Here is a 56,460-nt window from a genome sequence, read left to right as displayed (position 1 = left end):
GATAACGAGAATATCTCCAAAAGTCTTTCTTTCAATCCCTAATTGATTAAGAAGCGTTCCCATTATCTGAGAATGGTTAATTTTATAAAATTTGCTTGCATAAACTATCTCCAGCAAGCTAATCTCAAAATCTTCAGGATTGAATTCATAGTAAGGAGGGGCAATAAGAACCTTTGCCAACTCGCTTGGAAAAAAATCTGAGCTGACAAATACTTGCAAATCATATTGCTTTCCGATATTCCTCATAATTGCAACTTGATGAGGATTTAAGAAGGAAGTCGTTTCAAAGTGATAATAGTCTTGAACCCTCTGGAATATTTCTAAACTTCTATCAATAAAATCTTGATCTTCTTGAGCAAAATGCTGATGAATATTTCTTACCATAGTAGTGATAGATATCCAACCAGCCATAAAACTAGAACGTTCAAAAATTTTAGAACAAAGAAAGCTACCATAACCGTGAAATCTATTCTTCCAAATTGTAAAGGTAAACCTCGAAATAGACGGAGAAATGGCTCCACTACACTAATGACCAACTTCCCTAAAGCTGTTTCATATCCTCCAGGAAACCATGATAAAACTGCATAAATGAGCATCACCAAGGAATAAACGTTGATGGCATTAGAGATTATCCTAATAATAAAATAAGTCATCTATTATCTACTACGCTTCATATCAAAGTCAAATTCACTTAATTCAACATCGTTTGGAAGACGAATATCCTCAATATTGACTACAACATTGATTGGCGTCAGCAAGTACATGGTACTCGCAACCTTTTTCAAATTACCCGCTAAAACATAACGGGCACCATCAAGATAATCCAAACAACGACGTGCCTGAACCTCAGTCATATACTGAAAGTCAATCAGAATGCTTTCATTTGCCAAAAGCAAGTCTACAATCTCTGTCGCTTCCTCATACTTTTTAGGATAGCGCACATCAATCGTAATCTTCTCATCAGCCTTAGCGCGGTTTTGAGCCAATTCTTGCTGGCGAGCATGTAATCTCGTAATATTTTCTGTAGAAGACTGCGGCTGCGGTTGAGCAGGAGCTGTACGAGGAGACTTCGTCTCTTTTACAGGCTGAGACTGCAACAATTCAGGCTTTTGCGAACTGCTTGGAAGCTTAGCTGGCTGTTGCGGGACAGCTGTATCCTCTCCATCTTCTGTGAAATAATCTATAAATTTATCAAATCTATCTTTAAATGACATAGTTCTTTCCTATTCAAAAAATGCGGTACCGATTCGAACATATGTTGCCCCATTGGCAATAGCCTCTGGATAATCTCGACTCATCCCCATACTCAAATCGGTAAATGGCATATTTTTCAACTGCTTCTTTTGTAATTCTTTTTGAAGTTGGTGAGTTGCCTCAAAAATTTGATTCAACTCATCATGACTAGCCTCAAATGGAGCCATTGTCATTAATCCAACAAGACGAATATTTTCTAATTTTTCAAGTTCAGACAACACATCATCAAGTTCTTCCACCTGAAAACCATGTTTACTTGCTTCCTTAGAAATATTCACTTGTAAAAAACATTGTATCACATGTTCCGCTCGCTTATCAATCTCTTGAGCTAATTTTATAGAATCTAAAGCGTGAAAATAATCAACATAATTAATTATATCTTTTACTTTTCGTCTTTGCAAACTCCCAATTAAGTGCCAAGTAAGATTTTCATTTTTTAAAGCTTGATATTTGTCCAAAAATTTGTCCACACGGTTTTCACCAATATGCTGAATCCCTGTGTTTACAAGCTGGCGAGCAGTCTCACAATCAACATATTTCGTGACTGCAATGATTTTTACTGAATTTTTTAAACGATTTGATTTTTCAGCAATTCTTTCAACCGAACGAAAAATCGAATCTTTATTTTGTTGTAAATTCATTTTCTAGATTAACGATTTCTGAAAAATGGAGGTGTTTCAAGTTCATCATCCTCTTCATTTGTTTCAGCGTAACGCTCCACGCGAGTTGAAGAAGCTGGTTCAGCTGGACGAACTATCGCTTCTCGACGTAAATCCCAATCGCCAAAGGCAGAACCCTTTGGAACATCTGCTCTTGGACGGCTAGGAGTTGGCATGTCAACCTTTTCAGTCAAATCAAAATTACGATCAAAGTGTGCTGAACGAACTTCGCTATGTTTTGACTCAACTTGCGGACGAGTACTTCCTTGTGTTTGGCGAAGGCCGCTGACACGATCAACCTTATCTTGTCGAACACCTGTTGCCACAACTGTAACACGGATTTCATCTTTCATTGACTCATCAATTGATGTACCAAGCCAGATATTTACACCATGGCCAGCTGCTTGGTTGACAATTTCAGAAGCTTCTTCCGCTTCAATCAAGGTCATATCAAGACCACCTGTAACGTTGACAATCACATCTTCTGCACCATCAATCGTTGTTTCAAGAAGTGGTGAGTAGATAGCCTTGCGGGCTGCTTCAATAACACGCTCTTCACCGTTACCAAGACCAATTCCCATAAGGGCGTCACCCTTATTAGCCATGACAGTTTTCACATCAGCAAAGTCCAAGTTAATCAAGCCTGGGCTGGTAATTAAATCCGTAATTCCTTGCACACCTTGGCGAAGAACATTGTCTGCTTCACTCAAAGCTTCCAGCAGCGGTGTCTTCTTATCTACAATTTCAAGCAGGTTGTTGTTAGAAATGATGAGAAGAGTATCCACATGCTCACGGAGTTCATTAATACCCTCGATAGCAAAATTACCACGTTTGGTTCCTTCAAAACCGAATGGGCGAGTGATAACTGCAACTGTCAGAGCGCCTATTCCTTTGGCAATTCGTGCAATCACAGGGGCAGCTCCTGTACCTGTTCCTCCACCCATACCTGCAGTAATGAAGACCATGTCTGCTCCTGCAAGTGCTTCTGTGAGGACTTCTTCACTTTCTTCGGCAGCTTTACGGCCAACCTCAGGCTGTCCTCCGGCACCAAGACCACGGGTCAATTTAGGGCCTAATTGAATAACAGTTTCTGCTTTGGCACCGCTAAGCGCTTGAACATCTGTATTTGCGGCGATAAATTCAACCCCCGCAACTCCTTCATCAATCATGCGGTTAATGGCGTTTCCGCCACCTCCACCAACACCAATTACTTTGATAACTGCTCCCTGAGCAGCCATAGCGTCAAATGAAAATGTCATAGTTTATTTTCTCTCCTTAATCAAACATATTACCAATTAAATTACGTACACGATCTGTAATCGAAGTTTTTGGTTCTTGGTTTGGAACACTATTACTTAATGGCGGAATATCCGTTTCTGTTTTTTCTGCCGTTTCCTCTACTGACTTATTGTTAAAACGTGGCAAAGGCTGAGCAGAGCGTTCAAAGGCGATAGGTTGATGACGAAGCTGTTCATCACCACGGACAGCCATTTGAGCTAGCATATCCACATCAGTCAAATTACCCGCATATTCTGATAAGCTAATCACATGGGCAAAGGCTGGATTGCGAATACCGATTTGATTTGGAACATAGAGCTTCACATTGACACCAAACACTTCTTGGGCTAACTCTACTACTCCCGGAAGAATCGCTGTTCCACCAACAATCACTATGCCACCAGGTAGCTCAAGTAGATGTCTTCTATCCAAATCACGCTTAACCTGTTCAAAGATATGTCTGATTCGAGCGGAAATGATTTCAGCTAAGTAGCTTTCTGTTACTTCTACCGGTTCAACTTCTCCAATCACTTCTACTTGGAAAGTTTCTGACCCAGCTGCTGGTACATAAGCTTCCCCGTAATTAAATTTCAAACTTTCAGCTAATTTTTGTGAAGTTTTCAAGACCTTTGAAATATCTTTGGTGACGTAATCGCCGCCTTCTTGGTAGATATTGGTGAATTGCAGTTCTTGACCACGAACAGAAGCTACTGTTGTCTGACCTCCGCCCATATCAATAATCGTTGCACCGAATTCACGCTCTCCCTCGTTCAAAATAGACTTGGTCATAGCAAGAGGTGAGATAATCACATTTTCCAGCTGGACACCTGCACGCTCTACTGTTTTACGAAGATTATGCAAAATCGTACGAGGTCCTGTGTATAAAAGGCCACGCATTTCCAAACGGATTCCCATCATCCCTCGCGGATCGCGAATACCTTGGAAGCCGTCTACTACAAATTCCTCTGGAATGAAAGTAATTACTTCACGATCAGGAGTCATACTCTTAGTCAGAGCTGATCTGACAACGTTCTTAACATCCTCATCTGTAATTTCTTGTGATTCACTCGTCACAGGAATCATCCCTTGCGTTGGTTCAATTTGCAATAGATTCGCAGGCAGGCCAACATTAACCAAACCAATTGAAATCCCAGCTTTTTCCTCCGCTTGAGTGATAGCTGACTTAATTGCTGTCGCTGCAGCTTCAATATCTACAATAATTCCATCTTTTACGCCAGCACTTTTTGTATTACTGACTCCAATAACATTCATTTCACCGTTGATGTGCTCTGCCACCAACACTTTGATTGAGCTAGTTCCTATATCTAATCCAGTAAAAAAGCCGTCTCTAGCCATTACATCAGTCCTCTCTATCTTCCATGTTTCCGGTCTATACAATAACTCTTGAGAATAGAGTTATCCAAACTTTATTATATCATAAAGAAAATGAAAATGGGCAGTTTTTCTCAACATAATTAGTTATTTTCAGCATTCTCATTATTTTCTGTTTGATTTTGAATTTCAGAATTTTCGTCCTCTGGAGCCACTTCCTCTATTTTTTCATCTTTTTTTACTTCTGCTTTCTCTTCTGGCTCAGCAGAAGATTCTTCATTCTGAGCGCCTTGCAGATAACTAAAGATACCAGCTTCCATATCTACCACGCTTGGAAATTCTAGCTGAGGCTGAATCCCTTCGTAGTAGGGGAGTTTTCTTGCAATTTGTGAAATAGGAACCAGAACTTGATGTTCGTCTCCCATTGTCAAAGTAGCTAAGTCCTGCGTCACCTTACTTGGGGTTATTTGAACTGTTCGGATATTGTTTTTTACAGAATCTGGTACTTTTTCCAACTGACTGACGAGCGATTTAATCAGCTGTCGATCAGAAAATTCCACAGAGATGTAGGAAGCAGGCAAGGACTCAGGAGCAACTGCGTCCTTGATAACCTCTCCACTAGTCAAAATAGGATAGTAGTTTTCATTTTCGTGCAAATATCCTAGAACCCCATATTCTTTTACTTTCACATTGAAGGTAAAAGGAAACTGATAGGTCATATCTACCGTATCAATCCAAGGGTTGGAGAATTTCATATTGCGTGCATAGTTCTTTTGATTGATAAAAGTTGTCAGAGTGTAATCCCTGTCATCAATCTTACTATTTTTCAGCAATTCTTCCTGACTGACTATTTGATTACCAGAAAATTGAATCGTTTTTATATTTGCCAGAGGAGTCAAAAAGTAAAGAGAAAGCAAAATCAGTAGCCCGTTGATGATTAGAACTGGCAAGGCACGATAAAGATGGATTTTCTCTATCGGAATGCGATTAGCGTCTCTTTCAAGTTTGGCCAATCTTTTGAGCTCTTTTTTGCTAAGTTCTTCCCCTTCATCTAACTCAAATTCATCGTTTTCTTCACCTGCAGCATCTGCTTTCTCATCCAGATCAGAAGTTTCATCTGCAGCGTCATTTTCGATTTCTTGATCCTCAGAATCATCAGTAATATCCGATTCATTTTGTTGATCTTTTTCTTCAGCTAAAGCTTGTTCTTGCTCTAATTGCTTCTGTCTTTCTGCTTCTTCTTGAGCCTTCTTTTCAAGATATTCCTTATTTCTTCTTTGCCATTCAGAAAGACTTTTTCTAGCTTCTTGCTGATCATCTTGTTTCCGTTTTGTCATTTTTTCCCTTTGTTGATGTCATTTTTCAAAATTGCATAAAATTCATCTACAGACTTGATTTCATGAGAGTTTTCCATTCTTTGATAATAATGTTCTTTTTCTCTCAACAAGTCATTAACAGCTACTTGAAGATTTACCCTATTTAGGTTTTCTTCATTTATCTTCATTGCGTAGCCTTTCTTTACGAAATAGTCGGCATTTTCAATCTGATCGCCTCTGCTTGCCCCAAGTCCTAAAGGTACAATGACCTGTAGCTTCTTCATAGCAAGCAACTCAAAAATAGTATTTGAACCTCCTCGTGTCACCACTACGTCTGCCAAATCCATCAGTGGTTGATATAAATCCGTCACATAAGAAACACGATATAAACCAGTAGAAAGTTCATCTAAGCGACTATCTCCCGTTAGATTGATGAGATTGTACTTAGTAAGCAAATAATCTTTGTTTTTGTCTACAAAATTATTGAAAGCTTTAGCACCAGCCGATCCGCCAATAAAAAGGATCGTTGGTAGGTTCTCATTGAAATGCCGACGAATATCGATCAGTTCTCTCGGCTCCTCGGTTTTTGTTCCCCGAACTTTTGTCACAGCCCCTACATGTTCAATTTTTGTCAAAGAATGCTCTTGATCAAAAGTTGAGTACATTTTTTTTGCACATTTATAACCGATTTTATTAGCCAAGCCAAGCGACAAATCAGACTCATGAATGAAGACTGGAACGCCCGTCACCTTCGCCGCAATCACCGGCGGAACAGACACAAAGCCTCCTTTTGAAAACAGAGCTTTTGGACGTACTCTCAACATGATGCCCAGCGACTGGAGAATCCCACCTGCCACTTTGAAAACATCCCAAAGATTCTGCCAAGAAAAATAGCGACGGAGCTTGCCAGTTGCAATCGAATGGAAAACAACAGGTAAACCTGATTTCTGAATTTCCTTGTACTCAATCCCATGGCGGTCACCGATATAATGGACTTCCCAGCCCTCTTCGATAAATTTAGGCATCAGCAAAAGATTGAGGGTCACATGGCCAACTGTCCCTCCGCCTGTAAATACTATTTTTTTCATTTTATCCCTTTAATTCTTTAATCACTGCAAGGAATTCATCGCCCCGCACTTCAAAATTCTTATACATATCCCAGCTGGCATTGGCTGGACTGAGAAGGACAACATCCCCAGGCTCCGCCACAGAAAAGGCTTTGCGAGTAGCGTCTCTGACATCTGAAGCGTCCAGATAGCTTACTTCTGCCTGATCCGCAGCCCGCTTAACACGCGTAGCTGATTCTCCTAAAATCACCATCTTTTTCAAGCCCTTGATATCTGGCACCAATTCATCAAATTCATTGCCACGATCAAGACCACCAGCAATCAAAATAACCTTGCTATTGTCAAAACCTGATAAAGCTTTTTGGGTCGCTAAAATATTGGTCGATTTGCTGTCGTTGTAAAATTTGATTTGATTGATATCACCCACATACTGGAGACGATGCTTGACACCGCCAAAATGAGCCAAGGTTTCTTTAATAACTTGATTATCAATCCCACGGAGTTTGGCGACAGCAATGGTTGCTAGAGCATTTTCTACATTGTGGCTACCAGGCACGCCTAGTTCAGAAGCTTTCATAATGGCTTCCCCACGGAAAGTCAGCACATCGCCGTCCAAGTAGGCTCCATCGACCTTTTCTTGGGTTGAAAAAGGAATCACCTGGGCTGCCGTTTTCTTAGCCAATTCTTTAGCCAAATCTTGATTGAAATTCAACACGATGTAGTCAGAAGCGGTCATATTTTTTTGGATATTCCACTTGGCTGCCACATAATCTTCAAAAGAGCCGTGATAGTCAAGATGTGTCGGCATCAGATTTGTAATCACCGCTATTTCCGGATGGAAAGCTTCGATTCCCATTAATTGGAAGGAAGAAAGTTCCATCACCAGAGTATCTGTCTCACTCGCATCTTGGGCGACTTGACTAGCTGGAAATCCGATATTTCCTGATAAAAGACCATTTTGTCCGCCTGCTGTTAGCACTTCCGCAATCATGGTCGTGGTGGTGGTTTTTCCATTTGAGCCAGTAATCCCGATAATCGGCGCATCTGAAATCAGATAAGCCAGCTCCACTTCGGTAATAACGGGAATCTTCTTTTCCAAAGCTCTTATGACCATAGGATTATTGTAAGGAATGCCTGGATTTTTTACCATCCACTCAAAATCTTCATCCAGCAGTTCCAAAGGATGACCACCTGTCACGACCTTAATTCCTTCTTCGAGCAAAGATTGGGCTGCTGGATTTTCCTCAAAGGGTTTCCCATCATTGACCGTCACAATCGCCCCCAGTTTATCTAAAAGACGAGCAGCTGACTCCCCAGATTTGGCCAAACCCAACACCAAGACTTTCTTATTGGCAAATTTTGAAATATTTTTCATCATAGACCTCTTCATTCATACTTCATTCTATTTTACCTTTTTTTGCGAAAATAAAAAAGCCGAAACAGTTTTTTATTTTTAGCTGTTAAGAAGATTTAACTTTTGTAACAAAGCATTGCCGCTTTAGTCAATAATTGTGATATTGACAGCCAAATTTTTGATTTATCTCACAATAACTCATTATTCCAATAAGAACACTGTGACACATATCAGTACGCTTTAGACAGCTTGTCAAAGTGCTGGAAATGAAAACTGCCCAACTCATCAAAGCTGGGCAGTTATTCTATTCATAATGATTTTCGTCCACGAAATCTCGCCGTCTGACTTTAGACTTTAAGCGCTCAATATCTCTCAGCGCCCACACAGTCAGAATCATCAGGAAGAGTCCTACAAAAAATTCTGAAGGCAATTTAAAAATCTGAAAGAGTCCTAAGGCAAATAAGATAATCAAGGCAACCAGCAAAAGCACAATTGTCAAGATATTCAGCGTTCCTTTAATACTAGCCGGAACGGCAAATACATAGAAAAGCAGGATCAAAATTCCAATGATAAAGTAAACCATGCTACTCCTTTCTGCCGCCAGATAGCTTAGATTGCTTATTCTGCCGCTTGTTTTTTCTTATTTTTATTAGCTTTTTCGCGTTCTTGTTTGTTCAAAATTTGCTTGCGCAGACGAATAGATTCTGGTGTTACTTCCATGTATTCGTCGTCATTCAAGAATTCCAAAGATTCTTCCAAGGTCAAGATGCGCGGTGTCTTGATGACTGCTGTCTGGTCCTTCGTAGCAGAACGAACGTTGGTCATCTGCTTGGCTTTGGTGATATTAACAGTCAAGTCATTTTCACGAGAGTTTTCACCAATAATCATTCCTTCGTAAACCTCAGTACCTGGGTTGACAAAGATAGTTCCGCGCTCTTCGATAGACATGATAGAGTAGGTCGTTGCCTTACCAGCATCAATAGATACCAAGGCACCGCGGTGGCGGCCACCGATTTCACCAGGGATAACTGGCAGGTATTGGTCGAAGGTATGGTTCATAATCCCGTAACCGCGGGTCATGGATAAGAACTCAGTTGAGTAACCAATCAAACCACGGGCAGGAACCAAGAAGACCAAACGAGTCTGACCATTTCCTGTAGCCACCATATCCAGCATTTCACCCTTGCGTTCAGAAAGGCTTTGGATGACCGAGCCTTGATATTCTTCAGGTGTATCGATTTGGACGCGCTCAAATGGCTCACATTTGACACCGTCGATTTCTTTCACGATAACTTCTGGACGAGATACTTGCAGCTCATACCCTTCACGACGCATTGTTTCGATCAGGATTGACAAGTGCAATTCACCACGACCTGAAACAATCCATTTGTCTGGTGAATCCGTTGGTTCAACACGTAAGGACACGTCCGTTTGCAGTTCAGCCTGCAGGCGTTCTTCAACCTTACGAGAAGTCACCCATTTTCCTTCGCGACCAGCAAAAGGTGAGTTGTTAACCAAGAAGGTCATCTGCAGAGTTGGTTCATCAATATGCAGAATTGGCAGAGCTTCAACAGCATCTGTCGGTGTAATCGTCTCACCGACAAAGATATCTTCCATACCTGAAACGGCAATCAGGTCACCCGCTTTGGCTTCTTGGATTTCACGACGCTCCAAACCAAAGAAACCAAAGAGTTTCGTCACACGGAAGTTTTTAGTTGTACCATCAAGTTTAGAGAGGGTTACTTGGTCGCCAACTTTAACAGAACCGCGGAAGACACGTCCAATACCGATACGACCAACGAAGTCATTGTAGTCCAAGAGTGACACTTGGAACTGGAAAGGTTCGTCAGAATTGTCTACTGGAGCTGGGATATGCTTGATAATGGTATCAAAAATCGGTGCCATGGTGTGCTCTTGGTCCGCTGGATCATCTGACATAGATGAAGTTCCATTGATAGCTGAAGCATAAACCACTGGGAAGTCCAGCTGGTCATCATCCGCTCCAAGCTCAATAAAGAGTTCCAATACTTCATCCACTACTTCTGCTGGACGAGCAGACGGCTTGTCGATTTTATTCACCACTACGATTGGGACAAGGTCTTGCTCCAAGGCTTTTTTCAAAACAAAGCGGGTCTGAGGCATGGTTCCTTCGTAGGCGTCCACAACCAGAACAACCCCGTCCACCATCTTCATAATCCGCTCAACTTCTCCACCGAAGTCCGCGTGCCCTGGTGTATCCATGATATTGATACGAGTACCTTCGTAAGCCACGGCTGTATTTTTAGCCAAGATGGTAATACCGCGCTCCTTTTCGATATCGTTTGAATCCATTGCCCGCTCTTGCAGCTCTTTACGCTCATCCAGCGTATGAGATTGCTTCAGCAACTCATCGACCAAGGTTGTTTTCCCGTGGTCAACGTGAGCGATAATAGCGATATTGCGAATATCTTCTCTAAATTTTGTCATTTTTTCCTCTAAATCTTATTATTTATTTCCAACTAAAAATTATAACACAGTTTTTTCCAAAAAACACGAGCCAACCAAGTGTAAATGTTTTCATAAGAAAATCGTAAACTGCAGTCCTTTTTGCATTTTTGCTTCTGAAAGAGTATGATAAAAGAAGAAAATCGAGAATTAGATTTACGCTAAAACCTCGCTTTCTTGCTCTGTGACCTTTCACCATTCTCTAAATTGCGAAACGTCCAAACCTTTGAAAGGAAAACTCATGCGCCTTGATAAATTCTTAGCCCAGGCTAAGGTTAGCCGGAAAGAAATGAAACAAAAACTGCGACTAAGGCAGATTGTAATCGACGGTCAGCCTGCTCGTTTCCTCAGTCAAAATGTCGATAGCGGACTCCAGTCCATTAGTCTAGCGGGCCGTTCCTTAAGCCAGCCGGCTCACCGATATTTTCTGATGAACAAGCCTGCCGGTGCTGTCACAGCCAACTCTGATGCAGATAAGACAACCGTTCTGGATCTGATTGCACCAGAAGATTTTAACGACCAGCTTTACTCTGTCGGCCGTCTGGATCGCGACACACGCGGCCTGCTCCTGATTACGGATAACGGGCCACTAGGTTTTCAGCTCCTGCACCCTCAATACCATATCAAAAAGACCTACTATGTTGAAGTCAACGGTCCTCTTACCCAAGCAGCTACAGCCGCTTTCCAGCAAGGCATTGTCTTTCTGGACGGAACTCAATGCAAGCCAGCCCAGCTTGAGATTCACACGACTAGCCTCAATCACTCCACAGCCTCGGTTACCATCTCTGAGGGTAAGTTTCATCAAATCAAAAAGATGTTTCTGGCAGTTGGTGTCAAGGTCACCTATCTCAAACGCACACATTTTGGTGAATTCCAGCTAGATCCGAACCTAGCAGAAGGAGAATATCGGGCACTAAGGGCTTCCGAGTTAGAGATTATAAAACAATACTTAGAGCAAACTTGGTAAAAATAAAAAGGCTTATCACAAGCCTTTTTATTATCATTCATTACATTAATCCATTCACGGTCAAAATAATTCCTGCAATCCAGTTGATGATAGAAATCACAATGCCGATGATGTTCAGAATTTTTTCTGTTTTATAATCCAATTGAGTCTCTTTTTGGTGTGAATTGACCAAACCTAGACCAATAATACCTAAAATAAGACCGACTATTGGAATCAACAAGCCCAAAACAATGGACAAGATACCTAAAACAAGAGAGGATTTTTTCTTTTCTTGCATCTTATAAATACTCCTTAAAATTAATATTAGTTCATTTTGATATAAAACTTAGGTTTTGTATCAAACGATGATAACTTTTTATACTCTATCAGCTTGACTTTACCTTGCCATTCCAAGAATCAAGGCCGTAAGATAGGATATAAATTTCATTAAAACCTTGCTTTTTCAAGTAAATCGCTGCATTGGTCACCAGCTGTCCTCGGCTATTCTCATAAATAAGAACTGGTTTGTCTTTGCGAAGTGCATTGATACTGGACTTGAGCTGTTGAGACGGGATGTTACGTGCACCTAAGATATGCTTGCGGTGAAAATCCGATGGATCACGCAAGTCAATCAACTGTCCCTTACGAATCAAGCCTTCAAACTCACTATTATCTACTATCTTAGCTGCACGACGAATACGGAAATAATTGAAGCCCATCCAAGCCAACATCCCCAGCAAAATTGCCCACAAAACCCAAATTCCCATTCTAGTTTCTCCCTTTATTTTCTAGATACTTCAACTCTACTTGATGCTCTCTGCGCAGGACGGCCTCAGCCTCCAGATAGTCAAGCTTATCCATCAGATCAGCGTCGTAAATCCGCTCCAACTCAATTTTCATCATCTCAATATCATAAAGACGCTTGCCCATATAAATAATGATTCCGAAATTTTTAAGAAATTGCTGCACATCGTAGAGTGTTTTCATGAGCTATATTTTATCAAATTTTGCTAAAGTTTTCAAGATGGCAAAACAGAAAAGACAGCCTCGGAGGCTGCCTTTTCGGGAGATTATTATGAAAAAGAAAAGTTTAGGAGTTCTATCAAACAAAGTTAGGAGGTCTTCATCTGATGCTATTAGTATAAGGGAGTAAGCTTAAATAATCCTTAAGAAAAACAAAAAAGGCAAATTTTTTGCCTCTTTTTGAATTTCATTTTATAAACCTGGTGCTTGACCGATTTCAGCTGTCAACATCCAGATGGTCTTTTCAAGATCTGCCTTGGCACCAACGAAGATATCATTGGTCACATCATCGCCTTCTTCATCTGTCACATCCATCGCTTCTTGGTAAAGATCTGTCAGATAACGGAAGATTTCAATCACGCGCGCCAAGCTTTCTTCTACATTCTTGCTGAATTCGCCAGCTTTTTCTTCAATCTTGCTGTGTTGGATAAACTCTGTCAGAGTTGAATAAGGCTTGCCACCCAGAGTGATCAAGCGCTCGCTGACCTCATCCAAGGTCACATCTACCGTGTCCATATATTCGTCCATTTTTGGATGCCATACCATGAAGCCTGCGCCACGCATATACCAGTGAACTTGATGAAGAGCGATGCGAGCTGTATAAAGGTCTGCTACTACTTGATTGAGAACTGCTTTCGTTTTTGGTAAAGAATTTTGGTTAGTGAAAGTTGCTACATCTGCTGCAGCGCCATATTTTACTTGAGTCATAATGATACCTCTCTTTTTATTTGTAATTATTCTAATCTTTTTTGATTATGTTTTAATTATAATGCTTCTAAATAAGAAAGTCAAGTCTTTTGACTCAGAAAATATTCTTATTTAGAAAAGCAGCAAAATTTCAGAATTATTCTGCATGAATTCCGAATAAATAAGTATGATACATCTATACTTTTTTCTGGTCGGAACGATTTTAGCTTCATTCTTAGGCTTGGTCATTGACCGCTTCCCTGCACAGTCCATCATCTCTCCAAGCAGTCACTGTGACAACTGCAAGCAGATACTCAAAGCACGGGATTTGATTCCAATCCTTTCTCAGCTTCTTAATGGCTTTTGCTGTCGTTTTTGCAAGATCCACCTTCCCATCTGGTATGCTGGTTTTGAGCTCATTCTAGGCTTACTCTTTCTGAGCTGGAGTTTAAAGCTTCTTTCACTAGCCCAACTCCTACTGCTCACTATGGGATTGACCTTAGCCATCTACGATCAGCGCGAGCAAGAATATCCCCTTCTGGTCTGGCTAATCTTTCAGTTTTTGCTGATGACGACAGCGGGTACCAATCCGCTCATGCTCTTCTTTTTAGCCCTAGGACTTCTAGCCTTCTTTTTTAATCTTCGCATCGGAGCTGGCGACTTTCTCTTTCTAGCTTCCTGCGCAGCTATTTTCAGCCTGACAGAAATTCTCATCCTCATCCAAATTGCCTCTTTCTCTGGCCTCGCCTGCTTCTGCTTTAAAAAGAAAAAAGACAGGTTAGCTTTTGTGCCCTGTCTTTTAATCGGTGTGGGGATGATTATTTGCTATAAGTTATGGCTATTTTACTAAGTCAATGAAATTCTTGATAGACGATAGACCATCCGGCGTACCAATACTCTCAGGATGGTACTGACAACCATAGATGGGCAGACTCTTGTGCTGAATGGCCATAATAGAGTTATCATCAGCCGCCCGAGCCGTCACTTCAAAGTCCTCTGGCATCTCCTCAATCAATATTGAATGGTAACGCATGACCGGCCGACCATCTTCAATCCCCTGATAGAGAGGAGAACTTGCTTCAAAGTGCAAAATACTTTGCTTGCCGTGCATGACCTTTGGAGCCAATCCTAGCTTTCCACCAAATACTTCTGCAATGGCTTGATGTCCCAAGCAAATCCCCAAAATCGGCTTCTTACCGGTAAAATCACGGATAAGTTCTTCCATTCGTCCTGCATCTGCCGGCCAGCCTGGTCCAGGGGACAGAACCAAAGCATCAGCCTCTTCTGCCACTTGATAAAGGCTAGCATCATCATTTCGCAAAACCCTGACTTCCGCGAAATGGCTGATATACTGAGCTAAATTATAGGTAAAAGAATCATAATTATCAATTAGTAAAATCACTGCATATCTCCTATATCGACCATAGATTTGGTCTGCCCAGCAACCACAGACTCTCTGAAAGGAGGGATGTTACTACTCTTCTGCTGGGTATTTTATTTTCGTTTTTCTAGATAGTCGGCAATGGCTGCCACATCCTTATCACCACGACCAGATACATTGATAATGATGATTTGGTCAGATGACAATTGCGGAGCCCGCTTGATAGCTTCAGCAATGGCATGAGAGCTTTCGATTGCCGGCAAAATTCCTTCCTTTTGTGTCAAGAGAAGCAAGGCATCCACAGCTTCATCATCTGTCGCTGCCATGTATTCTACTCGTCCGGAATCTTTAAAGAAAGCATGTTCGGGACCAACTCCAGGATAGTCCAAGCCTGCCGAAATGGAGTAAACCGGTGCCACCTGACCATCTTCAGCAAAGACAGCGTAGGTCTTCATACCGTCCACTACTCCGACACTTCCCTTGCTCATGGTCGCTGCATGCTGATCTGTATCAAGTCCTCGTCCAGCCGCTTCAACTCCCACTAACTTAACTTCTTCATCCGCAACATACTGGGAGAATGCACCGATAGCATTGGAGCCACCGCCTACGCAAGCAATGACATAGTCTGGCAAGCGACCTTCCTTATCCAAAATCTGCCGACGAGATTCTTCACTGATCACCTTTTGGAATTCATGGACAATCGTCGGATAGGGGTGAGGTCCGACAGCCGAACCCAAAACATAGAAGGCTTCCAAATCACTCATCCAAGCTCCAAAAGCTGCATCCACTGCGTCCTTGAGGGTTTTGGTACCTGTTTCCACAGCGTGAACAGTCGCACCCATCATTTCCATGCGGAAAACATTGAGCCGTTGGCGTTCTACATCCTCTGCACCCATGTAAACATCGCACTTCATACCAAACTTGGCTGCGGCTGCCGCAGTTGCCACACCATGCTGACCAGCTCCAGTTTCAGCGATGACTCGGGTCTTACCCATGCGCTTAGCTAAAAGAATCTGCCCCAAAACATTATTGAGCTTATGGGAGCCCAGATGATTGAGATCTTCCCGCTTCAGATAAATCTTAGCTCCGCCCAGGTGCTGAGTCAGGCTTTCTGCAAAGTAGAGCGGAGTTTCCCGTCCTGAATAATCTGCCAAATAATGTCGGTATTCATTTAAAAATTCTGGGTCATCCTTATACTTCTCAAAAGTCACTTCCAATTCATCCAGCAATGCTTGGATAGGCTCTGGCACAAAGGAGCCGCCGAATTGTCCAAAATATCCTTTAGTTTCTGTCATCTTGCTTACCTCTTTTCTTTATTTCCGAACAAAACAAAAGCCCACACACAGAAAAACTCTGTGTGAGGGCGTAAAATCGCGGTGCCACCTCAATTATGGAGAAAAGTATAGACTACCTCCATATCTCTGCCTTGTCTAACAACAAGTCGCACTGTAAGGTGTGCTCACCGAATTTTTATTGTTTCAAATTCATTTTTTCCATCAGCCCACTTCATAATCTTCCGCTGCCTGTTTCCACCAACCACAGGCTCCCTGAAAGTAGAAAAAATTATTACTTTTCTGATGATTGTTTAAAATTATAAAGCTTCTAAAATCTTTTGTCAAGAGAAAAAACGGAAAAAGAATTATTTTTTATAAAAAATTCTATAAAACCCGAACATTTCCTTAGCTAATCCCTCTTGAAAGCGTCATCTTGACGATTTTTCCAGATTTTCTGACCAAGCTGAAAAGCCCGCCAAGTCAGATAACCGCCCAAAGTATTGGTCCAGAGATCATCAATCTCAAAGACTCGGTTGGCATTGATGAGAAGATCCAGCAAGATCTGAGTCATTTCAATGGACAGGCTCATAGCAAAACTGAGCCAAACAATTCTCTTTGTGCTCCGCAACTGAGGAAATAACCATAGGAGCTGAAAAATCAATGGCGACAGCAGAAAGATATTGGCTAGATTTTGGACAAAGACCTTGACCAACTGCAACCAAGAAGTAATCTCTCCGAGATTGACAAAAGAGTTAAAAGGAATCAGCAGAACCACTACTCGACCAAAGTACTGGATTCCCGGCGTCTCCATTCCCGGCTCTGGAACTTGAGGAATAAAGCACAGAATGCAAAGCATCAAGAAATAGAGCCAGCTTCCCCCTATCAGTAATCTCCGTCCCTGAGCTGTCAACTCACCGTCTGAAGTCAGATAGTTCCTAAGCTTGAACATTCTTAATAGTGTCCTTCTCACGGTCACGCTTCATGGTATTAGATCGCAGCTGACCGCAGGCTGCATCAATATCCGTACCATGTTCCTGACGAACCACACAGTTGACTCCGTTTTTCTTGAGGGTGTCATAGAAGGCCATCACGCGCTCCTTAGGACTACGGGTATATTGGTCGTGCTCGCTAACGGGGTTGTAAGGAATGAGATTGACATAAGACAGCTTCTTAATGTTCTTAAGCAGCTCAGCCAATTCCTTGGCCTGCTCTACCCCGTCATTGACTTCATTGAGCATGATGTACTCAAAGGTCACCCGGCGGTTGGTCGTCTCAATATAGTATTCAATAGCTGCAAAAAGCTTTTCGATAGGGAAGGACCGGTTAATCCGCATGATACTGGTCCGCAGATTATTATTCGGGGCATGGAGGGATACAGCTAGATTGACCTGCACACCTTCATTAGCAAAGTCACGAATCTTGTGAGCCAATCCTGAGGTCGAAACGGTGATATGGCGGGCACCAATGGCCAGACCCTTATCATCATTGACCGTCCGAATAAATTTGAGCACATTCTTATAGTTATCAAAAGGCTCGCCGATTCCCATAACTACAATGTGGCTGACCCGCTCATCCTGACCACGCTCGTCAAAATACTTCTGAACCAGCATAATCTGAGCAACAATCTCACCGTTATTGAGGTCGCGTTGCTTTTTAATCAAGCCGGAAGCACAGAAGGTGCAACCGATATTGCAGCCGACCTGAGTCGTAACACAGACAGAAAGTCCATAGTGCTGGCGCATGAGCACCGTCTCAATCAGCATACCATCCGGCAGCTCAAAGAGGTACTTGACCGTACCGTCAGCTGACTCCTGAACAATACGCTGTTTAAGCGGATTGACGACAAACTGATCATCCAACTTGGCAATCAAGCCCTTGGACAGATTGGTCATCTCTTCAAAAGACTGGACACGCTTGAGGTAGAGCCACTCCCAAATCTGGGCGGCACGAAATTTCTTTTCTCCCTGAGCTTCCGCCCATTCAATCATTTCCTGACGCGTTAAGCTATAAATAGATGGTTTCATTTTTCTCCTTTATTTTTGACGAATGACAAAATGGCGCTGAGACTGGTTAGTTACTGCCTGTTTTGCCTGTTTGCCTTGTTTATGTTGTCTGTTCTTGGGTGATTTCTGACGATTTTTTTGCTGATCGTCCCTGCCTTTTTTAGACCCACGTTCTCTGGAAACTTCTGGATGTCTCTTGCTGTCAGATTTTCTCTTGTGATGGGATTTTTTGTCAAAGGAAGCCCGCCTTGGCTGGGTATTTTCCAACACAAAATAGGCACAACCGTAGTTACAGTACTCTAGCAAGTAATCTTCCAAACGGCTGATTTTCTCGGCATTCTCCTTGGCTTTCTCATCACGATAAAAGCCACGTAGCCGCAACTGTTCATTGCCCCAGTCACCGACAATATAGTCAAACTTATTCAGAATTTCCGAAAAGCGTTGGTGAAAGGCCGTCAAATCAAAGGCCTCTTTATAATTCTCCACCAATTCAAACTCAAATTTTTCTGCAATTATCTTGCTGCCCATTTGCTTAAATTCTGGGCCAGGGAATTTATTGTAATTATACAACTCAGGTGAAATCTCTTTACGCATACTTATCCTTTGTCACTCATCTATCTTACTTCATATTATTTTATCACAAAACAAGGGGAATTTATATTTTTTCACTAGAAAAAGATTTTTCTGTAAAAAGTCAGACGCTTTAATAAAATCTTCCAATCTTTTTAGAAAGCAAATCTCTAGTCAATACCTAAAATGCAAAAATCTTAGCCTAGACTAAGATTTTTTGGTTTTTTCTAGATAATCAATTGCGTCCTGAAGGGTTTTAACTGGTACAATTTTCATGTCCGTTTTAATTTCCTTGGCTGCTTCAAGCGCCGTTTCATAATTTGTCTTAGCTTTGGGATTAGCCTTTTTTTCTTCTTCGCTGACAGGATTATCTGGGGCAAAGAAGATGGTCGACCCAGCCTTGGCAGCAGACACTACTTTTTTGTCAATCCCACCAATATCACCGACCTTGCCTTCTCTGTCGATGCTGCCTGTCCCTGCAATCACTCGGCCGTCTCGCAGGTCGGGATTGGCCAGCTGAGTATAAATGGCTAGGCTAAACATAAGGCCAGCACTAGGACCACCGATACCTTCGGTCGAAAATTCAATCGGAACACTGCTGTTGACTTCCGTACGGTCAACTAGACTGATGCCAATCCCGTTTTTGCCATTTTCCAGCTTGATGATTTTCCCCGTCGCTGTCTTAGTTTCTCCATCTTCCTCGTAGGTCACTTTGACGGTATCGCCCAAGGTTTGAGAATTAACATATTTTACCAGTTCTTCCGAGCTTTCAAAGGTCTTGTCATTGACTCCTGTCACCGTATCAGCAATGTTCAGAATACCCTTAAAGGTAGAGTCCTTGGCTACTTGCAGGACATAAACACCCAGATAGTTGAGCTTGATCTCTTTACCTGCAGCTTTCAATCCCTGATATTTTGCCATATTCTGCGAAGTTTCCATAAAAAATTGATTAATCCGCAGATATTCCTCATCGCTTGAGCCCCCCGTCATATCCTGAGCCGAATAAATATCGGTGAAGGGCGTCAGCCAAGCGTAGACCAGATGGGCAAAGGTCGCATGCTGGATCCCAACCGTCACAAAATTGTAGGAACCTGCCGCCTGATCCTCTTTGCCGTCCACAGTCAGAACCTGCCGAATGTCTTCTGCTCCCCCAGGCACCTCAATATAATAGGGCAAAGGAACAATAAAAGAAAAAAGAAAGAGCACGAGCACGAGAATAGTCGTCACTCCTGCACAACCAGCTAATTTTAAGCCGTATTTATTTTCTTTCGTCATCTTTTTAGGGGTTGTTATTTCATTACTCATCTTTTTTCTCTAACTCCTCGATTACACTTGCTGGTACATAGGCAGAAAGATCCTGCTGAAAAGCGATCAATTCCCGCATTCGTGAAGAACTGATATATTGATAGGCTGGCTGACTCAGCAGAAAAACGGTCTCCAAATCAGGTGCTAATTCCTTATTAAAAAAATGCAGACTAGCTTCATAGTCCAAGTCTTGACCATTGCGTAGGCCTCGGACAAGAGCGGTCACTCCCAGCCTTTTTACCACATCGACCGCCAATTCATCATGGGAAGTGATGACTTCCACATTTTCCAAATGCGCTAAAGCCGCTAGAACCATTCTTTTTTTCGCATGGATGTTAAAAAATCCTTCTTTGTGAGGATTATAGAAGATGCCCACATACAAGCGATCAAACAGCCGACTAGCTCGCTCAATCAAATCCACATGTCCATTGGTAATGGGATCAAATGACCCTGTAAAGAGTCCGATTTTATCTGACATAGACCGTCACCTTTGAAATTCCATATATTTTTTGCTTCCAGATACCCAAGTCTGCGATTTCTTCTGGCAAATCAACCGACTTATCCGTCTCACAAACAACCATAATATCCTCACTCAAGAGCTTGCGCTCCGCCATTTTCTCAATATCCGCAATAATCTGCTCCTTGGCATAGGGCGGATCCAGCAGAACCAGATCAAACTGGCCAGTCAAATGCTCCAAGGCTCGACTCGACTCCATCTTGAGCAGCTCAAAGCGCGCTGCTTCCTTGGTCATGGCAATATTTTCTGCCACGATAGCTTGTGCCCGCCGATCTTTTTCAACTAAAACAGCCGACTCCATGCCACGAGACACCGCCTCAATCCCCAGACTACCGCTGCCTGCATACAGATCCAGCACCCGACCGCCATCAAAATAAGGCCCAATCATATTAAAGATCGCGCCCTTGACCTTATCTGTCGTAGGTCGCGTTGTCTTTCCATCTAATGCCTTTAGGGGCCTGCCCCCATACTTCCCTGAAACAACTCTCATAAAAAACATTATAACAAAAATATTGAAAAGCTGATAGTAATTGCTAAGGCTGGACTTTATTCTCTAGCAAAAAACGGAAACAAGGCTATTTCCGTTCGAAGTCTGTTTTAGAGTCATTCCGCCGAAGACTAAAATGGTCTGGCACTGGATCGTCCCCTTCCTCGGACAAGGGATGGCAGCGACCAATTCTGGCTAAGCCCATCAGCACCCCCTTGACTCCGTGTTTTTCAATGGCTTCAATCATGTAATTGGAACAGGTCGGCCGAAAGCGGCAGGAAGGCGGGAAAGCAGGGGAAATAAAGCGCTGGTAAAATCGAACCGGCGCTATCAATATTTTCTTAATCATTTTTTCTTAGTCTTGGTCACAGCCAAGTTATGCAACTGGCTGACTTCCTTTTTACTCAATCGCCGTGCCTCACCCGGCTTGAGGCCAGTCAAATTGAGATGTCCAAACTGAGTCCGTGAAAGCTTGTCCACTGGCAGCCCCACCGCTTCAAACATCTTCTTGACCTGATGATTACGCCCTTCGTGGATAGTCAACTGAACCACTGAGCGATTCTTCACGGGATCGACCTTGAGAATCTCATAAACAGCTGGCTTGGTTTTCTTACCCTCAATGACCAGACCGCGGGTCAGCGGACGCAGAATTTCCTTATTGGCCACACCCTTGACACGCGCCACATAGACCTTGTCAATTTCATTTCGCGGGTGAATCATTTCATCTGTGAAGTCACCGTCATTGGTTAAAATCAAGGCACCAGAAGTATCCCAGTCCAATCGGCCAACGGGATAAATTCGCTCCTTGACCTGAGGCAGCAAATCAACGACTGTTTTGCGCCCCTTGTCATCGGTTACGCTGGAAATCACCCCACGCGGTTTATTGAGCAGGTAGTAGACCTTTTCTTCATTGTAAATGGGCTGGCCTTCCACTTCTACTCGGTCGCCCGACTTGATGGTAGTCGCTAGCTCACGCACCACCTGACCATTCACGGTCACCAGCCCCTGCTTGATCAGTTCCTCAGCCTTTCTCCGGCTGGCAATTCCCGCATGGGCAATGTATTTATTGATTCTCATCGATATTGTCCTTTCACAAGATACAAAGACCATTTTCACAACTTTAACAGCTGGAAAAATGGCAAATAGGGAAAGCAGTGCCTCCCTCAAAGCTTGGTAGTATTCAAAAAAGGTCCCTTATAGGATTAACTTGTCACTCTCCGAAAAGTTGACTTTCCTCAGCAATGAGCTCCTCTTCATCCACAATAGGCAATTCGTCCAAATGATTGATGCCCATATAGTCCAAAAAATAATCCGTCGTCACATAGAGATTGGGGCGGCCAATGACTTCCTTCTTGCCATCTTCCCGAATCAGCTCAAAGGCTAGTAACTTCGAAATCGCCCCGCTGGAATTGACCCCACGAATATCATCAATCTCCACCCTTGTAATGGGTTGCTTGTAAGCAATGATCGACAAGGTTTCCAGTGCAGCTCGGGATAAGCTCTGGTTAATCGGTGCCCGCGAATATTCCCGTAAAATCTCAGCAAATTCAGGCTTGGTAACCAACTTATAAGTCTTTGACGTTTCCAGCAAGGTCAAACTGGAGTCGGGATTTGCTTGATAGTTCTCCGCCAATTTTTCTAAACTCTGGATGACACCAGTCGGCGGTAAGGAGAGGATTTCTGATAGCTGATGAACTTTCAGACCGTCTTCCCCCGCCACAAAAAGCAGGGCTTCAATCTCTGCTAATTTACTCATTCTTTCTTCCTACTAAATAAATATTTCCAAAGTTTTCTTCCTGAATGACCTGGACTTCCTGCACCTTGACCAACTCCAAGGTTGCTAAAAAGAGCGTAATCACTTCATTCATGTCTTTGGTTTCTGCAAAAATATCCTGCAGGGCAAGGCGTTTTTGAGTCCGACAGCGCTGGCGCACTACTTCCATCATGTCCTCGATCTTATACTCGTCACGCACAATGGTCGTGTGGCTCTTTGAAAACTCCTCCTGCTTTTTGGTCATCACCTTGGAAAAAGCCAAGAAAAGATCAATGGTTGACTTGTCGTGTAGGAGCTCAGCATCTTCATAAACCAGCTCCAGCTTGGGCTTGGAATAATAAAGAGCCCGGTCATCATGCTGAAGGGACATTTTCTGGCCCAGCAGCTTGAACTTCCGATATTCCTCAATCTGACTCAGCAAATCCTGCTCCAGATCGTCTTCCAGATCCACCTGATCCACCGCCTTGGGCAAGAGCTTGCGGCTCTTGATCAGCATGAGCTGGCTGGCCATAACCATGTATTCTCCCGTCACTTCCAGCCGCATGGCCTGCAGAGTAGACACATAAGCCAGATATTGCTCGATGACCTCGGTAATGGGCACATCGTAAATATCCATCTGATATTTGGATACGAGGTGCAGCAACAAGTCCAGCGGTCCCTCAAAATCTTTTAACTTGATATCCATTCTTATCTGTATTTTTCTAATGTAATCACTGTCTTCAAGCCCAGATCACGAGCAATGTCGTAGATGCCGACACCTTTTTCCCGCTGGCGCAAAATAAACTGCTCCCGCAGGCTTTGGGCTGACAAGCTGGCCTGCCCTTGCTCAATCAAGAAAGCTTCCAGCTGGCGAAAGCCCCATTGGCGTGAATAGGACTTGCCATTCTTTTCAAATAAATAAGTCCCTGTCAAATAGTCACCCAACTCATCCGTCAGACTTTCAGGGATTTTTATTATCCGCTTCTGCCCAGCCTTCTCAATCCGCAAAACCTGAAAGTCAAGATTAATGTCCTCAACCTTGACCTGCAGGATTTCACTTGGCAAGAGACCCATTTCCAAAATCAGGAGCGCCATTAGTCGGCCATGCGGAACCGCAGAAGTCTCCCAAAAAGCTGACAAGTCCATCAGCTCACTTTCAAGTTCCTTGGAAATCGCGACCTTGGGCAAGGTCAAGCGGTGAAATTCTCCAATCATCTTGTTCTCGTAAAGATAATAGAGAAATTGATTAACCGCTGAGAGCTTTCGCTTCTGGACAGCCGCCTTAAAATCCTTGATGGAAGCTTGATAAATCCGTAAATTGGTCTCCGTCACCTTACTGTGGATTTCATTGACAAATTGCTCCAAATCGTAGGAATAGGCTAGTTTTGAATTTTCCGAGATGTTTTTTTGCTCTAAAAAAGGGGTGATTTGTTCTTTCATTTTTTGGAAATCTCATACTGACTCGTGAAATTATGCATCAGCGAATTCACAGCTTTCAAAATCGATTTTCTGGTAATAATCCCATAAAAACGATGTTTTTTATCCACAACAGGCAAGAAAGACTCGTCTACCAGCTTACGCAGAACATCTGAAATCTGGTAATCTGGCTCGACGGTCAGAACATCTTTTCGAGTCATATGGACAATATCCATTGACATAAACTCTTCCTCCGGTAGCTCATGCTGCATCCGATAAGCCATGATATCTGTCAGAGAAATGGTCCCGACAAACTTTTTCTTCGCTGTCACCACTGGAATCCGCGAGTAGGTCATCTGACTCAACAAGAGAATCGCATGGTCTACATTGTGGGTGTCGATCATCACTGCTAGTTTGGATTCTGGTGTCAAAAAAGTGTCTTCCAAATTCAAAAGATAATCTTCAAATTCCTTAGCAATCATCGGGTAAACTCCTTAGACAAGCTTGGGTAAAGCTCATGATTTCGCGTATAAAAATCAACCTTAAAACGCTCCTCATCAATTTCTAACTTGGCATAAAGTCTCTCAGTAATCAAACCGCGCGGTTGACTGATAGAACCTGGATTGAGAAAAAGAGTTTTCCCTTCCATCCAAGCATCTGGAATATGCAGGTGTCCATAAAGACAGACATCTGCTCCAACTTCCTGAGCCCACAAATCCAATTTTTGAAAGCTAAAGTTAATATGGAAAAGATGGCCATGAGTTTGGGCAATAATGGTCCCATCCAAATCTGTCACCAAACGCTCAGGATAACCGGGATAAAAGTCCATATTCCCCGCCACGACGTGAATCCCTTCCCAAATTTCATCTTTAAAAGGCAACTCTGAGTCCCCGTCGTGAAAAATAGCATCTACTTTTCCTAAATAACGATTTTTAATCTCTTCGACAATGGCACGATCCCCATGGGAATCACTCATCACTATGATTGTTTGCTTTGCCATGCTGGAAATACCTCCACTAATTTTTGCACCGCTTGCGCACGATGAGACTGGGCATTTTTCTCTTCGATCGTCAGCTCAGCTGATGTTTTTCCTGTCTCTCCGACTAAGAACAAAGGATCATAGCCAAAGCCATTTTCACCTTTGGGCTCATGGGCAATGTAGCCCGGCCAATCTGCTTCGACAACTAAGGACTCCTTATCTGGACTAGCCACCACCAGAGTTGTGTGGAAATGAGCAGAGCGGTCTTTAATCTCAAAGACCATAGCCAGTTCGTGCAGAAGCTTGATATTATTTTCAGCATCTGTCGCACCAACACCAGCAAAGCGAGCCGACCAAACACCTGGCAGGCCGCCCAAAACATCCACCTGCAGACCTGAATCATCTGCCAACACCATTTTGCCAGTCAATTGACTAATCGTTTCAGCCTTGAGACGGGCATTTTCTTCAAAGGTCATGCCTGTTTCAGCCACTTCTGGCAAATCAGGATAGTCATTCAGATTTTTCACCTCATAGCCCAACTTCCCAAAAAGCTTACGGAACTCCGCCGTCTTACCCTCATTGCGAGTCGCAATCAAGAGGGTATCCTTGATATCTTTTGCTCCCAGAAAGGCTTGTAAATCCACGCCGGTTTGTGGCAGATGAACATAGAGCAATTGTCCTGCTTCAACCAAGAGGAGCGCTCCCTGTCGCTGCAACAATTCTAACTTTCGACCTGTTTCTTGATTTAAAATATCCAGCAAGAAGGTCAGAAAGCGAAAGGCTGAGCCATAGCGAATGACCGTGATATTTAAGGGCAGGCCTAGCTCTTCTTCTGCCAAAACACTCTCTAAGCGGTCTAAAATCTCAGAAGCTTCAGCTGGTACCTGCTCGAACTCACTGTAAGAGGCACTGTGCCCCCATTCAGCTACATACCAATCAGAGGCATCTTTGTATTCATAAATGTTCTTTGTCATAAGGTCACATGCTCCACATTGACTTTCAGATTCAGCCAATTTTCTGTGATTTCCGCAAATCTCTTAGCACTGGCTGTAGTATAAAAACGATGGTTCAGTTCATGCTTCTCGCGGCTACGATTGATTTCGAAATAATTGAGCAGGACAGAAATATCCCGTACACACTCAGCCCCGCTGTCAATCAGCTTGACACTTGGCCCCATCATATTTTGAATAATAGGCCGCAGCAAGGGGTAGTGGGTACAGCCCAAGACAAGAGTATCCACCTTGCCCGCCAGAGGATGCAGAGTCTCATAAACCACCTTTTTGGTCAGGCTAGACTGGAGCTCATTGGACTCCACCAGAGGAACAAACTTGGGACAAGCTAGACTCTGCACCTGCATATCTGGTGATAGAGCCTCAATCTTTTTACGGTAAATATCCGACTGCACCGTCATAGGAGTGCCAATGACTCCGATCTTGCCACCAACAGTTGACTTGATTGCAGCACTGGCTCCAGGCAAAATCACACCTAGGACAGGAATGTCTAGTTTTTCCTTGATTTCCTCCCAGACAACAGCTGTCGCCGTATTGCAGGCAATGACAATCATCTTAACATCCTTGGTCAAGAGAAAGTTGACCAGTTGCCAGGTATAAGCCCGAATCTGCTCTGCCGGCCTAGGACCATAAGGAGCCCGAGCCGAATCACCTATATAAACCACTTCCTCATGGGGGAGCTGCCGCATCAGTTCACGGACAACAGTCAGACCGCCCACCCCTGAGTCTAAAAATCCAATCGGTCGGTTATCCATAAAGTCTTCTTTCTAAAACAAGGGATTGGAAGCTTAGCCCAAATCCCCATTTTTTTATATAGAAATTTCCTATCGGCTCTAAAACTGCCAAGAGAGGAAAAATTATTTTTTGTTTTTAGCAAGTGCTGCTTTTTGTTGGTTAATGATTTGACGGTAAACCTGCTGTACTCTCGCTTCGCTTGGCTTTTGACCGCTGGCGCTGAGCAACGTCCGCACCGCTTCCACATTGAGACGTGGATTTTCCGCAAATTCCTTTTCAACCTGACGGCGAAGCAAGTACATACCAAGCAAAATCCCGCCAAAGAAAGCTAACATAATCAATACAATCGCTAACAATGTATTCATAATAATCCGAACTCCTATTTCAATTTTTTCATTGCTCTTTATTATACCAAATTATCTCTATTTTTCAAAATCAAAGCCATAGAGAGTCGCGAAATAATCTTCTGGCCTCTCTGCCCGACGAATCATGCGGGCCTGCCCATTTTCCTCTAGGAGAATCTCGCTAGAGCGCAACTTGGCATTGTATTGATAGCCCATGGAGAAACCGTGGGCACCAGTATCATGAATCACTAGCGTATCGCCGATTTGGCTGACAGGCAGCTCCCGCTGGATGGCAAATTTATCGTTGTTTTCACAGAGACTGCCGACCACATCGACAATCTCTGTCGGTCCTTCTGGTCGATCCATATTGGTAATATGATGATAAGCTCCGTACATAGCAGGACGAAGGAGATTAACCGCAGAAGCATCCACTCCCAGATAGGTTCGATAGGTTTGCTTTTTGTGAGTAACCTTGGTCACCAAGAGACCGAAAGGCGCCAGCATAAAACGTCCCAGCTCGGTGAAAATCTTGACCTGCCCCAGACCAGCCGGTGTCAGGATTTCCTCGTAAGCCTGGCGAACTCCCTGACCGATGACCGCAATATCATTTTCCTCACCTTCAGGCTGGTAGTTGACCCCGACACCGCCAGACAGATTGATAAAATCTAGCTCAACCCCAGTCGCTTCTACGACCTCTACCGCTAACTCAAAAAGCTGACGAGCCAGTTCCGGATAGTAGGCATTGCTGACAGTATTGGAGGCCAAGAAAGCATGGATACCGAATTTCTCTGCTCCCAACGCCTTGAGTTCCTTAAAGGCTTGAATCAGCTGCACCTTGGTCATGCCAAACTTGGCTTCCTCTGGATGATCCATAATGCTGGTGCCCAGCTCAAAGACACCGCCGGGATTGTAGCGACAGGAAATCACCTTGGGAATGCTAGCTACTTCCTCCAAGAAAGCCACATCCTCGTAGGCATCTAGGTTGATGGTCGCCCCCAGCTCCCGCGCAAGGCGAAATTCATCGGCTGGCGTATTATTGGACGAAAACATAATCTCATCACCTGCAAAGCCCAACTTTTGGCTCATCATCAGCTCTACATAGCTGGCACAGTCCACCCCGCAACCTTCCTCCTTGAGGATTTTTAAAATAGCAGGATTCGGTGTCGCCTTAACGGCAAAATATTCTTTAAAGCCAGGATTCCAAGCAAAGGCTTGGTGCAGAGCCCGCACCCGCGCTCGGATCCCCTTCTCATCATAGAGATGAAAGGGAGTTGGAAATTGCTCGGTCAGCTCGGCCAAGCGTTCACGACTGATAAATGGAGTTTTCATACACATCTCTGCTTTCTCTTTTTCTGAGAATATTATAACATAAATGATGACAAAGCTGAGAAAAAGAAGTTACAAGAACTTCTCTCTACTACATTATCCTACTCCAAGTTGATAATGGGCCTAAATTTCACACGAAAACACCCCTAAAGTTAGATTGTACTTAGCCAACTTTAGAGGTGCAGTTATGGATTAATTTTTTATGTCATTAATCATTTCTTCCGAAAATCCGAAGAATGCTGAGGAAAAGATTGATAAAGTCAAGGTAAAGACTCAAAGCAAGTGAGATTGCCCAGCCAAGACCGACTTGACCGCCAGTTTGCTCATAAACATAGCGAATTTTTTGATTGTCCCAGGCAATCAAGCCAGAGAAAATCACAACACTAACATAACTGACGATATAGTCCACCATCTCGCTACCAAGGAAAATATTGACCAGACTCGCAATCAAAATCCCAATCAAACCAGCAATCATGGCACGTCCCAGGCCAGACAAATCTTTTTTGATAACAATTCCCATTGCTGCCATAACAATGAAAACTGCCGCACTAACAGCAAAGGCTTTAAAGACCACTCCTCCTGTATAGAGAGCCACAATAAAACTCATGGTGAAGCCATTTAAGGCTGAATAACTCAAAAAGAGTGGCATGGCTGCCGGACTATTGCGAAGTCCCATACTGGAAGCTGACCAAACCAAGGCCAACTCAAGGAAAATAGCCCCATAATAAATCCAACGATAATTGAGCAAAATATCGACCATGGCCATCTGAAAGGTCGTTAGCATTAAGCCTGATACCAAGGCAGAGATAGCAATTCCCAGCCCGACAAATCCATAGACTTTAGAATAAAAACTAGAAAGTCCGCTGTTTTCTTGAATAACTGTATTGTTCATAATGTCTCCTTTTCACATTTTAACTTCTCAACATCTTACGATGATACTTTTTGCGTCCGCCCATCTTACGCCGCCAAGGCGCAGTTGCTTCCTTGACTGCCCAATATTTATCCACTATCGTCACAATATAAGATTCCTTATAGCGCGGCGGAGCAATGGTCGCCCCCCACATGTGCTTGATGATAATATCTTCCTCAACTCGATTGAGCTTGGTAATCTTGCGGGCGTTACGGACTGCTAAACGGGGATGCACCCAGGCATGACTCTTTTTAAACTTGGTTTCACGCCAGTCATAGTAAAATAGGTCATGAAGAAGAGCACCTCGTGCTGTACTGCGAGCATTCCAGCCAAATTTTTTTGCAATCTTGTAACTAGTATAACTGACATTAATCGAATGTTCAAGTCGGTTGGAATGAATATGATGGGTAATCTCTTTCAAGCGCTGCACACTGGGTTTTTCAATTAAATGCCCCACATAAGCCATAAATTCTTCATCTTCTCTGTAAGGCATAACATCACCTCCGTTTAGTTTCATTATAGAAAGATTTCTAAAAACTAGCTTAAAGCAAACATCAGAATTCCAGCTGCCACAGCGACATTTAGACTCTCTGCTTGGCCTTTCATCGAAATATGAACCAAAACATCGGCCGCGTCCGTCATTTCTTGACTGATTCCCTGACCTTCATTGCCCACGACCAGGACAAAATGCTCATTTTTTTCGACTCTTTGATAGTCAACGGAATCTTCTGACAACGTCGAAGCCAGAAGTTGCAGCTTATTTTTACGCGCAAGAGCAAGCATTTCCTCTCTGCTCACGCGATAAATCGGCAAATGGAAATGGCTGCCCTGCATGGAGCGCAGCGTTTTTAGATTGTAAATATCAGCAGAGTGACTAGAAATGAACACTCCCTGATAGCCTGCCGCATCCGCTGTTCGGATGATAGTTCCGACATTGCCAGGATCCTGTACATCCTCTAAAAAGAGATAGGCTCCTTCCAGCTTTTCTGGAATATTCTGCTCATCAAAGGCCAATTCTGCGACGATTCCCTGAGGTGTTTTACTATCTGCTAAATCACTGAGAATCTCGGGACTGACAAAAATCGTCTGAGAAAATTCCGCCAAACGCTCTTCGTACTCTGCCAAGGCAAAAATTCGCAGAATCCGTGCCTGACTGGCCAGAGCCTCCTCAAAAAGATGCCAGCCCTCAATCAGATAAGATTCGCTGCGATACTTTTTTTGATGCAGTTTTTTAGCTTTTTTCACCACATTATTGGCTTTTGAGGTTATAATATTCATAAGTACATTATACCACAATCTGACGGTTTTGGACTCATCCTCCAGACTTATCCGCAAAGAAAATCTCAACCTGCTCAGCAGGCTGAGGAAAGCGGAGAAGCTGGCGGTTGAGTTCTGGCCCGTTACAAAAGGAGGCAGCTATGCAAAAAGTGAGAATGATTGCTCAAGGACGTGTCCAAGGTGTCGGTTTTCGCTGGGGAGTCTATTCTTTAGCTCTGGAAATCGGCGGGATTACTGGTCGTGTCTGGAATAACGATGACGGCACTGTCGAAATTTTGGCCCAAGCCGAAACATCTGCTCTCATGGCCAAATTCATTCAGGAAATCCGCAAAGGCCCGACTCCTTTTTCTAAAGTAAGCTATCTAGATGTAACCATGGCCAATTTTGATTCCTATACCGACTTTAAAATTGCAAATTAGGTCTGCAGAACTATTGTATATTTTGCAAAAAAACAGTAGAATAGATAGGTATTATTTTTTAGAAACAAAGGAAATGAACTCGTGAAAAAATTTAAACGTATTTTATTCTCTGGAATGAGCTTGTCCCTGCTCCTTTTATTGACTGGATGTGTCGGACGAGACAAAGCCGGAAATCCATCTGGAATCATCTGGAACCTGTTGGGGCATCCTATGGGAGAAGCCATTAAGTTCTTCGCCAATAATATGCATCTCGGCTTTGGGATGGGGGTCATTCTTGTCACTCTGATTGTGCGGATTATTATCCTCCCTCTCGGGATTTACCAGTCTTGGAAGGCTACTCTTCAGTCGGAAAAGATGAACTACTTCAAACCTATCTTTGCGCCGCTCCAAGAACGGGTCAATAATGCTGAAACGCAAGAAGAAAAGCTACAGGCTCAGCAAGAATTGATGGCGGCTCAGCGAGAAAATGGCTTGAGTATGTTTGGCGGTATCGGCTGCTTACCCCTGCTCATCCAAATGCCTTTCTTCTCAGCTCTCTTCTTTGCTGCTCAGTACACTGAAGGCGTGGCAAGCAGTACATTTCTTGGTATTGACCTTGGAAAATCAAGTATTGTCTTGACTCTCATTGTTGGGGTGCTCTACTATCTTCAGTCTGTCCTCTCCCTTCATGGTATAGAAGACGAAGCACAAAAAGAGCAGATGAAACGCGCTTCTTATATGAGCCCGATTATGATTGTTGTCTTCTCCTTCATGTCGCCAGCAGCTGTAACCCTCTATTGGGTTGTCGGCGGTTTCATCCAAATTATTCAGCAATTCATGATCAATTATTTGATTCGCCCACGGATTAGAAAACAAGTGGCTGAAGAGTATAAAAAGAATCCTCCAAAAGCCATGAGAAACTCAGGACGAGTAAAAGATGTAACACCAAAAGCTAGTCAGGCCATCAGCCATAGCAATAAAAAGAAAAACAACCGTAACGCTGGGAAACAACGTTCTAGATAAACAAATAAAAATCGCTCTTCTAATTCACATAGAAGAGCGATTTTTGTCTTCTTAACTTCTTTCGGTTTGCTTTCAGGATGCTGCAATAGACGAGAAGACTGTTGAAATTTTCGTCAAATCAATCTCGAAAACAAAACATTCTAAGAATCATTTTACCCCTAAGTCTTATCTTTAAAAAGCAAAAGAGTATCCCAGTATTTTCTGAGTTTAAAACGAGGGGATGCAATCGAAAGACGATACAAGCTGGCCTTCTGCAAGCTGATTTCAACTGCTAAATCAGGATTGTAAAGCTGATGAAGCCTTTTTTATAGCTGGCTGCGATTTTTCCTTTAAAAAGATTGACCAGACTTTCGGCCATGGAGAGTCCAATTCCGTAACCTGCCTGCTTATGATTATGGGATTCATCTTCGCGGTAAAAACGGTCAAAAAAGCGACTATAGTCGACATTTTTCCCATCCGCATAGCTATTGGAAACAATCAAACGTGCCCGTTTTCTACGCTTAGCCTTGGTCAGGGTCACAAAAATCTGACCGTCCTCATCGCAGTATTTACAAGCATTGTCAATCAAAATGCTGACTAATTCATAGAGTTCATCTTGACTTGCCCTGACATGAATCCCATCCTGAACCCCGATATGATAGTCCTTCCCAGCTTTTTCAGCAACAGATTTGAAATCTTGGGCTGCTTTTTGGACAAGGCTGGAAAAGTCCACATCTACCAAGGCTATATCTGGTTGCTCCTCCAAACGAGCCAGACTGACCATTTGATTGATGAGATTGCTGAGACGATTGACCTGATCCTTAGTGCTTTCCGTCCACTCATTTTCTCCCGTCATCAATTCCTGCAACTCTGTATTGGCTGAAATGATCGCCAGAGGCGTTTTCAGTTCATGACCAGCATTGGTGATAAAACGCTTCTGCTTCTCATAATTCCTGACATAGGGACGAATGGCCCAACTAGACACAACGGAAATGACGACAATAAAGAAAATGACGCTATAAAGAGCCGAACGAATGGAAACCCACAGAAAGTCATTACGATCCTCAAGGTATTTGGTCGAGTCCAGCACAACAGCCAAGTAGCGCTTGGTCCTTGAATCCCACGTCACTTGATAGGAGTAATACTGACCACCGATAGTAAAAATCCCATTTTTTCGGTGCTGTTTGACGACTGATTTGGCAGATTTTAAAGCTTGCTCCTGAGAAAGGTTAGAAATATTGTTCAGATTGGATGAGTAGACCGTTCCATCTTCATTAAATACAGCGCTATAATAGCGGTATTGATAAATGGTATCAATCGAAATGCGGTCGTTATCTAAAGCCTGAGCCGTAGCCTGCACACTAGGAAATTCTCCCTGATTGTCTGACAAGATATTCAATACTGCTTGGATTTCTCCAGTCGTTTGAAGAAATCGGACTGAGTTAAGAGCCCCAACCAGAAAAAAGAGGATGCCTGTGACAGCTACTGATGCTATGAGGATAAAGCGAACTCTAAGTTTCCGAAACATGCTTGTCTCCTTCCACTGGCACTAAACAAAAACTGCCATTTTCCTCACCTAAAATAGCCAGGTCTGCATTGATGGCCTTGAGCTTTTGGCGGAGATAGGAGATATAGATCCAGACAAAGCCTTCATCCAAGTCCTCGCTTTGCTCGCCCTTCCAGACATGCTGAAAAATTTCTTTTGTTGTCAGTTTTTTGCCACTGTTTAGCATCAAAAACTCCATCATTTTGGATTCCTTACTAGCCAGACGGATGGAATTTGAGCTGGCTAATTCATGCTCACCGACATCCAGACTGGTCCGACCAACCTGCAAAAGATTGGGGGTGAAAGCCTCCAAACGACGCGACATGGACCGCAGACGGGCTAAGAGTTCCTTGAGGGAGAAAGGTTTGGTCAGATAATCATCTGCACCCGCATCCAGACCTGTGACCTTGTCGTCAATTTCTGACATAGCCGTCAGCATGATGACATGACTCGTATTCCCTGACTGACGGATTTCTCTTAGGGCTTCCAGACCCGTTTTCTTCGGCATCATAATATCTAAAATCATCAAGTCATAGGCATTTTCCAAAGCTAAGTCAACAGCTTTTTGTCCATCAAAAGCCGCATCCACCTCATAACCTTCGTGGATCATGGCTGTTTGTAAAACACGGGAGAGCTGTTCCTCATCTTCTGCTAACAAAATTTTCATCTTTTCTACTCACTTTCTCGGATCAGATTACGGATGGTCTGCATGGTCACATCACAGGAAGCCAGCTCATCCGCACAGCGCTTCAGCTCTCGAACAATCCGCTTGGTGTCTTTGATTTCATGCTTGTATTTCATCTGATGCTCCAGACTAGCCCAAGAATCCATGGCAATGGTCCGCAGCTGGACTTCCACAAAATAAGAGCCTGGCTGATTGCCCAAACAGTCTTCATAGGGCGTTTCCACTTCTAAAATCAAATGATAGGAGCGGTAACCATTTGGTTTGGCCGACAGGATGTAGTCCTTCTCAAGGATAATCTTACAGCTCTCCAACCCCCGAATGATATCAATCGTCTGATAAATATCGTCAATAAATCCACAAACAATCCGAATCCCAATCGCATCGCGAATTTTCTTGAGAGCAGACTCAGGAGTCGGTGGCAGATTCTTACGATTACATTTTTCCAGCATGCTGGCCTCATCCTTGACACGAGCATTAAAATGCTCAAACAGCTTATGTCCCGTTTCCTGCTTTATTTTTTTATTTTCAGCTTTGATACGCTGACTGATATCTTCTAGTATTTTGGGCAAATAGTCACCGTATTTGCCATAAATAGCTTGCTCTTGCATGATCCTCTCCTCATTTTTCCTTTTCTCATTATAACATATCCATCTGTAATTTCCCTACTTCTACCCTATAGTCATTCCGTTTATCTTTTATTATGTAGTTAGCTTAGTTTGCCGTACTCCCCTACCTAAATGCTAACTTTCTCATTCCTCCCTGACACTTCCCAAGGTCGCCGTCTTTCATTTCTGTTTTATGATAATCGGTTGGTTTACTCTTACTAAGCATAAAGGTCGGGGCTAAAAAATATCTTAGACTATTTCAATCTCTCGTACCGTTTGGCTACAGAATCACTTCATCAACCTACGGAAAATCTCTTTTTACCCTTAGAGCTCCATCATACACATTCTGACTTAAACAAATCGAAAACAAAAAAAGCTGATTGTTCAGCTTTTAGATTTTCAAATTCATTTAGACTGTTTTTTCAACTTTTAAGATTTTAACATCATAGCTGCCAACTGGTGTTTCAACCGTTGCAGTGTCACCGGTTTTCTTACCAATCAGAGCTTGGCCAATTGGACTTTCATTTGAAACTTTACCAGCAAAAGCATCTGCTCCAGCAGAACCAACAATGATATAAACCTCTTCTTCTGTTTCACCGACTTCTTGAATGGTAACTGTTTTCCCGATAGCAACTTCATCCTTGGCAACTGCATCACTATCTACAATCACAGCATAGCGAATTTTAGTCTCAAGACTGGAAATCTGACCTTCCACAAAGGCTTGTTCATCTTTCGCTGCTTCGTATTCACTGTTTTCTGACAAATCTCCATAAGAACGAGCAATTTTAATGCGCTCTACCACTTCTGGACGTCGGACCAATTTTAATTCTTCTAATTCTTTTTCTAATTTTTCCTTTTCCGCAAGGGTCATCGGATACGTTTTTTCAGCCATAATTTTTTCTCTTTTCTTTTATTTTATTTTTTAATAAAACAAAATTATGTGGAAAACCACATAATTTTGTTAGAACTGTCGCTTTATTGGGTTAGCTTGCTATTGACATGTTCTTCTACATTCTTAGCATGTTCTTCGTATGTGTTTGCAAAGTAGACAACACCTGTTTCCACATTGGCTACAAAGTAAAGATAGTCTGTCTTACTTGGGTTAATTGTAGCTTCTAAGGCGGAGAGGCTTGGGCTATCTACTGGTCCAGGCATCAGACCTTGATTCTTATAAACATTGTATGGAGAATCAATATTGGTATCAATCTCAGCATCTTCTTTGAGAGTCGTCTTTTTTCCAAGCTTTCCTTGAGCATAAAGGAGCGCAATATTACTTTGAAGCGGCATTGCTTGGTTCAAACGATTATAAAAGACACTGGCAATATCTTTACGATCCTGGTCAGTTGAACCCTCTTTTTCAACCAGTGAAGCAAGAGTTAATACTTCATTGACAGTCAGGTTTTTAGACTCAATTATTGAGTAATACTGCGACAAATTCGTATTCATAGCAGCCAACATTTGGTCAATCAGTTCCTCAACTGTAGTTTCCTTCCCATATTCATAAGTAGCTGGGAAGAGATAGCCTTCCAGTCGGTACTTGACCCCACTGTCCTTTCCAGGAAGAGTTGCTAAGAGTTGCGGATATTTGGCAAGCATTTTCGCAATAAAGTCCTCATCTTGAACTTTATTTAAGAAATCTTCCTTGCTAAATGGTGTCTTAGCATTCTTTTTTGAAGTTGCAGCTGCATTGACAGTGACTGTCTCCGCAATTTGCTCAAGCGTATAGCCTTCCGGAATGGTAATTTTTCCAAGAACTGGTGGCTGTGGCGTTTCTGTACCACCTTCTTGTAGCTGCTTAGCAATAGAGTCTAAGTCCATGCTCTTTTGTAGATTATAATAACCAGATTGGTAATTGCCGTAACTTCTGATTTTTGAATAAAGATTAAAAACTTGAGCGTTCTTAATCAGGCCATTCTTTTCAAGAATTTCACCGATTTCTTTAGAGCTTGATCCAGCTGGAATTTCGACTGTAACGTACTCCGTAGAATTTGCATCAATCGGTTTCAGAGCAGAAGAGAAATAGTTGTAGCCAACAAAACCTGTAACTCCAACACCTATCAGAACGATAAGTAGAACCGTTAGAACAATATTCCGTGCCACCTTGTTCTGACGCTTCTTTTTCTTTGTATTTCTTGCCCGATCGGCACGAGATAGATTTTCACTTATCTTTTGAGCTGGCTCTTCTTCTACTTGAGGCTCAGGAGCTGCTTCTCCTGAAACTTTATAAGACACTGGCACCTTTGAAGAAGTCATTGATTCACCATCACGTGTTTCAGGCTCGGCAACTTTAACTTCCTGAGCATCCGCAGCTTGTGCTTCTGTTCCCAAATTAGCTATCAAGCTTTCCAGTATCATTGTTTGGCCATCTTCAGCTTTTTCCTCTTCCGAAGTTTCTGTGTTTACCAGACTATCAGTTACAGGTGTTTCTTCAGAAATCTCCGCTAAAGCCTTATGAGAAGCCTCAACAGACGAAAGAAGGGATTCAATGTTTTCGGTGAGCACTGCTTCTTTATTGTCAGCTGCTGGTTCTAAGTCCGAAGACTGTCCTTCTCCACCAGCCCCTGCCAATTCTTTTAGAATCTGTTCCTTAAAGCTCAGATTTTTCTCTTTATCTTGTGAATTTTCAGTCAAAAACTTGACCTCCTTGTTCATAATCCTTAATATTATATCTTAAAACCTTGATAAATGCAATATTATTCGGATTTCAGAACCTATTTATTGTTACAGTTTAATGACAGTTTGACTGAGGATTTTCCCAGACCATATCATACCAAACTTCACCAGCATAGGTTGACTTTGACTGTCCTTCATTGACGAAGTCGTGTCTTTCATAATAAGCTGTCAGATAATCATGGCAGGTCAGATTGATGCCGTGGCGCTCATCTGCAATAGCAATTTCCTTCATAGCTTCCAGTAAGGCTCTTCCTACACCCAAGCTCTGTACTTCTTTCGAAATAGACAGACTAGTCAGAGAGATAAAGCCGCCTTCGATAGAATGGCAGTCCTCAATCTCCATTGTGAAAGAAACATCGTGCAAGTGTCGTTCTGGTCGAATAGGCCCCTCTAAATAACCCAGAATCTTGCCATTTTTTTCCGCAACCAAAAAAGTTGTGGAAATCGTTTCAATGTGCTTTGCCAATATTTCACGACTAATAGCTTCTTTTGGACTGAAATTTTCCAGTTCAATTCTGTGAATTGCATCCAAGTCTGCTAGACTTGCTTGGCGGATAATCATTGTATCTCCTTAAAGTCGGGATTGTCCCAAACCATATCAAACCAAGGGGCTCCGCTGTGTATAGATTGGGAAATGCCCTCATCGACAAAACCATTCATCTCATAATAAGAGATAAACTCATCATGACAGATTAGGCTGATACCCTGGCGGTTTTGCTGAACAGCCGTCTCCTTGAGGGCTGCCAAGAGCAAAGTTCCCATACCCTGACGCTGAAAATCTGGATGGACAGACAGGCTTTGAATGACAATAAAGCCACCGGTTGGAGGATTGGCTGTCACCTTGGTAAAGAGGACGTCGGTTAGATGAGGGGAGGCAAGGATCGGACCGACGACATACCCTACTATTTGCCCATTGAGCTCTGCAATCAGAAAGGTATCTGCAATCAGTTGAATCTGCTCTTTCAGTGTTTCTGGGCTAGCGGTCTCTTCTTTGGGAAAATTCAAATTCTCAATATGAACGACTTCCTCCCAGTCGCTCAACTGGGCTTGCCTAATCTTGATGTATGCTTCCACAGTTACAGCCTATTGGACATTGTTAGCCAGATTAGACAGGAGACGCTCAAAGGAATATTCATAAGTCTGGATGTCTCCAGCTCCCATAAAGACATAAACTGCGTTGCTGTGGTCAAGAAGCGGAGAAACATTATCCACATCAATGACCTTGGCCCGCTTGACAATTTTTTCAGCTAGATCCTCGACTTTAACATCCCCATTGTCCACTTCACGCGCAGATCCGTAAATCTGAGCTAGATAGACCGCGTCAGCCTGATTGAGGGCTTCTGCAAATTCGTCCAAGAGAGCAATGGTCCGAGTGAAGGTGTGCGGCTGAAAGATTGCCACGATTTCCTTGCTTGGATACTTCTGACGAGCTGCATCAAGAGTTGCGATAATTTCCGTTGGATGGTGAGCAAAGTCATCAATGATAACTGTTTCGTTGACAATTTTCTCTGTAAAGCGGCGCTTAACTCCGCCAAAGGACTTCAAGTGCTCGCGAACCAAATTCAAGTCAAAGCCAGCAATATAAAGGAGCCCAATCACAGCTGTTGCATTCATGATATTGTGACGACCAAAGCTCGGAATTTGGAATTCGCCCAGTTCCTGCCCGCGGAAGGAAACTTTAAAGCCTGAGCCGCTAGTCGAACGCAACAAATCATGCGCGACAAAGTCATTGCCTCCTTCCTTGAAGCCATAATAGTAAATCGGTGCATTGGATGTTATCCGACGCAGCTGCTCATCTTCTCCATAGATAAAGAGTCCCTTAGTGATTTGCTTGGCATAATCATTGAACGCATTAAAGACATCTTCCAAGCCAGTAAAATAATCTGGATGGTCAAAATCAATATTGGTAATGATCGAATATTCCGGATGGTAAGGCATGAAATGACGCTCGTACTCGTCTGACTCAAAGACAAAATACTTGGCATTGGCAGAACCGCGGCCTGTACCATCTCCAATCAGATAGCTAGTATCCGTAATATTGGACAGAACATGGGCAAGAATCCCCGTTGTAGAAGTTTTTCCATGAGCACCAGCTACACCCATGCTGACAAAGTCACGCATAAAGCTACCTAAAAATTCATGGTAGCGTTTGTAGCCGATACCGTTAGCATCTGCGTAAGCAATTTCTACGTTGTTATCTGGACGAAAGGCATTACCAGCAATGATTTCATAGTCTGGCTGGACATTCTTCTCATCAAAAGGCAGGATGGAAATGCCTGCCTGCTCCAGACCGCGCTGGGTGAAATAATATTTATCAACGTCACTGCCCTGAACCTTATGGCCCATCTGGTGCAGCATCAAAGCCAAAGCGCTCATACCAGAGCCCTTAATCCCGATAAAATGATAGGTTTTCGTCATGATAACTTTTACTCCTTATCTAATTTGGTCAAGTTCAATTCTTGAGCCATTCTATGTTTCTTTTGCTCTTCCTGAGGATTGCTTTGCTTATAGACTTGACTGTTCTTCAAAAAATCATAGGTATTTTTCTTAGGTTTTTCCTTGAATTTTTGAGTCTTAGGTCTGTAATCAGGCTTAATCTCTGCTAAAATATAGGATTCTTGTTTGAGTTTATTTCCAAATTTAGCAAACTCTCCCGCAGCATTTTTCTGGAAAGGTGCAGTCGGCTTTGGCTGCTCCGTGGTCGAATGAGCAACAGCCGAAACTTTCCTATTCCGAATCTTATTGGGAATTTCACTGGTCAAATAAGGAGCCGAGCGTTTCTTTTTCAAATCAGCTCTGGCTTCTTCACGCGCCTGCTCAGCATAGCGAATAGCTGGATCATTTTTATCAATTGGTCTTTTAAAATCTTGAAAATTCGCCTGTTTTTTAACTGGTCTTTTGACAGTTGGGTTGGCAGCAGCTGGTGCATGCTTGCTAGAATCAACAATCGGCACCCACTCTAAATAGTTACGGTCTGTATAGTCCCCAATAATATTGCTGATGAGGTCCAATTCATCATACAAATTCATGTGTGGCATCTCTGTCAGCATGATTTCATCATCAGCAACTAGAGGAAATTGTTTATCAGTCATTTTGATTTTCCTTTCAACTCTTCATTATTATAAACTATTCAAACTATTTTTCAAGCGATTCTGGTGAAATTCCGAGAATTTCTCGAATTTCCTCCAGCGAAAGACTAGAGCGTGCTTCTGCCCCATCCAGAATAGTTGAAACCAGATTTCGTTTGCTTTCCTGTAATTCCTGGATTTTTTCTTCAATAGTTCCCCTCGTAATCAGCCGATAAACTTCGACATTGCGTTCTTGACCAATACGATGGGCCCGGCCGATGGCCTGAGCTTCTACCGCTGGATTCCACCAGAGGTCCACCAAAATAACGGTATCTGCACCAGTCAGGTTGAGACCGACACCGCCGGCTTTGAGGGAAATCAGAAAGGCTGACCTTTCTCCTTGGTTAAAGGCCGTTGTCATCTCCTGACGATCTTTTGCAGGGGTTGAGCCCGTGATTTTGAAGGATTCCATCCCCATCTGATCCAGCTCAGCCTCGATGATATCCAACATACCACGGAATTGTGAAAATATCAGAACACGATGATTGCCGTCTTGGATCTGCTCCAGCAGCTCACGCAAACTCTCCAGCTTACCACTTTCCCCATCGTAATCCTCCATAAATAACTTAGGTGTGTCACAGATTTGACGGAGCCGCATAAGCCCGGACAAGATTTCAATTTTACTGCGATTGATTTCCTCCTCCGTTGCATGAAGGATTCGCTCCTGCATTTGCTTGAGCAGGGCTAGATAAATCGTTTTCTGGCTGTCTGCTAGTTCGTTACGGTAAGAAACCTCAATCAAATCAGGAAGCTCCTGCAAGACTTCTTCTTTCTTGCGCCTCATAACAAAGGGTTTGATATAGCGCGCAACCGTTTCTGCCGACATCTTCAAAAAAGCTTTCTTGGCCGGTAACAAGCCCGGAAGGACAATCTGGAAAATAGACCAGAGCTCACCAAGATGATTTTCAATCGGCGTGCCAGACAAGGCATAAGTACGCTCCACCTCAAATGCTCTCAAATATTGAGCAATCTTGCTCTGGTCATTTTTCATGACCTGTGCTTCGTCCAATATCAAATAGTCAAAATGAAGCCCCTGATACTCTTCAACATCTTGTCTGAAAGAAGCATAGCTCGTAATCGTAATCTGATGATTTTCTGCAATCGCAGCATCTCGAACATTTTTCAGTCCATACACAACGGCCACGTCTAAGTCTGGAGCAAATTTGGCAAACTCATCACTCCAGTTGTAAATCAGGCTAGATGGTGCTAATATCAAGACTTTCTTAGACTTGGTCAAATGAGCACTCAAAAAAGAAATGGTTTGAAGGGTCTTCCCCAAGCCCATGTCATCGGCTAGAATACCGCCGAATCCATATTTATTCAGCATGGATAGCCATTTTACACCCGTCTCTTGATAATCCCGAAGCTCAGCCTGAACTTTCAGCTTAGGCAGAGGAAAATCCTCAGGGTGGGTCAAATCATAAGCCAGCTGGCTAAAATCCTGCGACAAGTCAACTCTTTCCTGATCTTTGAATAATTCAGAGAGTTGGTAGGCGGCCAGACTATGCGTTTGGATAACCCCATTTTTAGAATGTTTGCTTCTCAATTGTTGCAAGGTCTGGCTGATTCGCTTACTATTCTCATCAAAAATCAGAACCTGACCCGTCTTGCTGATAAAGTAATCCTTTTGACTCATCAGCGAATCTAGAACATCATCCACTTCAGACTGATCAATACCAGTAAAATCAAAGCCAATATCCAAGAGACCACCGTTCATACCGACGGAAACTCTCGGAGGTTCTGTGTAGGACAAGGCTTGCAACTCATCTGATAGGTGGACGTTGCCCAGTACCCCAAAGCGCGGAATCAAAACGGAGAAGAAACGGTAAATTTCTTCTGGTCGCAAAGGCGGACGCTGGCTGATAAACTCATCTGCAAAACCCGCCTCCAGCATTTCTTTAAAAATCTGCTGTTCTCGCTCAAAATTGCTAGCGAAAGGCAGGTTTCTTAGTTCCTCACGACTGGCTACAGTCTGACTGCCATAATCAAAGACAAGATCCAGTAATACTTGCTTGTCCGCCCCCAAATTAAATTCGAAATCCACGGTAAAGTCATGAATGAGCAGGCGCTCAGGCGCTGTCACACGGCCAATCTTTTTAAACTCGACCAAACTCACTGCCAGTTTGGACTGCTCAGACACATCAAACTGCAGGCGCTTTACTCGTTCCTGCTCAATCGGCAGTTCCTGTAAAGCCTTGATTAATTTCGTCTGCTGAGCCGTCAGTTGATAGAATGTCTGATTATGAAAGATAAATTGACCCCCATAGAGAATTTTATAATTCTTTTCTGATATCAGTAGCTCAAAATAGTTTTCACGCTCTTGCACCTCAAACTGATAAATCTCCGCCTCTTCATGCAAGTCCTGAAAAAATACCTCCGAATAATCATAGAAGCTATATTCCAAACGAAATGACGTGAGATTCATCAAGCGAGTCACACCTTCTTCAAAAAGACTGGCTGGAAAATAGAGGTGCCGCCCTGCATTGGGAAAGACTAGCGAAGAATCCTGCCCCTTATAATCCGCTGCCAAGCCCCGTAAGAATTCTAGCAAATCTTGACTGGCCTCATCAAAATTCTCTATACGGATGGGCTCATAATAACTCTTTCCAATCTGATAATGGCCGCCCTTGTCCAAGGTTCTCAAAAAGGACAAAATATCACGTACCACATAAGAACGCTCATCTGGCAGTCGACTGATCCGCAGACTCCATAAGAATTGTCCTGTGTAAGTATCTTCCTGACCGGTCGCCGATAGCTCATAGCAGATTTGCTGCCCGGATTTATCTGGCAAAATCTTATCCAAAAAAAGACTGCCAAAAGAGACTAACTTCTGGGTTTCCTGACTGGATGACTCCTTTTCTTCCATCTTTTCTAGCAGGTCTTTGCCAGCTGTATCATTTTTCAGAAAATATTCTAAGGCAGCCAGATGGACACAATACTTTTTCTTTTGAAAAAAATCACAGGAGCAGAAAACTGCATCATCATCTAGACTATAGCGTAGATTGTATTGATCCACGCGCGTGTACAAAAAGGAATCCTTGACTTCAAGAATTTCAACCTTTTTGCTATCACAGAGAGCAATTCCTTCTGTTCGAATTTTACCAGGAATTAATTTAGCCATAATTACCACCTAACGTTTATCCTTTTATTGTACCATATTTTGAACACAATAAGAAAAAGCAAGCATCAACTTGCTTTCTTTATGTAGAGAATGCCTATGTCTAATCACTCATTTACTTTTTGGATATGTGATACTCCACCTCAGACTTTGGTAGAAGCGGATACCAAGCTTGATAAGATTGCGCATATCCACTTAAAGACTGGTACTGCTCGCTCTTTTTTCACACAGTTCAATCTGGCTTTTCCGATAAGGAGAGGAAGCATCCAAGTAGGTTTTATATACGTCCTAAAAGACTTCTCCTTTGAACATCCCTCTGCTTCAAAATATTTTATTTCATCGCTGGCAGCAACTAATCTAGATATAAGTCATTTCTATCTGGATTTACTAGCTGGTGAAACTAGATCCCACCTAAAAAAACTCAGACTCGATTCGCTTAAAGCTCCTACTTCCGCTTCCTTGCAATCAAGTGAATCGGTGTTCCTTCAAAGACAAAGGCCTTGCGGATTTGATTTTCCAAGAAACGCAGGTAAGAGAAGTGCATGAGCTCTTCTTCGTTGACAAAGATGACAAAGGTCGGAGGTTTAGTTGCTACCTGAGTCGCATAGAAAATCTTGAGACGTTTACCCTTATCGGTCGGTGTCGGATTAATCGCGATGGCATCCATGATAACATCATTGAGCACAGCTGACGGAATACGCGTGTTTTGGCTCTGACTAATCTGTTTGATCATGTCTGGCAGCTTATGCAGGCGCTGCTTGGTTAAGGCAGAAACAAAGATAATTGGCGCATAGGACAAGTATTGGAACTGGTCGCGGATATCTTCTTCCCAGTCTTTCATAGTATGGTTGTCTTTTTCCAGCGTATCCCACTTGTTGACTACAATAATTAGACCTTTCCCAGCTTCGTGAGCAAAACCAGCGATTCGCTTGTCGTACTCACGGATTCCTTCCTCGGCATTGAGCACCATCAGAACAACATCTGAGCGGTCAATCGCCCGCATAGCACGCATAACAGAGTATTTTTCTGTATTTTCATAGACCTTGCCTGACTTACGCATACCCGCCGTATCAATCATGGTAAATTCCTGACCTTCACTGTCTGTAAAGACCGTATCAATAGCATCGCGCGTAGTACCAGCCACTGGACTGGCAATGACCCGGTCTTCACCCAAGATGGCATTGATCAAGCTAGACTTACCGACATTGGGACGGCCAATCAAGCTAAACTTAATCATATCAGGATTTTCAACCACTTCTTCGTGAGGAAGATTTTCAACGATCGCATCCAGAATATCCCCTGTACCAATCCCATGGACAGAAGAGACTGGGAAAGGGTCGCCCAAGCCCAAAGCATAGAAATCATAGATTTCATTGCGCATCTCGGGATTATCCACCTTATTGACCGCTAAAATGACCGGCTTATGGGTCTTGTAAAGCATCCGAGCGACATATTCGTCCGCATCCGTGATTCCTTCCTTACCAGACACGACAAAAACGATGACATCAGCCTCGTCCATGGCAATCTCAGCTTGGTGCTTGATTTGCTCCATAAAAGGCGCATCAACATCGTCAATTCCGCCCGTATCAATGATACTAAACTTACGATTAAGCCAATCTGCCGTCGCATAAATCCGGTCTCGGGTGACTCCTTCGACATCTTCAACGATGGAAATTCGCTCACCAGCAATCCGGTTGAAGAGTGTTGACTTGCCGACATTGGGACGGCCGACAATGGCAATAGTTGGTAAAGCCATTACTTACCTCTCTTATTCTAGTTTAATAATTTCTTCTCTTTCAAGATATCCTGACTGGCCAAGTTAGGCTTTTGTCCAAATTGAGCCGCTAGACGCTGACTCCAGGTATCCTGAGCTCTCTCGCCAGCATAATCAGCCTGAACACGGTCATAGACCTCAATGACAGATTCTTCCTGCTCTTGGTAACTTTCTTCAAAAACAACAGCTTCATAAGGCAGACGCGGTTTAACCGCATGATTCTGATTGGGTTTCCCCAAAGCCATACCAAAGACTGGATAGGTGTAATCTGGCAGCTTTAACAGCTCTGCTATTTCTTTAGAAACATAGCGGGCCAAACCGATAATGACACCACCATAGCCCATGCTCTCAGCAGCCAAAAGGGTATTTTGACCCGCCAAGGCTGCGTCAACAGAAGTTATGAGAAGGTTTTCTATGCCCTCTGAGTAAAAATCTTCTGTATGTAACCGAACGCCTTTTTCTGCTCGATTAAGGTCACCGACAAAAAGCAGAAAGGCTGAAGCCTGGAGGATAGCTTTCTGGGGCACTAGCTCAAAAAGAGCCTCTTTTTTCTCCTGACTGCGTATCACAATGATGGAATAAGATTGAAAATTCTTCCAACTAGAAGCCGCCCGTCCAGCATTGATAATTGTTTTCAACTCTTCATCTGAAATCTGCTCCTCCGTAAAACGACGAACAGAGGTGTGGGATAACATTAAATCAATTGTTTCATTCATCTACGATTTTCTCCTTCTAGGCGAACCTCCTGAGCCAGATAGCGAATTCTTTCCATGACCCGCTTGGCCTGCCAAGTCTCATCACCATTTCTTGATGTAGCAAAATGTCGCTCTAAATCCACAAAACTAAAATTAGAAGTAAAGAAAGTTGGCAGATTTTCCTGCATACGATGCTGGAGAATAACTTGCAGAATCTCATCCCGCATCCAAGGGCTGGACTGTTCAGCTCCAATATCATCCAGAATCAAGACCTGAGCCACTTTGACATCGTCAATTTTTTCTTTGACTTGACCAGAACTAATGGCGTTTTTGACGTCCAAAACAAAGCTAGGATAGTGTAGCAGAGTAGTAGATACGCCCCGTTTTTCTGACAAATCATGAGCCAGAGCCGCCATCATATAGCTTTTACCAACACCAAAATCTCCATAGAGATAGATAGCCTTTTGATAGTTTGGATAATCCGCTACAAAATTAGTCAAGAGTTCAAAAGCTTGATAGCGGCCTATATCATCCAAGTCAACCTGAGCCAAACTGGCTTCCTTAAGACTGGCCGGCAGATTAATCAAATTTAGACGACCACGAATAGCTTCCTGACGTTCCTGCTCAATCAACTCAGGAGTTTCCTCATAAGACACATCTGCATAGCCTTCATTTTTAATCAAAATGGGTTTATAACCCTTGGCAATATAGGCTTCATCCTTGAGCAAAAAACGATTGCGCTCAGTAATATACTGGTTAAATTTGGAGATACTGCGTTGGATTTCAGCCTGCGATAACTGCTCTTGCTGAATAAAGGCAGCTATGTCCGGATCTGCCAGAATTTGCTTGACCAGTTCTTGGTAATCAAACTGCCTAACCTTATTCATGTGAGGCATCGCCTGTCCGACTTTTTCCATTTACTCACCGCCTCCTTCCAATTTGGCTAATAGTCTGCGTTTCTGCTCTTCCAGCTCTGCTTGTTTTTCTAGGCTGGTTTCATTTTTATAATCAGGATTGCTCCATTCAGGTATATTGCTGGACTTGCGCTTCGGTTCAGCCTGGTTACCAACAGTTTGCTGGTGTCTCTCGCGAATTTTTAGAACAGCTTCCTCAGCAGAAGTCACCTTTTGATAAGCAAAATCATTGGCCACTTTTAAGGCGTATTTTTCGTTAAGATTGGCCGAATCAACCTTGTTAAAGGTTAGAAGTAGGACGAGGTTAATCACTTCATCCAAAAGGCCTAGTTCTGCCATATCTTGTAAGAGTTTTCGCTCAGCCCGAGTAATCGCTGCCTGACGGGTTTTCTTAATTTCGGCTAAAAAAATCAGCGGTGTTTGACGTTTGGCCTCTCTAATGATGGACTGTTCCTGCTGACTAAATTTACCGTCAACCGGCTTCTGATTCAGTTTCTGTCGCATACGTTTGGTCGAGATAACCTGAGAAATAGCAGTTTCTCTAGCCAAAAGATAGGTTTCATACCAGGTCCACTTCTTTTGCTCAGCAATGGCAAAAAGTTCTAAGAGATCTTCCTTTTCATCTGCAAAACGTAAATTTTCCTGAGCCATTCGCTGTTTGAAATTTCCTAAATCAAAATCTTTCATTTTTCGAGAGAAATCAAGACGCTCAGCTTCCAAACCAAAGACCTGCACAAATGGTTTTTCAAGCTTCTGTCCCTCAGCTCTGCTAGGTTTCAAGGCATCTGTTGCTGCTTCACCAATTTTTTTCTCCAAGAGTTTCGTATAGACGTTATGCTGAAAAAAATCATCCGCTGCTAGAGGGGCAAAAAGGCGAATGTAATAATGCTCTTCCTTCTGATAAAGAGCTAGGAGCTCCATAGCCGCTAGACGCTCTAAAGCATTTTCTAAAACATCCATGCCAAAATCCAGATGATTGAGAATATGCCCAAAGAGATAATCCTTTTGCCCATTATCCCAAAAGGCAAGCAGATAAGAATACAGAGCCGCAGCATCTCTGCCAACAATCGGCAAATATAGCCTAGTAAAGTTTCCCACGTCCTGATGAATCCGATTATTTCGTAAGAAAGAAAAATGACTGTTTGGTTTCATTTATTTTTCCTTTTTCTTTTTGGATCCCTTAGTAATCTGCTTCAATAGACTTTCCAGCTCACCGACATCCTTGAAACTGCGATAAACACTGGCAAAACGCACATATGTGATTTCGTCTAATTCTGCCAATTCATCCATGACGAGAGAACCAATATACTCGCTATGAATTTCATTATCACTTTGGCTTCGGACCTTTTGTTCAATTCGATTTACAATTGCTTCAATTTCATCGCTGGAAACAGGGCGTTTTTGAGCAGATCGAATAATGCCATTAAAAATTTTATCTCGCGAAAACTGTTCACGTGTCCCATCTTTTTTGACAACTACCAAGGTTCTCTCTTCGACACGCTCATAGGTCGTAAAGCGGTGCTGACATTCTTCGCACTCGCGACGACGACGAATAGTATTTCCATCTTCTGCCTGTCGGCTATCAACTACACTTGACTTACTTCCACCACATTTGGGACACCGCATGACACATCCTCCTAGAATCCTAATACTTCATTATACCATGTTTTGAAAAATAACAAAAGGTAGTTGATTGCTCTATCAAGTTCTAATTCATACTCAAAACCCGCTAATGCTACATAATCGCCCCTCATTACTAACCCCAAATACTTCTCTGTACCGAAATCCATTGTTGCTCAATTTTTCCCATGCAAAAAGCAGCCTGTATCTCTTACAAACTGCTTCAACAGCTACTAGTTCTCTAAACTTCTGACAAAGGCTTGATAAGTCTGCTCCATCAGCATAGTAATAGTCATCGGGCCAACACCTCCAGGTACAGGGGTAATCAGACTGGCTATTTCAGCTACTTCATCAAACTTAACATCGCCAATCAGCTTGCCATTCTCATCTCGGTTCATACCGACGTCGATGACAACAGCCCCCTCCTTGACAAAGTCCTTAGTTACAAAATGTCCTCGTCCAATAGCCACAACTAAAATGTCCGCCTGCTTAGCAGTCTTAGCTAGATTGTGGGTCCTCGAATGTGTCAGTGTTACCGTCGCATTCTTAGCTAAAAGCAACTGAGCCATGGGCTTACCGACAATATTACTCCGCCCGATGACGACCACTCGCTTGCCTTCCAGTTCAACGCCATATTCATGAAACATCTCCATAATACCTGCAGGAGTAGCCGGAATCATAACAGGATGGCCGCTCCATAGTTTGCCCATATTAAGGGGATGGAAGCCATCAACATCCTTGTCTGGATCAATAGCCAGCAGCACAGCTTCATCATCAATATGATCAGGTAAAGGCAGTTGGACTAAAATCCCATGCCAGTCAGGATTTTGATTATAAGTTTCAATCAAGCTCAACAACTCTTCTTGACTGGTCTCTTCCGGTAGACGATCTACCTTACTCCGAAAGCCAGCAGCTAAAGCCGAGCGCTCCTTATTACGCACGTAGATTTGACTGGCTGGATTTTCCCCAACCAAAATAACTACCAAGCCAGGAACCTGCCCTTTTTCTTCTTTGAGTTTCGCTGTTTTTTCTGCTAATTTAGCTTGAAGTTTTTCCGCTAAAGCTTTCCCATCAATAATTCTAGTCATTACCTTCTCATTTCTTTTTCAGTATCTTATCCATTATACCAAAAATCTCCCAGCCGAACTTATACATTTTTCTTATGGAAACTTATAAAAATAACCAGCTATCTTTTAGGATAAAATAAAAAAGCAGGTCTCTGCTTTTTTAGTACAATAATTCATAAATTTCCATTGCAATCAAGTCGATGCTATCGAAAGTGTAGGTCTCACGCGCTGCAACATCACGCAGGGTAAAGACTGGACCGTTTTCTTCGTCGTAGCTGTAAGCTACTTCCGCGACAACAACTCCTTCACGCTCAAAATTACGTTTTAAATTTCCACCATCTTTGGCCATAGCTTCCAAGCGATTGATGATTCTAACTAAATGTGATTCCATTTTATTTCTCCTATTTACTTGGTTCTTTCCTATTTTACCACAAAAAGAAACTGAAATACCAGTAAAAGGGCATCTTTTTCTTATTTTTTCGCCAAAATTCTTGCAAATTCTTCAGTCTCAGCTAGGATTTTATACTTAATTCTTGCAATGTTTTAAAATACTGATATAATGAAATTATAAAAACCTTGACTATTTTTGACCATTTAAAAATAGGCAATTTCGCTTCCTATAGAAAGAGGTAGAACATGCTTTGTCAAAACTGTAAAATCAATGAATCAACCATTCATCTCTATACAAATGTAAATGGAAACAAACAGCAGATTGATCTCTGTCAAAACTGCTACCAAATCATGAAAACTGACCCTAACAACTCTTTACTCGGCGGTCTTTATAACACAAACAATCAAAACATCGATCCTATTGACGATTTCTTTAACAGCCTCAGCAATTTCCAACACCCTCAGGAGCCAAATCCAAATATCCCTCCAACTCAATCAGGAGGAGGTTATGGAGGCGGTGGTTATGGTGGGTCCAGCCGTGGAGGTGGTCAACGTCAGCAAGCTCCGCAAAAACCCAAAGGACTTCTAGAAGAGTTTGGTATCAATGTGACTGAACTGGCTCGCCGAGGCGAGATAGATCCTGTTATCGGACGTGATGAAGAGATTGTCCGTGTCATCGAAATCCTCAACCGCCGCACCAAGAACAATCCTGTCCTCATTGGAGAGCCCGGAGTCGGAAAAACAGCTGTGGTCGAAGGCCTAGCTCAGAAGATTGTTGATGGTGATGTACCTCATAAACTCCAAGGTAAGGAAGTCATTCGCCTAGACGTTGTCAGCCTAGTACAGGGGACTGGTATCCGTGGCCAATTCGAGGAACGGATGCAGAAGCTCATTGATGAGATTCGTTCTCGTCAGGATGTCATTCTCTTCATTGATGAAATCCATGAAATTGTCGGAGCAGGCTCTGCTGGCGATGGCAATATGGACGCTGGGAACATCCTCAAACCAGCGCTGGCTCGCGGAGAACTCCAAATGGTCGGAGCGACTACCCTCAATGAATACCGTATCATCGAGAAAGACGCAGCACTGGAGCGCCGCATGCAGCCCGTCAAGGTAGACGAGCCGACGGTAGAGGAAACCATTACCATCCTCAAAGGGATTCAGAAAAAATACGAAGATTACCATCACGTCAAGTATACAGATGCGGCCATTGAAGCCGCTGCGCTTCTCTCCAACCGCTACATCCAAGATCGCTTCCTGCCAGACAAGGCTATTGACCTATTGGATGAGGCTGGATCAAAGATGAATCTGACCCTAAACTTCGTTGATCCCAAGGTCATTGACCAACGTCTGATTGAGGCCGAAAACCTCAAGGCTCAGGCAACCCGCGACGAAGACTTTGAAAAAGCAGCTTACTTCCGCGACCAGATTGCCAAGTACAAGGAACTCCAGCAGACAAGCGTGCTAGACAAGGATACTCCGATTATCAGCGAGAAAACCATTGAGCACATCGTAGAGCAAAAGACCAATATTCCAGTCGGCGACCTCAAAGAAAAAGAACAGTCTCAACTAGTCAATCTTGCCAGCGACTTAAAAGCCCATGTCATCGGCCAAGACGATGCTGTGGATAAGATTGCCAAGGCCATCCGCCGGAACCGAGTCGGACTCGGAACTCCCAATCGCCCAATCGGCAGCTTCCTCTTTGTTGGACCAACTGGTGTCGGTAAGACAGAGCTGTCTAAGCAACTAGCCATTGAGCTCTTTGGTTCGGCTGACAGCATGATTCGCTTTGATATGAGTGAATATATGGAGAAACACAGCGTGGCCAAGCTGGTCGGTGCACCCCCGGGCTACGTCGGTTATGACGAAGCTGGCCAGCTGACAGAACGCGTCCGCCGCAACCCGTATTCGCTCATTCTGCTGGATGAGGTAGAAAAGGCCCATCCCGATGTCATGCACATGTTCCTGCAGGTTCTAGATGATGGCCGCCTGACTGATGGTCAAGGTCGTACTGTCAGCTTCAAGGATACGATTATCATCATGACATCCAATGCTGGAACGGGTAAAGCTGAAGCCAGTGTTGGCTTTGGGGCAGCGCGTGAAGGCCGAACCAACTCCGTTCTGGGGGAACTGGGCAACTTCTTCAGTCCTGAGTTTATGAACCGCTTTGACGGCATTATCGAATTTAAGGCACTCAGTAAGGACAATCTGCTGCAAATCGTCAATCTCATGCTGGATGATGTCAATCAACGCTTGGCTAGCAATGACATTCATCTGGAAGTCACCGAAAAAGTCAAGGAAAAACTGGTGGATCTGGGCTACGATCCGAAAATGGGTGCTCGCCCACTGCGCCGCACCATCCAGGACCATATCGAAGACGCCATTACTGACTTCTATCTGGAAAATCCAAGTGAAAAAGATCTCAAGGCGGTCATGACCAGCAACGGCAAGATCCTCATCAAATCAACTAAGAAAACTGAAAATCCTACTGATGAACCCAGCAAACCGACAACAGATGAAACCGAACAATAAAATATAAGAAAAGAAACCCAACTTAGGATTTAAACTAGGTTGGGTTTCTTTATAATAGAATAGATGTAATATTTCTAGGAAACTACTTATTTACACAAAGGCAAAGTCCAATCGTCACCTTTGCAGCATTCGTTTTAAACTCCCGCATATTGTCTGAGATGTAAAATAGTCTATAATTCCCGATGCTAAACAAGTTTCTTGTCAATCTAGTGCCTACACTTTGTGCTTGTCCACCCATCTGAATTTAAATAACAAGCAGCGACTACTAGACAAAATTTTTGTCATTTGGGGGTAATTTTCTTATTATTAATATCTTGTAACTTCAAATATATTTCCAACAAGATAAGAGAATAGTATCTAACTGCTCTATGAAAACTTCAAAATAGATTTTACTGGAACTTTCACTCTATTTTCTTATCAAGAAATCAAAAAAATACTAGTAAAGTCTTGACAGAGGCTCTTCAGTCCTTTATGATAATAGTAAACTTACTAGAGAATGAGGAAAAATCATGACACTCCCAACCTTTGGATTAAAAGAAGAAAATGTAGAATATGTGACCCGTTACGGAGTCTATGCTGTTATTCCCGATGAGAATAAAGAAAAAATTATTCTAGTTCAGGCACCGAATGGAGCTTGGTTCCTTCCAGGTGGTAAAATTGAGGATGGCGAAGATCACCTAACAGCTCTCAAACGAGAATTAATCGAAGAACTGGGCTTCACAGCTCAAATTGGAGAATATCTTGGCCAAGCAGATGAATACTTCTATTCCCGACACAGAGACACCCATTTTTATAATCCAGCCTACATCTACGAAACAATTTCCTTCACTGCGATACAAAAACCTGTTGAAGATTTCAACAATCTAGCTTGGTATCCAATCGAAGAAGCAATCAAAAAAGTTAAACGTGGCAGTCATAAATGGGGAATTGAAAAATGGAAAAGCATCCATAAAGCCTAAAGGGAATCGTTCACAATTTTCCAAAAAGATGTTATAATACTAGCAGATACAATGTAGGAGGAAATCGCATGAAGCTTATTAATACAACAAATAGTCACGCCGAACTTGTGAAAAGCCAGCTGGAAAGCACAGACGCGACACTAGTAGAGGTCTATTCAGCAGGAAACAGTGATGTTGTTTTCACACAAGCTCCTCTTCACTATGAAATACTGATTTCAAATACACACCGTGCTATACGAGAACAAGAAATTGAAAAAATTAGAGAATTCTTTTTAAAAAGAAAAATTGATTCTAAAATGATTGACTCATCTGCAATCCGAACTATTTACGCTAATAATCTAATAGAAATCTCAATCCCTGTTAAAGATTGAACTCCCAGATATAGAAGGCTATAAAGCAAAATAACTTATTATCAACTAAAGTGAATGGTCAATTTTAGCATTGAGAGAGAACCTAGGTTCTCTCTTTTTTATATGTTGAACATTAACTAGAAAATATACTAAATCTGATGTTCTGCAATTTCACCGATACCTATTGTATAATATGTCATATTGTTTTCTAATATTAATGTTAAAAAGCATATCATCATAAGTGCACAATAAAAAAACTCATAAGATTTTCTAGTAAAATAGAATTGAACGAACTAGTTACGAACGGAAATCTTATGAGCTACCACCATTTTACCATAGATGAGCGTGAAAGTATTCTGATTTACCGTACAAACGGACTAAATTTTTCTCAAATCGGAAAATTACTTCACCGTCATCCTTCCAGCATTAGTCGGGAATGGAAACGTCATACGGAAGAAAACAGCTACTCTCCTAACAAAGCACAAGCAGCTTATCAACTTGCAAAATCACATTGTGGACGAAAGAGAAAGCTGGATCTAGACTCGAATCTAAGCAAAATAATCAAGCACCTTTTTCTCGATTGCCAATGGTCTCCTGAGGAAATAGAAGGTCGGTTATGCCTAGAGTACGAGAAATCTGTTATTAGTTATCAAACGATTTATAGAGCCATCTATCGCGGTCACTTTGACGACAAGCTGTCACATGGTGCTCGTGGTGTAGGAGGATAAACTAAATAATAGACCACGAAAGTGTCTCAACTGGAAAACTCCTTATGAAGTATTTTATGGTAAATTTGTGCACTTAATTTGACAATTCAAGGTAGAAAAAAGTCCCATATGACCTATAATGAAAAGCGACCAAACCATTATTAGAAAGAATCTTATGGAACAGTTAAATTTTATCACAAACTTACTGGGAATAAAAGACCCTAACATCACTATTTTAGATTATGTAGATGCTGGAACACACAAGGAAATCATCGCTAAGCTAGATTATCCTGCACCTAAATGCCCTCACTGTCAAGGACAAATGGTTTAATATGACTTCCAAAGAAAATCCAAAATCCCCTATCTAGAGTGTGCGGGATACAAAACGCTGATTCGCTTAAAGAAACGCCGTTTCCGATGTAAAGTTTGTAGGAAAGTAGCTGTCGCAGAGACTTCCTTAGTCAAGAAAAACCACCAAATCGCGACCATCGTCAACCAGAAAATCGCTCAAAAACTAATCGAGAAAGTCCCTATGACAGCCATCGCTGAAAGCTTGGCTGTCTCCACATCCACAGTCATTCGAAAACTAAAGGAATTCAAGTTCAAGACAGATGGGACCTGGCTTCCAGAACATATGTCTTGGGATGAATACAGCTTCAAGAAGGGAAAGATGAGCTTCATTGCGCAGGATTTTGACTCGCTCAAGGTCATCACAATTCTGGACGGACGAACACAAGCAACCATTCACAATCACTTTCTGCGCTATTCCAGACAAGTCCGAAACCAAGTCAAAGTCATTACAATGGACATGTTTAGTCCCTATTACGATATTGCCAGAAAACTATTTCCAAACGCTAAAATCGTTCTGGATCGTTTTCACATTGTCCAACACCTGAACCGGGCTATGAACCGTCTTCGCATCCAAATCATGAAGCAATTGGATCGAAAATCGCACGGATATAAAGCGCTGAAACGCTACTGGAAACTGGTCCAACAAGACAGCCGTAAACTCAGCGATAAACGTTTTTATCGCCCAACTTTTCGTATTGTACGTTTGTCAATGATGTGAGACCAAACGAAAGTTATCAAAAAACTTGATATGGTATTCTCTACAAGGAGCTAGCTCCTTGTAGATTTTTTCTTATTTCGATAGGTGACATCCAGTTTAAAGTTTGCATGGGCAATCGATTAGATTTGTAGAGATAGCGCTCCATCTGTTTGATGAGATCGTCATAGGAATAGAACTGGAGATGTTTGTAGAATCGTTTATTGTCATTGCGATGGCTTCGTTCTACCTTGCCATTGTGTCGAGGTGTTCGAGGCTTGATACACTTATGCTCAATCCCCAACTCCTCACAAAGAAGGTCAAGCGGGTGGACTTGCTTGGTCTCTCTAAAGTGTGTAAATTCAACACCATTATCTGTTTGCAGGACTTTGGGCTGATAACCAAAATGACGAATAGCCAATTTCAAAAATTGAACTGTAGAATGAGAGCTTTGCTCCTTAAAAGGATAGATAAATCGCTCTCTGGAAGCTTCGTCGATGACAGTATACTGATAGAATTTATCAGGGATAGAGCCGGTGTAACAGTGTTTTGGGACATATTTGA

The 56,460-nt window shown here is 42.8% G+C and carries 62 protein-coding genes, 2 pseudogenes and 1 other annotated feature (1 of these 65 only partly in view); of the genes and pseudogenes, 9 read left to right on the top strand and 55 right to left on the bottom strand.

What is annotated here, in order from left to right; all coding sequences use genetic code 11:
- From AC5FEC_RS06770 to typA, 11 genes are all read right to left on the bottom strand, one after another.
- Window positions 1-384, bottom strand: partial view of a YlmH family RNA-binding protein gene (locus AC5FEC_RS06770; RefSeq protein WP_037615979.1) — the start only. 402 nt of this gene lie to the left of the window's left edge; only the first 384 of its 786 coding nucleotides appear in the window; its start codon is at window positions 382-384; its stop codon lies beyond the left edge, outside the window.
- Complete coding sequence (locus AC5FEC_RS06765; protein WP_493661709.1) at window positions 378-596, bottom strand: YggT family protein; 219 nt, start codon at window positions 594-596, stop codon at window positions 378-380. Before AC5FEC_RS06765 ends, AC5FEC_RS06770 begins: the two co-directional genes overlap by 7 nt.
- Before the next feature lie 60 nt (window positions 597-656).
- Window positions 657-1,214, bottom strand: a complete 558-nt coding sequence (locus tag AC5FEC_RS06760; RefSeq protein ID WP_234550367.1) for a cell division protein SepF — start codon at window positions 1,212-1,214, stop codon at window positions 657-659.
- 9 nt (window positions 1,215-1,223) lie between these two features.
- On the bottom strand, window positions 1,224-1,895 hold the full coding sequence (locus AC5FEC_RS06755; protein ID WP_037615973.1) for a YggS family pyridoxal phosphate-dependent enzyme: 672 nt from the start codon (window positions 1,893-1,895) through the stop codon (window positions 1,224-1,226).
- Between the two features lie 8 nt (window positions 1,896-1,903).
- Window positions 1,904-3,172, bottom strand: coding sequence for a cell division protein FtsZ (ftsZ, locus tag AC5FEC_RS06750; RefSeq protein ID WP_037615971.1), 1,269 nt, complete (start codon window positions 3,170-3,172; stop codon window positions 1,904-1,906).
- 16 nt (window positions 3,173-3,188) lie between these two features.
- Window positions 3,189-4,547 (bottom strand): cell division protein FtsA, encoded by a 1,359-nt coding sequence (gene ftsA, locus AC5FEC_RS06745; RefSeq protein ID WP_493661703.1) that lies wholly within the window; start codon window positions 4,545-4,547, stop codon window positions 3,189-3,191.
- A 119-nt stretch (window positions 4,548-4,666) separates the two neighbouring features.
- The gene (locus tag AC5FEC_RS06740; protein WP_493661702.1) at window positions 4,667-5,860 is read right to left on the bottom strand and encodes a cell division protein FtsQ/DivIB; all 1,194 of its coding nucleotides are present in this window, start codon (window positions 5,858-5,860) and stop codon (window positions 4,667-4,669) included.
- Entirely contained in the window at window positions 5,857-6,927 is a 1,071-nt protein-coding gene (locus AC5FEC_RS06735; protein ID WP_493661701.1) for a UDP-N-acetylglucosamine--N-acetylmuramyl-(pentapeptide) pyrophosphoryl-undecaprenol N-acetylglucosamine transferase, read from the bottom strand. Before AC5FEC_RS06735 ends, AC5FEC_RS06740 begins: the two co-directional genes overlap by 4 nt.
- A 1-nt stretch (window position 6,928) precedes the next feature.
- Entirely contained in the window at window positions 6,929-8,281 is a 1,353-nt protein-coding gene (gene murD / locus AC5FEC_RS06730; protein WP_493661700.1) for a UDP-N-acetylmuramoyl-L-alanine--D-glutamate ligase, read from the bottom strand.
- Between the two features lie 283 nt (window positions 8,282-8,564).
- Entirely contained in the window at window positions 8,565-8,843 is a 279-nt protein-coding gene (locus tag AC5FEC_RS06725) for a DUF3165 family protein (protein ID WP_217473072.1), read from the bottom strand.
- 35 nt (window positions 8,844-8,878) lie between these two features.
- On the bottom strand, window positions 8,879-10,726 hold the full coding sequence (gene typA / locus AC5FEC_RS06720) for a translational GTPase TypA (protein WP_268735371.1): 1,848 nt from the start codon (window positions 10,724-10,726) through the stop codon (window positions 8,879-8,881).
- A 259-nt stretch (window positions 10,727-10,985) separates the two neighbouring features.
- Here typA and AC5FEC_RS06715 point away from each other — a divergent pair, with 259 nt between their 5' ends.
- Complete coding sequence (locus AC5FEC_RS06715; RefSeq protein ID WP_217473070.1) at window positions 10,986-11,711, top strand: 16S rRNA pseudouridine(516) synthase; 726 nt, start codon at window positions 10,986-10,988, stop codon at window positions 11,709-11,711.
- Between the two features lie 40 nt (window positions 11,712-11,751).
- Here the strand turns inward: AC5FEC_RS06715 and AC5FEC_RS06710 are convergent, their stop codons facing one another.
- The 4 genes from AC5FEC_RS06710 to AC5FEC_RS06695 form a co-directional block, all read right to left on the bottom strand.
- Window positions 11,752-11,988, bottom strand: coding sequence for a hypothetical protein (locus AC5FEC_RS06710; protein ID WP_037615944.1), 237 nt, complete (start codon window positions 11,986-11,988; stop codon window positions 11,752-11,754).
- 88 nt (window positions 11,989-12,076) lie between these two features.
- Entirely contained in the window at window positions 12,077-12,457 is a 381-nt protein-coding gene (locus AC5FEC_RS06705; RefSeq protein WP_304948204.1) for a rhodanese-like domain-containing protein, read from the bottom strand.
- Window position 12,458: 1 nt separating this feature from the next.
- Window positions 12,459-12,677, bottom strand: a complete 219-nt coding sequence (locus AC5FEC_RS06700) for a YqgQ family protein (RefSeq protein WP_493661699.1) — start codon at window positions 12,675-12,677, stop codon at window positions 12,459-12,461.
- Between the two features lie 228 nt (window positions 12,678-12,905).
- Window positions 12,906-13,421: a Dps family protein gene (locus tag AC5FEC_RS06695; RefSeq protein WP_037615936.1), complete on the bottom strand. Its 516-nt coding sequence runs from the start codon at window positions 13,419-13,421 to the stop codon at window positions 12,906-12,908.
- A gap of 166 nt (window positions 13,422-13,587) precedes the next feature.
- On the opposite strand from AC5FEC_RS06695, the gene AC5FEC_RS06690 reads away from it, so the two are divergent.
- Entirely contained in the window at window positions 13,588-14,250 is a 663-nt protein-coding gene (locus tag AC5FEC_RS06690) for a prepilin peptidase (RefSeq protein WP_493661698.1), read from the top strand.
- On the opposite strand, the gene AC5FEC_RS06685 is transcribed toward AC5FEC_RS06690, so the two are convergent.
- The 22 genes from AC5FEC_RS06685 to AC5FEC_RS06580 form a co-directional block, all read right to left on the bottom strand.
- The gene (locus AC5FEC_RS06685) at window positions 14,239-14,802 is read right to left on the bottom strand and encodes an aminodeoxychorismate/anthranilate synthase component II (RefSeq protein ID WP_493661697.1); all 564 of its coding nucleotides are present in this window, start codon (window positions 14,800-14,802) and stop codon (window positions 14,239-14,241) included. The genes AC5FEC_RS06690 and AC5FEC_RS06685 overlap by 12 nt on opposite strands.
- Window positions 14,803-14,894: 92 nt before the next feature.
- Complete coding sequence (gene trpB, locus AC5FEC_RS06680) at window positions 14,895-16,076, bottom strand: tryptophan synthase subunit beta (protein ID WP_493661696.1); 1,182 nt, start codon at window positions 16,074-16,076, stop codon at window positions 14,895-14,897.
- Between the two features lie 61 nt (window positions 16,077-16,137).
- Window positions 16,138-16,368, bottom strand: a binding site (T-box leader).
- A gap of 96 nt (window positions 16,369-16,464) precedes the next feature.
- Entirely contained in the window at window positions 16,465-17,004 is a 540-nt protein-coding gene (locus AC5FEC_RS06675; protein ID WP_037615925.1) for a VanZ family protein, read from the bottom strand.
- The gene (rlmN, locus tag AC5FEC_RS06670; RefSeq protein WP_493661695.1) at window positions 16,991-18,079 is read right to left on the bottom strand and encodes a dual-specificity RNA methyltransferase RlmN; all 1,089 of its coding nucleotides are present in this window, start codon (window positions 18,077-18,079) and stop codon (window positions 16,991-16,993) included. The genes AC5FEC_RS06675 and rlmN overlap by 14 nt, the downstream gene beginning before the upstream one ends.
- Before the next feature lie 9 nt (window positions 18,080-18,088).
- Complete coding sequence (locus AC5FEC_RS06665) at window positions 18,089-18,652, bottom strand: YutD family protein (RefSeq protein ID WP_037615920.1); 564 nt, start codon at window positions 18,650-18,652, stop codon at window positions 18,089-18,091.
- 183 nt (window positions 18,653-18,835) lie between these two features.
- A complete protein-coding gene (locus AC5FEC_RS06660) occupies window positions 18,836-19,933 on the bottom strand; it encodes a SepM family pheromone-processing serine protease (RefSeq protein ID WP_425314564.1) in 1,098 nt (365 codons plus the stop codon).
- Window positions 19,926-20,411: a pantetheine-phosphate adenylyltransferase gene (coaD, locus tag AC5FEC_RS06655; RefSeq protein ID WP_493661694.1), complete on the bottom strand. Its 486-nt coding sequence runs from the start codon at window positions 20,409-20,411 to the stop codon at window positions 19,926-19,928. Before coaD ends, AC5FEC_RS06660 begins: the two co-directional genes overlap by 8 nt.
- Window positions 20,401-20,940, bottom strand: coding sequence for a 16S rRNA (guanine(966)-N(2))-methyltransferase RsmD (gene rsmD / locus AC5FEC_RS06650; RefSeq protein WP_493661693.1), 540 nt, complete (start codon window positions 20,938-20,940; stop codon window positions 20,401-20,403). Before rsmD ends, coaD begins: the two co-directional genes overlap by 11 nt.
- Window positions 20,941-21,025: 85 nt before the next feature.
- Window positions 21,026-21,286 (bottom strand): membrane protein insertion efficiency factor YidD, encoded by a 261-nt coding sequence (yidD, locus tag AC5FEC_RS06645; RefSeq protein ID WP_493661692.1) that lies wholly within the window; start codon window positions 21,284-21,286, stop codon window positions 21,026-21,028.
- Entirely contained in the window at window positions 21,283-22,014 is a 732-nt protein-coding gene (locus AC5FEC_RS06640) for a pseudouridine synthase (RefSeq protein WP_493661691.1), read from the bottom strand. The genes yidD and AC5FEC_RS06640 overlap by 4 nt, the downstream gene beginning before the upstream one ends.
- A 133-nt stretch (window positions 22,015-22,147) precedes the next feature.
- The gene (gene scpB, locus AC5FEC_RS06635) at window positions 22,148-22,693 is read right to left on the bottom strand and encodes an SMC-Scp complex subunit ScpB (protein WP_037614624.1); all 546 of its coding nucleotides are present in this window, start codon (window positions 22,691-22,693) and stop codon (window positions 22,148-22,150) included.
- Window positions 22,686-23,396, bottom strand: a complete 711-nt coding sequence (locus AC5FEC_RS06630; protein ID WP_493661690.1) for a segregation/condensation protein A — start codon at window positions 23,394-23,396, stop codon at window positions 22,686-22,688. The genes scpB and AC5FEC_RS06630 overlap by 8 nt, the downstream gene beginning before the upstream one ends.
- A gap of 2 nt (window positions 23,397-23,398) precedes the next feature.
- Window positions 23,399-24,130: a site-specific tyrosine recombinase XerD gene (gene xerD, locus AC5FEC_RS06625; protein WP_037614629.1), complete on the bottom strand. Its 732-nt coding sequence runs from the start codon at window positions 24,128-24,130 to the stop codon at window positions 23,399-23,401.
- Window positions 24,127-24,588 carry a cyclic-di-AMP-binding protein CbpB gene (gene cbpB / locus AC5FEC_RS06620; protein ID WP_062199126.1) on the bottom strand — a complete coding sequence of 154 codons (462 nt, stop codon included), beginning with the start codon at window positions 24,586-24,588 and terminating at the stop codon, window positions 24,127-24,129. Before cbpB ends, xerD begins: the two co-directional genes overlap by 4 nt.
- The gene (locus AC5FEC_RS06615) at window positions 24,585-25,106 is read right to left on the bottom strand and encodes a metallophosphoesterase (RefSeq protein WP_234550349.1); all 522 of its coding nucleotides are present in this window, start codon (window positions 25,104-25,106) and stop codon (window positions 24,585-24,587) included. Before AC5FEC_RS06615 ends, cbpB begins: the two co-directional genes overlap by 4 nt.
- Complete coding sequence (locus AC5FEC_RS06610; protein WP_493661689.1) at window positions 25,085-26,059, bottom strand: nucleoside-triphosphate diphosphatase; 975 nt, start codon at window positions 26,057-26,059, stop codon at window positions 25,085-25,087. Before AC5FEC_RS06610 ends, AC5FEC_RS06615 begins: the two co-directional genes overlap by 22 nt.
- A complete protein-coding gene (racE, locus tag AC5FEC_RS06605) occupies window positions 26,056-26,850 on the bottom strand; it encodes a glutamate racemase (protein WP_493661688.1) in 795 nt (264 codons plus the stop codon). Before racE ends, AC5FEC_RS06610 begins: the two co-directional genes overlap by 4 nt.
- Before the next feature lie 102 nt (window positions 26,851-26,952).
- On the bottom strand, window positions 26,953-27,195 hold the full coding sequence (locus AC5FEC_RS06600; RefSeq protein ID WP_217473054.1) for a YneF family protein: 243 nt from the start codon (window positions 27,193-27,195) through the stop codon (window positions 26,953-26,955).
- 57 nt (window positions 27,196-27,252) lie between these two features.
- Window positions 27,253-28,503, bottom strand: a complete 1,251-nt coding sequence (locus AC5FEC_RS06595; protein ID WP_493661708.1) for a diaminopimelate decarboxylase — start codon at window positions 28,501-28,503, stop codon at window positions 27,253-27,255.
- Window positions 28,504-28,708: 205 nt separating this feature from the next.
- On the bottom strand, window positions 28,709-29,392 hold the full coding sequence (locus AC5FEC_RS06590) for a Bax inhibitor-1/YccA family protein (protein ID WP_217473052.1): 684 nt from the start codon (window positions 29,390-29,392) through the stop codon (window positions 28,709-28,711).
- A gap of 19 nt (window positions 29,393-29,411) precedes the next feature.
- Entirely contained in the window at window positions 29,412-29,903 is a 492-nt protein-coding gene (locus tag AC5FEC_RS06585) for an HDIG domain-containing metalloprotein (RefSeq protein WP_304948192.1), read from the bottom strand.
- Between the two features lie 44 nt (window positions 29,904-29,947).
- The gene (locus AC5FEC_RS06580; RefSeq protein ID WP_304948191.1) at window positions 29,948-30,688 is read right to left on the bottom strand and encodes a TrmH family RNA methyltransferase; all 741 of its coding nucleotides are present in this window, start codon (window positions 30,686-30,688) and stop codon (window positions 29,948-29,950) included.
- A 140-nt stretch (window positions 30,689-30,828) separates the two neighbouring features.
- Here AC5FEC_RS06580 and AC5FEC_RS06575 point away from each other — a divergent pair, with 140 nt between their 5' ends.
- Together AC5FEC_RS06575 and yidC are read left to right on the top strand one after the other, a co-directional pair.
- Window positions 30,829-31,107 (top strand): acylphosphatase, encoded by a 279-nt coding sequence (locus AC5FEC_RS06575; protein ID WP_037614650.1) that lies wholly within the window; start codon window positions 30,829-30,831, stop codon window positions 31,105-31,107.
- Window positions 31,108-31,188: 81 nt separating this feature from the next.
- On the top strand, window positions 31,189-32,109 hold the full coding sequence (gene yidC, locus AC5FEC_RS06570) for a membrane protein insertase YidC (protein WP_217473049.1): 921 nt from the start codon (window positions 31,189-31,191) through the stop codon (window positions 32,107-32,109).
- A gap of 271 nt (window positions 32,110-32,380) precedes the next feature.
- On the opposite strand, the gene AC5FEC_RS06565 is transcribed toward yidC, so the two are convergent.
- The 17 genes from AC5FEC_RS06565 to AC5FEC_RS06485 form a co-directional block, all read right to left on the bottom strand.
- On the bottom strand, window positions 32,381-33,616 hold the full coding sequence (locus AC5FEC_RS06565; protein ID WP_493661687.1) for a sensor histidine kinase: 1,236 nt from the start codon (window positions 33,614-33,616) through the stop codon (window positions 32,381-32,383).
- Entirely contained in the window at window positions 33,600-34,301 is a 702-nt protein-coding gene (locus AC5FEC_RS06560; RefSeq protein WP_037614656.1) for a response regulator transcription factor, read from the bottom strand. Before AC5FEC_RS06560 ends, AC5FEC_RS06565 begins: the two co-directional genes overlap by 17 nt.
- A 5-nt stretch (window positions 34,302-34,306) precedes the next feature.
- Entirely contained in the window at window positions 34,307-34,927 is a 621-nt protein-coding gene (locus AC5FEC_RS06555) for a GTP pyrophosphokinase (RefSeq protein WP_493661686.1), read from the bottom strand.
- Between the two features lie 406 nt (window positions 34,928-35,333).
- Entirely contained in the window at window positions 35,334-35,816 is a 483-nt protein-coding gene (gene greA / locus AC5FEC_RS06550; protein ID WP_037614661.1) for a transcription elongation factor GreA, read from the bottom strand.
- An 83-nt stretch (window positions 35,817-35,899) separates the two neighbouring features.
- On the bottom strand, window positions 35,900-37,576 hold the full coding sequence (gene mltG, locus AC5FEC_RS06545) for an endolytic transglycosylase MltG (RefSeq protein ID WP_493661685.1): 1,677 nt from the start codon (window positions 37,574-37,576) through the stop codon (window positions 35,900-35,902).
- 76 nt (window positions 37,577-37,652) lie between these two features.
- A complete protein-coding gene (locus AC5FEC_RS06540; protein WP_493661684.1) occupies window positions 37,653-38,159 on the bottom strand; it encodes a GNAT family N-acetyltransferase in 507 nt (168 codons plus the stop codon).
- The gene (locus AC5FEC_RS06535) at window positions 38,156-38,671 is read right to left on the bottom strand and encodes a GNAT family N-acetyltransferase (RefSeq protein WP_493661683.1); all 516 of its coding nucleotides are present in this window, start codon (window positions 38,669-38,671) and stop codon (window positions 38,156-38,158) included. The genes AC5FEC_RS06540 and AC5FEC_RS06535 overlap by 4 nt, the downstream gene beginning before the upstream one ends.
- Window positions 38,672-38,680: 9 nt before the next feature.
- Window positions 38,681-40,015: a UDP-N-acetylmuramate--L-alanine ligase gene (gene murC / locus AC5FEC_RS06530; RefSeq protein WP_037614672.1), complete on the bottom strand. Its 1,335-nt coding sequence runs from the start codon at window positions 40,013-40,015 to the stop codon at window positions 38,681-38,683.
- A gap of 8 nt (window positions 40,016-40,023) precedes the next feature.
- Complete coding sequence (gene zapJ / locus AC5FEC_RS06525; RefSeq protein WP_493661682.1) at window positions 40,024-40,689, bottom strand: divisome accessory protein ZapJ; 666 nt, start codon at window positions 40,687-40,689, stop codon at window positions 40,024-40,026.
- 43 nt (window positions 40,690-40,732) lie between these two features.
- Window positions 40,733-43,846: a pilus expression-regulating Snf2 family helicase gene (locus AC5FEC_RS06520; protein ID WP_493661681.1), complete on the bottom strand. Its 3,114-nt coding sequence runs from the start codon at window positions 43,844-43,846 to the stop codon at window positions 40,733-40,735.
- Between the two features lie 442 nt (window positions 43,847-44,288).
- On the bottom strand, window positions 44,289-45,599 hold the full coding sequence (der, locus tag AC5FEC_RS06515; RefSeq protein WP_037614680.1) for a ribosome biogenesis GTPase Der: 1,311 nt from the start codon (window positions 45,597-45,599) through the stop codon (window positions 44,289-44,291).
- A gap of 17 nt (window positions 45,600-45,616) precedes the next feature.
- Complete coding sequence (locus AC5FEC_RS06510; protein WP_037614683.1) at window positions 45,617-46,333, bottom strand: nitroreductase family protein; 717 nt, start codon at window positions 46,331-46,333, stop codon at window positions 45,617-45,619.
- Window positions 46,330-47,229 (bottom strand): primosomal protein DnaI, encoded by a 900-nt coding sequence (dnaI, locus tag AC5FEC_RS06505; protein WP_493661680.1) that lies wholly within the window; start codon window positions 47,227-47,229, stop codon window positions 46,330-46,332. The genes AC5FEC_RS06510 and dnaI overlap by 4 nt, the downstream gene beginning before the upstream one ends.
- Entirely contained in the window at window positions 47,230-48,378 is a 1,149-nt protein-coding gene (locus tag AC5FEC_RS06500) for a replication initiation and membrane attachment family protein (RefSeq protein WP_493661679.1), read from the bottom strand.
- Window positions 48,379-48,852, bottom strand: coding sequence for a transcriptional regulator NrdR (nrdR, locus tag AC5FEC_RS06495; protein ID WP_037614692.1), 474 nt, complete (start codon window positions 48,850-48,852; stop codon window positions 48,379-48,381). It lies immediately after the preceding gene.
- Between the two features lie 227 nt (window positions 48,853-49,079).
- The gene (locus AC5FEC_RS06490; RefSeq protein WP_493661678.1) at window positions 49,080-49,934 is read right to left on the bottom strand and encodes a bifunctional methylenetetrahydrofolate dehydrogenase/methenyltetrahydrofolate cyclohydrolase; all 855 of its coding nucleotides are present in this window, start codon (window positions 49,932-49,934) and stop codon (window positions 49,080-49,082) included.
- A gap of 139 nt (window positions 49,935-50,073) precedes the next feature.
- Complete coding sequence (locus tag AC5FEC_RS06485; protein ID WP_037614573.1) at window positions 50,074-50,304, bottom strand: DUF1797 family protein; 231 nt, start codon at window positions 50,302-50,304, stop codon at window positions 50,074-50,076.
- 245 nt (window positions 50,305-50,549) lie between these two features.
- Here AC5FEC_RS06485 and AC5FEC_RS06480 point away from each other — a divergent pair, with 245 nt between their 5' ends.
- From AC5FEC_RS06480 to AC5FEC_RS06460, 5 genes and pseudogenes are all read left to right on the top strand, one after another.
- Entirely contained in the window at window positions 50,550-52,835 is a 2,286-nt protein-coding gene (locus AC5FEC_RS06480) for an ATP-dependent Clp protease ATP-binding subunit (protein ID WP_493661677.1), read from the top strand.
- 509 nt (window positions 52,836-53,344) lie between these two features.
- Complete coding sequence (locus AC5FEC_RS06475) at window positions 53,345-53,794, top strand: NUDIX hydrolase (RefSeq protein WP_037614568.1); 450 nt, start codon at window positions 53,345-53,347, stop codon at window positions 53,792-53,794.
- Between the two features lie 68 nt (window positions 53,795-53,862).
- On the top strand, window positions 53,863-54,165 hold the full coding sequence (locus tag AC5FEC_RS06470; protein WP_037614566.1) for a DUF1827 family protein: 303 nt from the start codon (window positions 53,863-53,865) through the stop codon (window positions 54,163-54,165).
- Between the two features lie 293 nt (window positions 54,166-54,458).
- Window positions 54,459-54,863: pseudogene (locus AC5FEC_RS06465) on the top strand (transposase); the annotation flags it as partial.
- A 163-nt stretch (window positions 54,864-55,026) separates the two neighbouring features.
- Window positions 55,027-55,899, top strand: a pseudogene (locus tag AC5FEC_RS06460) (ISL3 family transposase); the annotation flags it as partial.
- 61 nt (window positions 55,900-55,960) lie between these two features.
- Here the strand turns inward: AC5FEC_RS06460 and AC5FEC_RS06455 are convergent.
- Window positions 55,961-56,460, bottom strand: a 500-nt coding sequence (locus tag AC5FEC_RS06455) for a DDE-type integrase/transposase/recombinase (RefSeq protein ID WP_493661676.1), incomplete at its 5' end; no start/stop codon positions are given.

This window comes from Streptococcus sp. STC1396 (assembly GCF_058933875.1).
This window is presented reverse-complemented; position numbering and strand designations above follow the sequence as displayed.

Coding starts and splice junctions, on each gene's coding strand:
- AC5FEC_RS06765 (WP_493661709.1), bottom strand. CDS start 596: ATGCTCATTTATGCAGTTTTATCATGGTTTCCTGGAGGATATGAAACA.
- AC5FEC_RS06760 (WP_234550367.1), bottom strand. CDS start 1,214: ATGTCATTTAAAGATAGATTTGATAAATTTATAGATTATTTCACAGAA.
- AC5FEC_RS06755 (WP_037615973.1), bottom strand. CDS start 1,895: ATGAATTTACAACAAAATAAAGATTCGATTTTTCGTTCGGTTGAAAGA.
- ftsZ (WP_037615971.1), bottom strand. CDS start 3,172: ATGACATTTTCATTTGACGCTATGGCTGCTCAGGGAGCAGTTATCAAA.
- ftsA (WP_493661703.1), bottom strand. CDS start 4,547: ATGGCTAGAGACGGCTTTTTTACTGGATTAGATATAGGAACTAGCTCA.
- AC5FEC_RS06740 (WP_493661702.1), bottom strand. CDS start 5,860: ATGACAAAACGGAAACAAGATGATCAGCAAGAAGCTAGAAAAAGTCTT.
- AC5FEC_RS06735 (WP_493661701.1), bottom strand. CDS start 6,927: ATGAAAAAAATAGTATTTACAGGCGGAGGGACAGTTGGCCATGTGACC.
- murD (WP_493661700.1), bottom strand. CDS start 8,281: ATGAAAAATATTTCAAAATTTGCCAATAAGAAAGTCTTGGTGTTGGGT.
- AC5FEC_RS06725 (WP_217473072.1), bottom strand. CDS start 8,843: ATGGTTTACTTTATCATTGGAATTTTGATCCTGCTTTTCTATGTATTT.
- typA (WP_268735371.1), bottom strand. CDS start 10,726: ATGACAAAATTTAGAGAAGATATTCGCAATATCGCTATTATCGCTCAC.
- AC5FEC_RS06715 (WP_217473070.1), top strand. CDS start 10,986: ATGCGCCTTGATAAATTCTTAGCCCAGGCTAAGGTTAGCCGGAAAGAA.
- AC5FEC_RS06710 (WP_037615944.1), bottom strand. CDS start 11,988: ATGCAAGAAAAGAAAAAATCCTCTCTTGTTTTAGGTATCTTGTCCATT.
- AC5FEC_RS06705 (WP_304948204.1), bottom strand. CDS start 12,457: ATGGGAATTTGGGTTTTGTGGGCAATTTTGCTGGGGATGTTGGCTTGG.
- AC5FEC_RS06700 (WP_493661699.1), bottom strand. CDS start 12,677: ATGAAAACACTCTACGATGTGCAGCAATTTCTTAAAAATTTCGGAATC.
- AC5FEC_RS06695 (WP_037615936.1), bottom strand. CDS start 13,421: ATGACTCAAGTAAAATATGGCGCTGCAGCAGATGTAGCAACTTTCACT.
- AC5FEC_RS06690 (WP_493661698.1), top strand. CDS start 13,588: ATGATACATCTATACTTTTTTCTGGTCGGAACGATTTTAGCTTCATTC.
- trpB (WP_493661696.1), bottom strand. CDS start 16,076: ATGACAGAAACTAAAGGATATTTTGGACAATTCGGCGGCTCCTTTGTG.
- AC5FEC_RS06675 (WP_037615925.1), bottom strand. CDS start 17,004: ATGTTCAAGCTTAGGAACTATCTGACTTCAGACGGTGAGTTGACAGCT.
- rlmN (WP_493661695.1), bottom strand. CDS start 18,079: ATGAAACCATCTATTTATAGCTTAACGCGTCAGGAAATGATTGAATGG.
- AC5FEC_RS06665 (WP_037615920.1), bottom strand. CDS start 18,652: ATGCGTAAAGAGATTTCACCTGAGTTGTATAATTACAATAAATTCCCT.
- AC5FEC_RS06660 (WP_425314564.1), bottom strand. CDS start 19,933: ATGAGTAATGAAATAACAACCCCTAAAAAGATGACGAAAGAAAATAAA.
- coaD (WP_493661694.1), bottom strand. CDS start 20,411: ATGTCAGATAAAATCGGACTCTTTACAGGGTCATTTGATCCCATTACC.
- rsmD (WP_493661693.1), bottom strand. CDS start 20,940: ATGAGAGTTGTTTCAGGGAAGTATGGGGGCAGGCCCCTAAAGGCATTA.
- yidD (WP_493661692.1), bottom strand. CDS start 21,286: ATGATTAAGAAAATATTGATAGCGCCGGTTCGATTTTACCAGCGCTTT.
- AC5FEC_RS06640 (WP_493661691.1), bottom strand. CDS start 22,014: ATGAGAATCAATAAATACATTGCCCATGCGGGAATTGCCAGCCGGAGA.
- scpB (WP_037614624.1), bottom strand. CDS start 22,693: ATGAGTAAATTAGCAGAGATTGAAGCCCTGCTTTTTGTGGCGGGGGAA.
- AC5FEC_RS06630 (WP_493661690.1), bottom strand. CDS start 23,396: ATGGATATCAAGTTAAAAGATTTTGAGGGACCGCTGGACTTGTTGCTG.
- xerD (WP_037614629.1), bottom strand. CDS start 24,130: ATGAAAGAACAAATCACCCCTTTTTTAGAGCAAAAAAACATCTCGGAA.
- cbpB (WP_062199126.1), bottom strand. CDS start 24,588: ATGATTGCTAAGGAATTTGAAGATTATCTTTTGAATTTGGAAGACACT.
- AC5FEC_RS06615 (WP_234550349.1), bottom strand. CDS start 25,106: ATGGCAAAGCAAACAATCATAGTGATGAGTGATTCCCATGGGGATCGT.
- AC5FEC_RS06610 (WP_493661689.1), bottom strand. CDS start 26,059: ATGACAAAGAACATTTATGAATACAAAGATGCCTCTGATTGGTATGTA.
- racE (WP_493661688.1), bottom strand. CDS start 26,850: ATGGATAACCGACCGATTGGATTTTTAGACTCAGGGGTGGGCGGTCTG.
- AC5FEC_RS06600 (WP_217473054.1), bottom strand. CDS start 27,195: ATGAATACATTGTTAGCGATTGTATTGATTATGTTAGCTTTCTTTGGC.
- AC5FEC_RS06595 (WP_493661708.1), bottom strand. CDS start 28,503: ATGAAAACTCCATTTATCAGTCGTGAACGCTTGGCCGAGCTGACCGAG.
- AC5FEC_RS06590 (WP_217473052.1), bottom strand. CDS start 29,392: ATGAACAATACAGTTATTCAAGAAAACAGCGGACTTTCTAGTTTTTAT.
- AC5FEC_RS06585 (WP_304948192.1), bottom strand. CDS start 29,903: ATGCCTTACAGAGAAGATGAAGAATTTATGGCTTATGTGGGGCATTTA.
- AC5FEC_RS06580 (WP_304948191.1), bottom strand. CDS start 30,688: ATGAATATTATAACCTCAAAAGCCAATAATGTGGTGAAAAAAGCTAAA.
- AC5FEC_RS06575 (WP_037614650.1), top strand. CDS start 30,829: ATGCAAAAAGTGAGAATGATTGCTCAAGGACGTGTCCAAGGTGTCGGT.
- AC5FEC_RS06565 (WP_493661687.1), bottom strand. CDS start 33,616: ATGTTTCGGAAACTTAGAGTTCGCTTTATCCTCATAGCATCAGTAGCT.
- AC5FEC_RS06560 (WP_037614656.1), bottom strand. CDS start 34,301: ATGAAAATTTTGTTAGCAGAAGATGAGGAACAGCTCTCCCGTGTTTTA.
- AC5FEC_RS06555 (WP_493661686.1), bottom strand. CDS start 34,927: ATGCAAGAGCAAGCTATTTATGGCAAATACGGTGACTATTTGCCCAAA.
- greA (WP_037614661.1), bottom strand. CDS start 35,816: ATGGCTGAAAAAACGTATCCGATGACCCTTGCGGAAAAGGAAAAATTA.
- mltG (WP_493661685.1), bottom strand. CDS start 37,576: ATGAACAAGGAGGTCAAGTTTTTGACTGAAAATTCACAAGATAAAGAG.
- AC5FEC_RS06540 (WP_493661684.1), bottom strand. CDS start 38,159: ATGATTATCCGCCAAGCAAGTCTAGCAGACTTGGATGCAATTCACAGA.
- murC (WP_037614672.1), bottom strand. CDS start 40,015: ATGACGAAAACCTATCATTTTATCGGGATTAAGGGCTCTGGTATGAGC.
- zapJ (WP_493661682.1), bottom strand. CDS start 40,689: ATGACTGATAAACAATTTCCTCTAGTTGCTGATGATGAAATCATGCTG.
- AC5FEC_RS06520 (WP_493661681.1), bottom strand. CDS start 43,846: ATGGCTAAATTAATTCCTGGTAAAATTCGAACAGAAGGAATTGCTCTC.
- der (WP_037614680.1), bottom strand. CDS start 45,599: ATGGCTTTACCAACTATTGCCATTGTCGGCCGTCCCAATGTCGGCAAG.
- AC5FEC_RS06510 (WP_037614683.1), bottom strand. CDS start 46,333: ATGAATGAAACAATTGATTTAATGTTATCCCACACCTCTGTTCGTCGT.
- dnaI (WP_493661680.1), bottom strand. CDS start 47,229: ATGGAAAAAGTCGGACAGGCGATGCCTCACATGAATAAGGTTAGGCAG.
- AC5FEC_RS06500 (WP_493661679.1), bottom strand. CDS start 48,378: ATGAAACCAAACAGTCATTTTTCTTTCTTACGAAATAATCGGATTCAT.
- nrdR (WP_037614692.1), bottom strand. CDS start 48,852: ATGCGGTGTCCCAAATGTGGTGGAAGTAAGTCAAGTGTAGTTGATAGC.
- AC5FEC_RS06490 (WP_493661678.1), bottom strand. CDS start 49,934: ATGACTAGAATTATTGATGGGAAAGCTTTAGCGGAAAAACTTCAAGCT.
- AC5FEC_RS06485 (WP_037614573.1), bottom strand. CDS start 50,304: ATGGAATCACATTTAGTTAGAATCATCAATCGCTTGGAAGCTATGGCC.
- AC5FEC_RS06480 (WP_493661677.1), top strand. CDS start 50,550: ATGCTTTGTCAAAACTGTAAAATCAATGAATCAACCATTCATCTCTAT.
- AC5FEC_RS06475 (WP_037614568.1), top strand. CDS start 53,345: ATGACACTCCCAACCTTTGGATTAAAAGAAGAAAATGTAGAATATGTG.
- AC5FEC_RS06470 (WP_037614566.1), top strand. CDS start 53,863: ATGAAGCTTATTAATACAACAAATAGTCACGCCGAACTTGTGAAAAGC.